Origin of the sequence: Leclercia sp. M50 (assembly GCF_037150775.1) — a bacterium.
Taxonomy (GTDB): domain Bacteria; phylum Pseudomonadota; class Gammaproteobacteria; order Enterobacterales; family Enterobacteriaceae; genus Enterobacter.
In genome coordinates, this window is sequence record NZ_JBBCPK010000016.1 from 1 (window position 1) to 56,800 (window position 56,800).

General features: G+C 55.6%; 56 protein-coding genes, 1 tRNA gene and 1 other RNA gene (1 of these 58 cut by a window edge). 38 read left to right on the plus strand and 20 right to left on the minus strand.

From position 1 onward, the window contains the following. Both WFM46_RS05890 and WFM46_RS05895 read left to right on the plus strand, forming a co-directional pair. Nucleotides 1-253 (plus strand): LysE family transporter (locus WFM46_RS05890; protein ID WP_336997235.1); only part of this gene is annotated, 253 nt, incomplete at its 5' end. A 125-nt stretch (nucleotides 254-378) separates the two neighbouring features. After that, nucleotides 379-1,131: an oxidative stress defense protein gene (locus WFM46_RS05895; RefSeq protein ID WP_371816561.1), complete on the plus strand. Its 753-nt coding sequence runs from the start codon at nucleotides 379-381 to the stop codon at nucleotides 1,129-1,131. Between the two features lie 60 nt (nucleotides 1,132-1,191). Here the strand turns inward: WFM46_RS05895 and argP are convergent, their stop codons facing one another. Beyond that, nucleotides 1,192-2,085: a DNA-binding transcriptional regulator ArgP gene (gene argP / locus WFM46_RS05900; protein ID WP_103176891.1), complete on the minus strand. Its 894-nt coding sequence runs from the start codon at nucleotides 2,083-2,085 to the stop codon at nucleotides 1,192-1,194. Between the two features lie 150 nt (nucleotides 2,086-2,235). Between argP and rpiA the strand changes: the two genes are divergently transcribed. Together rpiA and serA are read left to right on the plus strand one after the other, a co-directional pair. Continuing rightward, nucleotides 2,236-2,895 (plus strand): ribose-5-phosphate isomerase RpiA, encoded by a 660-nt coding sequence (gene rpiA, locus WFM46_RS05905; protein WP_103180978.1) that lies wholly within the window; start codon nucleotides 2,236-2,238, stop codon nucleotides 2,893-2,895. Between the two features lie 267 nt (nucleotides 2,896-3,162). Further along, entirely contained in the window at nucleotides 3,163-4,395 is a 1,233-nt protein-coding gene (gene serA / locus WFM46_RS05910) for a phosphoglycerate dehydrogenase (RefSeq protein ID WP_103176889.1), read from the plus strand. A gap of 100 nt (nucleotides 4,396-4,495) precedes the next feature. Here the strand turns inward: serA and WFM46_RS05915 are convergent, their stop codons facing one another. The 3 genes from WFM46_RS05915 to zapA all read right to left on the minus strand — a co-directional run bounded on the left by WFM46_RS05915 (nucleotide 4,496) and on the right by zapA (nucleotide 5,672). Next, nucleotides 4,496-5,092: a 5-formyltetrahydrofolate cyclo-ligase gene (locus WFM46_RS05915; RefSeq protein ID WP_336997236.1), complete on the minus strand. Its 597-nt coding sequence runs from the start codon at nucleotides 5,090-5,092 to the stop codon at nucleotides 4,496-4,498. Nucleotides 5,093-5,117: 25 nt separating this feature from the next. Continuing rightward, nucleotides 5,118-5,301: non-coding RNA, 6S RNA (ssrS, locus tag WFM46_RS05920), on the minus strand. 41 nt (nucleotides 5,302-5,342) lie between these two features. Further along, on the minus strand, nucleotides 5,343-5,672 hold the full coding sequence (zapA, locus tag WFM46_RS05925) for a cell division protein ZapA (RefSeq protein ID WP_039029820.1): 330 nt from the start codon (nucleotides 5,670-5,672) through the stop codon (nucleotides 5,343-5,345). Between the two features lie 167 nt (nucleotides 5,673-5,839). On the opposite strand from zapA, the gene WFM46_RS05930 reads away from it, so the two are divergent. From WFM46_RS05930 to WFM46_RS05965, 8 genes are all read left to right on the plus strand, one after another. Next, the gene (locus WFM46_RS05930; RefSeq protein WP_139156297.1) at nucleotides 5,840-6,418 is read left to right on the plus strand and encodes a YecA/YgfB family protein; all 579 of its coding nucleotides are present in this window, start codon (nucleotides 5,840-5,842) and stop codon (nucleotides 6,416-6,418) included. A gap of 21 nt (nucleotides 6,419-6,439) precedes the next feature. Further along, the gene (pepP, locus tag WFM46_RS05935; protein WP_336997237.1) at nucleotides 6,440-7,753 is read left to right on the plus strand and encodes a Xaa-Pro aminopeptidase; all 1,314 of its coding nucleotides are present in this window, start codon (nucleotides 6,440-6,442) and stop codon (nucleotides 7,751-7,753) included. Then, entirely contained in the window at nucleotides 7,750-8,928 is a 1,179-nt protein-coding gene (gene ubiH, locus WFM46_RS05940) for a 2-octaprenyl-6-methoxyphenyl hydroxylase (protein ID WP_336997238.1), read from the plus strand. Before pepP ends, ubiH begins: the two co-directional genes overlap by 4 nt. Nucleotides 8,929-8,940: 12 nt before the next feature. Continuing rightward, nucleotides 8,941-10,143: an FAD-dependent 2-octaprenylphenol hydroxylase gene (gene ubiI / locus WFM46_RS05945; RefSeq protein ID WP_336997239.1), complete on the plus strand. Its 1,203-nt coding sequence runs from the start codon at nucleotides 8,941-8,943 to the stop codon at nucleotides 10,141-10,143. Nucleotides 10,144-10,571: 428 nt separating this feature from the next. Next, nucleotides 10,572-11,666, plus strand: a complete 1,095-nt coding sequence (gene gcvT / locus WFM46_RS05950; protein WP_336997240.1) for a glycine cleavage system aminomethyltransferase GcvT — start codon at nucleotides 10,572-10,574, stop codon at nucleotides 11,664-11,666. 23 nt (nucleotides 11,667-11,689) lie between these two features. Further along, nucleotides 11,690-12,079, plus strand: coding sequence for a glycine cleavage system protein GcvH (gcvH, locus tag WFM46_RS05955; RefSeq protein WP_039029826.1), 390 nt, complete (start codon nucleotides 11,690-11,692; stop codon nucleotides 12,077-12,079). Nucleotides 12,080-12,206: 127 nt separating this feature from the next. Then, nucleotides 12,207-15,080, plus strand: a complete 2,874-nt coding sequence (gene gcvP, locus WFM46_RS05960) for an aminomethyl-transferring glycine dehydrogenase (protein ID WP_336997241.1) — start codon at nucleotides 12,207-12,209, stop codon at nucleotides 15,078-15,080. 69 nt (nucleotides 15,081-15,149) lie between these two features. Then, on the plus strand, nucleotides 15,150-15,893 hold the full coding sequence (locus WFM46_RS05965) for an SDR family oxidoreductase (RefSeq protein WP_103176880.1): 744 nt from the start codon (nucleotides 15,150-15,152) through the stop codon (nucleotides 15,891-15,893). 86 nt (nucleotides 15,894-15,979) lie between these two features. On the opposite strand, the gene bglA is transcribed toward WFM46_RS05965, so the two are convergent. Together bglA and WFM46_RS05975 are read right to left on the minus strand one after the other, a co-directional pair. Next, entirely contained in the window at nucleotides 15,980-17,413 is a 1,434-nt protein-coding gene (gene bglA / locus WFM46_RS05970; RefSeq protein WP_336997242.1) for a 6-phospho-beta-glucosidase BglA, read from the minus strand. Between the two features lie 114 nt (nucleotides 17,414-17,527). Next, on the minus strand, nucleotides 17,528-18,259 hold the full coding sequence (locus tag WFM46_RS05975; protein ID WP_103176879.1) for a MurR/RpiR family transcriptional regulator: 732 nt from the start codon (nucleotides 18,257-18,259) through the stop codon (nucleotides 17,528-17,530). A 52-nt stretch (nucleotides 18,260-18,311) separates the two neighbouring features. Between WFM46_RS05975 and yqfB the strand changes: the two genes are divergently transcribed. Together yqfB and trhA are read left to right on the plus strand one after the other, a co-directional pair. Further along, nucleotides 18,312-18,623, plus strand: coding sequence for a N(4)-acetylcytidine aminohydrolase (yqfB, locus tag WFM46_RS05980; RefSeq protein WP_114316856.1), 312 nt, complete (start codon nucleotides 18,312-18,314; stop codon nucleotides 18,621-18,623). Between the two features lie 165 nt (nucleotides 18,624-18,788). Next, nucleotides 18,789-19,448 (plus strand): PAQR family membrane homeostasis protein TrhA, encoded by a 660-nt coding sequence (trhA, locus tag WFM46_RS05985; protein WP_336997243.1) that lies wholly within the window; start codon nucleotides 18,789-18,791, stop codon nucleotides 19,446-19,448. Between the two features lie 85 nt (nucleotides 19,449-19,533). Here the strand turns inward: trhA and ygfZ are convergent, their stop codons facing one another. Then, nucleotides 19,534-20,514 (minus strand): tRNA-modifying protein YgfZ, encoded by a 981-nt coding sequence (gene ygfZ / locus WFM46_RS05990; protein WP_336997244.1) that lies wholly within the window; start codon nucleotides 20,512-20,514, stop codon nucleotides 19,534-19,536. 303 nt (nucleotides 20,515-20,817) lie between these two features. On the opposite strand from ygfZ, the gene sdhE reads away from it, so the two are divergent. Continuing rightward, nucleotides 20,818-21,084 (plus strand): FAD assembly factor SdhE, encoded by a 267-nt coding sequence (gene sdhE, locus WFM46_RS05995; protein WP_103176875.1) that lies wholly within the window; start codon nucleotides 20,818-20,820, stop codon nucleotides 21,082-21,084. Then, on the plus strand, nucleotides 21,065-21,478 hold the full coding sequence (locus WFM46_RS06000) for a protein YgfX (protein ID WP_336997245.1): 414 nt from the start codon (nucleotides 21,065-21,067) through the stop codon (nucleotides 21,476-21,478). The genes sdhE and WFM46_RS06000 overlap by 20 nt, the downstream gene beginning before the upstream one ends. Before the next feature lie 4 nt (nucleotides 21,479-21,482). Here WFM46_RS06000 and fldB read toward each other — a convergent pair whose 3' ends face one another. After that, complete coding sequence (fldB, locus tag WFM46_RS06005; protein ID WP_103176873.1) at nucleotides 21,483-22,004, minus strand: flavodoxin FldB; 522 nt, start codon at nucleotides 22,002-22,004, stop codon at nucleotides 21,483-21,485. Between the two features lie 70 nt (nucleotides 22,005-22,074). Between fldB and xerD the strand changes: the two genes are divergently transcribed. The 9 genes from xerD (at nucleotide 22,075) to ompA (ending at nucleotide 31,275) form a co-directional block, all read left to right on the plus strand. Then, nucleotides 22,075-23,001: a site-specific tyrosine recombinase XerD gene (gene xerD, locus WFM46_RS06010; protein WP_409201128.1), complete on the plus strand. Its 927-nt coding sequence runs from the start codon at nucleotides 22,075-22,077 to the stop codon at nucleotides 22,999-23,001. A 21-nt stretch (nucleotides 23,002-23,022) separates the two neighbouring features. Further along, a complete protein-coding gene (gene dsbC, locus WFM46_RS06015; RefSeq protein WP_156655193.1) occupies nucleotides 23,023-23,736 on the plus strand; it encodes a bifunctional protein-disulfide isomerase/oxidoreductase DsbC in 714 nt (237 codons plus the stop codon). A 5-nt stretch (nucleotides 23,737-23,741) separates the two neighbouring features. Next, on the plus strand, nucleotides 23,742-25,475 hold the full coding sequence (gene recJ, locus WFM46_RS06020; RefSeq protein WP_156239711.1) for a single-stranded-DNA-specific exonuclease RecJ: 1,734 nt from the start codon (nucleotides 23,742-23,744) through the stop codon (nucleotides 25,473-25,475). A gap of 90 nt (nucleotides 25,476-25,565) precedes the next feature. Continuing rightward, nucleotides 25,566-26,664, plus strand: a protein-coding gene (gene prfB, locus WFM46_RS06025) for a peptide chain release factor 2 (RefSeq protein WP_103176869.1) whose coding sequence is annotated in 2 segments (ribosomal slippage) — nucleotides 25,566-25,640 and nucleotides 25,642-26,664 — 1,098 coding nt in all. Because the reading frame shifts where the segments join, the coding sequence is not laid out codon by codon here. Between the two features lie 9 nt (nucleotides 26,665-26,673). After that, nucleotides 26,674-28,191, plus strand: a complete 1,518-nt coding sequence (gene lysS / locus WFM46_RS06030; RefSeq protein ID WP_336997246.1) for a lysine--tRNA ligase — start codon at nucleotides 26,674-26,676, stop codon at nucleotides 28,189-28,191. 223 nt (nucleotides 28,192-28,414) lie between these two features. Next, the gene (gene actS, locus WFM46_RS06035; protein WP_336997247.1) at nucleotides 28,415-29,152 is read left to right on the plus strand and encodes an amidase activator ActS; all 738 of its coding nucleotides are present in this window, start codon (nucleotides 28,415-28,417) and stop codon (nucleotides 29,150-29,152) included. Nucleotides 29,153-29,232: 80 nt separating this feature from the next. Continuing rightward, nucleotides 29,233-29,306, plus strand: a tRNA-Gly gene (locus WFM46_RS06040). 180 nt (nucleotides 29,307-29,486) lie between these two features. Further along, nucleotides 29,487-30,116, plus strand: a complete 630-nt coding sequence (locus WFM46_RS06045) for a helix-turn-helix domain-containing protein (protein ID WP_103176866.1) — start codon at nucleotides 29,487-29,489, stop codon at nucleotides 30,114-30,116. Nucleotides 30,117-30,231: 115 nt separating this feature from the next. Next, nucleotides 30,232-31,275, plus strand: a complete 1,044-nt coding sequence (gene ompA / locus WFM46_RS06050; RefSeq protein ID WP_336997248.1) for a porin OmpA — start codon at nucleotides 30,232-30,234, stop codon at nucleotides 31,273-31,275. Nucleotides 31,276-31,329: 54 nt separating this feature from the next. On the opposite strand, the gene WFM46_RS06055 is transcribed toward ompA, so the two are convergent. Next, on the minus strand, nucleotides 31,330-31,692 hold the full coding sequence (locus WFM46_RS06055; RefSeq protein ID WP_236560468.1) for a hypothetical protein: 363 nt from the start codon (nucleotides 31,690-31,692) through the stop codon (nucleotides 31,330-31,332). Between the two features lie 185 nt (nucleotides 31,693-31,877). Between WFM46_RS06055 and yjdI the strand changes: the two genes are divergently transcribed. Together yjdI and WFM46_RS06065 are read left to right on the plus strand one after the other, a co-directional pair. After that, nucleotides 31,878-32,108 (plus strand): 4Fe-4S mono-cluster protein YjdI, encoded by a 231-nt coding sequence (yjdI, locus tag WFM46_RS06060; protein WP_040074154.1) that lies wholly within the window; start codon nucleotides 31,878-31,880, stop codon nucleotides 32,106-32,108. Between the two features lie 10 nt (nucleotides 32,109-32,118). Then, nucleotides 32,119-32,391 carry a GNAT family N-acetyltransferase gene (locus WFM46_RS06065; RefSeq protein WP_103176863.1) on the plus strand — a complete coding sequence of 91 codons (273 nt, stop codon included), beginning with the start codon at nucleotides 32,119-32,121 and terminating at the stop codon, nucleotides 32,389-32,391. A 37-nt stretch (nucleotides 32,392-32,428) separates the two neighbouring features. Here the strand turns inward: WFM46_RS06065 and WFM46_RS06070 are convergent, their stop codons facing one another. Next, entirely contained in the window at nucleotides 32,429-33,658 is a 1,230-nt protein-coding gene (locus tag WFM46_RS06070) for an amino acid permease (protein WP_336997249.1), read from the minus strand. 118 nt (nucleotides 33,659-33,776) lie between these two features. Next, nucleotides 33,777-34,238: a multidrug/biocide efflux PACE transporter gene (locus WFM46_RS06075; protein WP_103176861.1), complete on the minus strand. Its 462-nt coding sequence runs from the start codon at nucleotides 34,236-34,238 to the stop codon at nucleotides 33,777-33,779. Between the two features lie 104 nt (nucleotides 34,239-34,342). Between WFM46_RS06075 and WFM46_RS06080 the strand changes: the two genes are divergently transcribed. The 4 genes from WFM46_RS06080 to WFM46_RS06095 all read left to right on the plus strand — a co-directional run bounded on the left by WFM46_RS06080 (nucleotide 34,343) and on the right by WFM46_RS06095 (nucleotide 38,168). Beyond that, the gene (locus tag WFM46_RS06080) at nucleotides 34,343-35,218 is read left to right on the plus strand and encodes a LysR family transcriptional regulator (RefSeq protein WP_103176860.1); all 876 of its coding nucleotides are present in this window, start codon (nucleotides 34,343-34,345) and stop codon (nucleotides 35,216-35,218) included. A gap of 74 nt (nucleotides 35,219-35,292) precedes the next feature. Continuing rightward, nucleotides 35,293-35,805, plus strand: coding sequence for a cupin domain-containing protein (locus WFM46_RS06085; protein ID WP_336997250.1), 513 nt, complete (start codon nucleotides 35,293-35,295; stop codon nucleotides 35,803-35,805). A gap of 171 nt (nucleotides 35,806-35,976) precedes the next feature. Continuing rightward, nucleotides 35,977-37,155: an acetyl-CoA C-acetyltransferase gene (locus WFM46_RS06090; RefSeq protein WP_103176858.1), complete on the plus strand. Its 1,179-nt coding sequence runs from the start codon at nucleotides 35,977-35,979 to the stop codon at nucleotides 37,153-37,155. A 329-nt stretch (nucleotides 37,156-37,484) separates the two neighbouring features. Then, the gene (locus tag WFM46_RS06095) at nucleotides 37,485-38,168 is read left to right on the plus strand and encodes a porin (RefSeq protein ID WP_103176857.1); all 684 of its coding nucleotides are present in this window, start codon (nucleotides 37,485-37,487) and stop codon (nucleotides 38,166-38,168) included. A 154-nt stretch (nucleotides 38,169-38,322) separates the two neighbouring features. Here WFM46_RS06095 and WFM46_RS06100 read toward each other — a convergent pair whose 3' ends face one another. Continuing rightward, nucleotides 38,323-39,498 (minus strand): oligogalacturonate lyase family protein, encoded by a 1,176-nt coding sequence (locus WFM46_RS06100; protein WP_336997251.1) that lies wholly within the window; start codon nucleotides 39,496-39,498, stop codon nucleotides 38,323-38,325. Nucleotides 39,499-39,952: 454 nt separating this feature from the next. Here WFM46_RS06100 and kduI point away from each other — a divergent pair, with 454 nt between their 5' ends. From kduI to araE, 3 genes are all read left to right on the plus strand, one after another. Then, complete coding sequence (kduI, locus tag WFM46_RS06105) at nucleotides 39,953-40,789, plus strand: 5-dehydro-4-deoxy-D-glucuronate isomerase (protein ID WP_114385818.1); 837 nt, start codon at nucleotides 39,953-39,955, stop codon at nucleotides 40,787-40,789. 62 nt (nucleotides 40,790-40,851) lie between these two features. After that, a complete protein-coding gene (gene kduD / locus WFM46_RS06110; RefSeq protein WP_103176854.1) occupies nucleotides 40,852-41,613 on the plus strand; it encodes a 2-dehydro-3-deoxy-D-gluconate 5-dehydrogenase KduD in 762 nt (253 codons plus the stop codon). Nucleotides 41,614-41,908: 295 nt separating this feature from the next. Then, on the plus strand, nucleotides 41,909-43,342 hold the full coding sequence (araE, locus tag WFM46_RS06115) for an arabinose-proton symporter AraE (RefSeq protein ID WP_255410821.1): 1,434 nt from the start codon (nucleotides 41,909-41,911) through the stop codon (nucleotides 43,340-43,342). A 411-nt stretch (nucleotides 43,343-43,753) separates the two neighbouring features. Here araE and WFM46_RS06120 read toward each other — a convergent pair whose 3' ends face one another. The 6 genes from WFM46_RS06120 to WFM46_RS06145 form a co-directional block, all read right to left on the minus strand. Beyond that, nucleotides 43,754-44,881: an oligogalacturonate lyase family protein gene (locus WFM46_RS06120; RefSeq protein ID WP_336997252.1), complete on the minus strand. Its 1,128-nt coding sequence runs from the start codon at nucleotides 44,879-44,881 to the stop codon at nucleotides 43,754-43,756. Nucleotides 44,882-44,947: 66 nt separating this feature from the next. Next, a complete protein-coding gene (locus tag WFM46_RS06125; protein WP_336997253.1) occupies nucleotides 44,948-46,237 on the minus strand; it encodes an ABC transporter substrate-binding protein in 1,290 nt (429 codons plus the stop codon). Between the two features lie 13 nt (nucleotides 46,238-46,250). Next, entirely contained in the window at nucleotides 46,251-47,378 is a 1,128-nt protein-coding gene (locus WFM46_RS06130; protein ID WP_103176850.1) for an ABC transporter ATP-binding protein, read from the minus strand. Nucleotides 47,379-47,390: 12 nt separating this feature from the next. Further along, a complete protein-coding gene (locus WFM46_RS06135) occupies nucleotides 47,391-48,293 on the minus strand; it encodes a carbohydrate ABC transporter permease (protein ID WP_103176849.1) in 903 nt (300 codons plus the stop codon). After that, nucleotides 48,286-49,176: a carbohydrate ABC transporter permease gene (locus WFM46_RS06140; protein ID WP_103176848.1), complete on the minus strand. Its 891-nt coding sequence runs from the start codon at nucleotides 49,174-49,176 to the stop codon at nucleotides 48,286-48,288. The genes WFM46_RS06135 and WFM46_RS06140 overlap by 8 nt, the downstream gene beginning before the upstream one ends. Nucleotides 49,177-49,723: 547 nt before the next feature. Then, complete coding sequence (locus tag WFM46_RS06145) at nucleotides 49,724-50,047, minus strand: cupin domain-containing protein (RefSeq protein ID WP_039029883.1); 324 nt, start codon at nucleotides 50,045-50,047, stop codon at nucleotides 49,724-49,726. 137 nt (nucleotides 50,048-50,184) lie between these two features. Between WFM46_RS06145 and WFM46_RS06150 the strand changes: the two genes are divergently transcribed. Further along, nucleotides 50,185-50,877, plus strand: coding sequence for an aspartate/glutamate racemase (locus tag WFM46_RS06150; RefSeq protein ID WP_103176847.1), 693 nt, complete (start codon nucleotides 50,185-50,187; stop codon nucleotides 50,875-50,877). On the opposite strand, the gene WFM46_RS06155 is transcribed toward WFM46_RS06150, so the two are convergent. Beyond that, nucleotides 50,864-51,802 carry a LysR family transcriptional regulator gene (locus tag WFM46_RS06155; RefSeq protein WP_159339820.1) on the minus strand — a complete coding sequence of 313 codons (939 nt, stop codon included), beginning with the start codon at nucleotides 51,800-51,802 and terminating at the stop codon, nucleotides 50,864-50,866. The genes WFM46_RS06150 and WFM46_RS06155 overlap by 14 nt on opposite strands. A 119-nt stretch (nucleotides 51,803-51,921) precedes the next feature. On the opposite strand from WFM46_RS06155, the gene lysA reads away from it, so the two are divergent. After that, entirely contained in the window at nucleotides 51,922-53,184 is a 1,263-nt protein-coding gene (gene lysA / locus WFM46_RS06160; protein ID WP_103176845.1) for a diaminopimelate decarboxylase, read from the plus strand. Here lysA and WFM46_RS06165 read toward each other — a convergent pair. Continuing rightward, a complete protein-coding gene (locus WFM46_RS06165) occupies nucleotides 53,154-54,191 on the minus strand; it encodes a LacI family DNA-binding transcriptional regulator (RefSeq protein WP_180209068.1) in 1,038 nt (345 codons plus the stop codon). The two genes, lysA and WFM46_RS06165, sit on opposite strands and share 31 nt — an antisense overlap. A gap of 291 nt (nucleotides 54,192-54,482) precedes the next feature. Between WFM46_RS06165 and WFM46_RS06170 the strand changes: the two genes are divergently transcribed. After that, complete coding sequence (locus WFM46_RS06170; RefSeq protein WP_103180976.1) at nucleotides 54,483-55,820, plus strand: PTS sugar transporter subunit IIC; 1,338 nt, start codon at nucleotides 54,483-54,485, stop codon at nucleotides 55,818-55,820. Next, a protein-coding gene (locus WFM46_RS06175; protein WP_336997254.1) for a glycoside hydrolase family 1 protein crosses the window boundary here: on the plus strand, nucleotides 55,817-56,800 show its 5' portion. 444 nt of this gene lie beyond the right edge of the window; the window shows 984 of its 1,428 coding nt (coding positions 1-984); its start codon is at nucleotides 55,817-55,819; the stop codon falls past the right edge of the window. The genes WFM46_RS06170 and WFM46_RS06175 overlap by 4 nt, the downstream gene beginning before the upstream one ends.

Consider the following 56,800-nt stretch of genomic DNA (forward strand, 5'->3'; position numbering starts at 1 on the left):
TACGTTTGTGGTGTTGGGCAGTCTGGGCGGGCAGCTGGATGTCGAGCCGAGACGCTGGTTCGCGCTGGGTACCGTCAGCGCTTCCTTCCTCTGGTTCTTTGGTCTGGCGCTGCTCGCTGCATGGCTGGCACCCCGTCTGCGCACCGCCAAAGCTCAGCGCATTATTAACGGCCTGGTCGGCGTGGTGATGTGGTTTATTGCTTTTCAGCTGGCGAAAGAGGGAATTCATCACATTCGTGAACTATTCAACTAAGCGTTGTCTTATGGACATTCGGCCAGCAGTCGCTAAGCTTGCTGGCATGCGCCCTGTTACCTGGGCACTCTTCGCAACATGGAGGAATTAAAGTGAAGTTGAATGCAATTGCCCTGGCGGCATTAATGGGTTTTGGCGCAGCATCCGTTCAGGCCAGTGAACTGCCTGACAGCCCGCACATTGTGACCTCCGGCACCGCAAGCGTGGATGCGGCACCGGATATTGCGACCTTAGCCATTGAAGTGAACGTGGCGGCCAAAGATGCTGCCACCGCCAAGAAACAGGCAGACGACCGCGTTGCGCAATATCTCTCTTTCCTGGAGCAGAACGGCGTGGGTAAAAAAGATATCAACTCTGCCAACCTGCGTACCCAGCCGGATTATGACTATAAGGATGGCAAAAGCATCCTGAAAGGTTACCGCGCGGTGCGCTCCGTGGAAGTGACGGTGCGTCAGCTCGATAAACTTAACGCCCTGCTGGATGGCGCGCTGAAAGCGGGTCTGAATGAGATCCGTTCAGTCTCACTGGGTGTTGCGCAACCTGAGAAATATAAAGACGAAGCGCGTAAAGCGGCGATTGATGATGCCGTGCGTCAGGCGCAGCAGCTGGCGTCTGGCTTCAACAGCAAACTGGGTCCGGTCTACAGCGTGCGTTACCACGTCTCTAACTACCAGCCGAGCCCGATGGTGCGCATGATGAAAGCGGAAGCGGCGCCGGTCTCCGCGCAGGATACCTACGAACAGCCAACGATTCAGTTCGACGATCAGGTTGATGTGGTGTTCCAGCTGGAGCCAGCACAGGGTCAGCAGCAGAGCCAGCAGACTCCGCAGGTGCAGCAGCAAGCGCAGCAGCCGGATACGGCGACAAAAGCCCCGTAATGGTTGTGCTTTAGCAGCAATAAAAAGCCGGGTGAGCGCTAACGCGACCCGGCTTTTTTATTAGTCCTGGCGCAGGACCTTATGGCCGTGGGCCAGCAGTGCATCGGTGACGTTGCGCATCATCCGGCTTTCCGGGGCGAAGCGGTGCCAGTAGAGCATGCGGCGCTGGTGCAGGCCTGGCGTCAGGTCGATCAGCTCACCGCTCTGCAGCTCTTTCTCGATCTGCAGATGCGGGATCATGCAGCAGGTTGTGCCCTGACGCGCCAGCTGCACGAAGGCCTCTGATGAGTTAACGATATGGCAGGGTACGCTGCCGGGCGGTAGATCGAAGTTCTGCTGTAAAAACGCCTGATGCATATCATCGAGATGGTCAAACGCCACGGCAGGCGCTTTAAGCAGCGCCGCGCGGGTGACGCCATTCGGGAAGTAACGTTCAGCAAACGCTTTGGAGCCGACGAAGAGATAATCCAGTGCCCCCAGTTGATCCACCAGGCAGCTTGGCAGCGCCTGAGGCTGGATACTGACCGCGCCCACCACTTCACCGCGACGCAGACGCTCCTGGGTACGGGTTTCGTCTTCCACCTGCAAATTCAGCCGGATAGGCGAATCGGCCAGCACCGGCGCCAGCGCGGGCAGCAGCCAGGTTGCCAGACTGTCGGCGTTGACCGCCAGGGAGAGAAGCAGCGGCGTGGAGCCGGTCTGTTCGTCACCCAGCCACTCATCTTCCAGCAGCTCAACCTGACGCAGCAGCGCCAGCAGTTTTTGCCCCTGTTCGGTGGGACGTGGCGGCACGGTACGGACCAGCAGCGGCTGCCCGAACATATTCTCAAGCTGTTTGATCCGTTGCGAAACGGCGGACTGGGTAATGCACAGCTTCTGTGCTGCGCGTTCGAATCCGCGTTCACGTATAACGGCATCAAGGGCCTGTAATGTTCTGTAGTCCGGACGTTTCATTGCTCTGGCTGACTCCCAAATAATTCAATACTTCGCACTATGACATAAATTTATGTTTGATACAGACGAAATTGGTGACCTTGCAGATCACATGGCGCAGGTGAATGCTCTATAATGCGCGTCACGCAAAATCACCACGGGCAAGAGATCATGACGCAGGATGAACTGAAAAAAGCAGTAGGATGGGCCGCTCTCCAGTATGTACAGCCGGGTACCATTGTCGGCGTGGGCACAGGGTCAACGGCAGCACACTTTATTGATGCGCTCGGCACGATGAAAGGGCAGATCGAGGGCGCGGTTTCCAGCTCCGATGCATCCACGGAAAAGCTGAAAAGCCTGGGCATTACCGTTTTCGATCTGAATGAAGTCGACCGCCTGGGAATCTACGTTGATGGCGCGGATGAAATCAACGGCCATATGCAGATGATCAAGGGCGGCGGCGCGGCGCTGACGCGTGAAAAAATTATCGCCTCTGTTGCGGACAAGTTCATCTGTATCGCCGATGCCTCGAAGCAGGTGGATATCCTTGGCAAATTCCCGCTGCCGGTTGAAGTGATCCCGATGGCGCGTAGCGCGGTTGCCCGTGAGCTGGTCAAGCTGGGCGGACGCCCGGAATACCGTCAGGGCGTGGTGACGGACAATGGTAACGTGATTCTGGATGTGCACGGTCTGGAGATCCTCGACGCCGTGGCGCTGGAAAACGCCATCAATGGCCTGCCTGGCGTAGTAACCGTAGGGTTATTCGCCAACCGTGGCGCGGATGTCGCGCTGATTGGCACCGCTGAGGGTGTCAAAACCATCGTGAAATGATCTGACGGGGGGAGCGTCCCCCCGCTAATTATTTTTGCAAAAGCGATATTTGGTGACTTGTGTCACATTTCTAATCCTCTCCTGACGATCCTGCCGCTTTCCTCCTGCTCCACAGAATAATTCACTGCCAATTGCGGCTGTATGACATTTCTTCAGAGTGCCGACGCAAACGTTCATATTGCTGCAATAGTTTTTTTTGATATGTTGGCGGGAGTGGATTTCAATCCAGCACAACAACAGTTCAGACAATCAGACAGGGTCGGGGAAATGGCAAAGGTATCACTGGAGAAAGACAAGATTAAATTTCTGCTGGTCGAAGGGGTGCATCAGAAAGCACTGGATAGCCTTCGTGCGGCGGGTTACACCAACATCGAATTTCACAAAGGTGCACTGGATACCGAACAGCTGAAAGAGTCGATCCGTGATGCCCACTTCATTGGCCTGCGATCCCGTACCCACCTGACCGAAGAGGTTATTGCCGCGGCAGAAAAACTGGTGGCGATTGGCTGCTTCTGTATCGGTACCAACCAGGTCGATCTTGATGCTGCCGCGAAGCGCGGGATTCCGGTATTCAACGCGCCATTCTCCAACACCCGTTCCGTGGCGGAGCTGGTTATCGGCGAACTCCTGCTGCTGCTGCGCGGCATCCCTGAAGCCAACGCCAAAGCGCACCGCGGGATCTGGAATAAGCTGGCCTCCGGCTCTTTCGAAGCGCGTGGTAAGAAGCTGGGGATTATCGGTTACGGCCACATCGGTACACAGCTGGGCATTCTCGCTGAATCGCTCGGGATGCACGTCTTCTTCTACGACATTGAAAGCAAACTGCCGCTGGGTAACGCCACTCAGGTTCAGCATCTCTCCGATCTGCTCAACATGAGCGACGTGGTGAGCCTGCACGTGCCGGAAAACGCTTCTACCAAAAACATGATGGGTGCGGAAGAGCTGGCGCTGATGAAGCCGGGCTCGCTGCTGATCAACGCCGCGCGCGGTACGGTGGTGGATATTCCTGCGCTCTGTGACGCCCTGAAAAGCAAACATCTGGCGGGGGCGGCCATTGACGTCTTCCCGACCGAGCCGGCGACCAACAGCGATCCGTTTACCTCTCCGCTGTGCGAGTTCGACAACGTGATCCTGACCCCGCATATTGGCGGCTCCACGCAGGAAGCGCAGGAAAATATCGGTCTTGAAGTGGCCGGTAAGCTGAGCAAATACTCCGACAACGGTTCCACCCTCTCTGCGGTCAACTTCCCGGAAGTCTCTCTGCCGCTGCACGGCGGTCGCCGTCTGCTGCATATCCATGAAAACCGTCCGGGCGTGCTGACGGCCATTAACCAGATCTTCGCCGAGCAGGGGGTCAACATTGCCGCACAGTATCTGCAAACTAACGCGCAGATGGGTTATGTGGTTATCGATATCGAAGCAGATGAAGATGTTGCAGAGAAAGCGCTGCAGGGGATGAAGGCCATTCCGGGCACGATTCGCGCGCGTCTGCTTTACTAATCTGCGTTTTGTTTTGTCGGGTGGCGCTTCGCTTACCCGACCTACAAAATTTGAATGTTCCGTGTAGGCCGGGTAAGGCGACGCCGCCACCCGGCTTTTTTCACCACTGCCAAATCCTGGATGGCGTCACCACCGCAGGCAGCGGGATGTCCCACTTCTCCACCGGTAACGCTTCAACGCCCTGACAATCATGCGCATAGCCCACAGGCTGTAAACCGTACTGCTGCCAGTTTTGCAGGGTGCGATCGTAAAACCCCCCGCCCATGCCTAAGCGCTGGCCGCTCTCATCAAACGCCACCAGCGGCGTCACCAGCACGTCCAGCTGATCCAGCGGCAATACGTCGCGCACGTCCAGTTTCGGCTCGGTGATTTTCAGACGATTCACCACCAGTTCGCTGTGAGGGTGATAGTGCAGAAACAGGAGATGACCCGGGCTAAAAGGGTGGAGTACCGGCAGATAGACCTTTTTCCCGGTGCGCCAGAGTTCATCAATCAGCGGCTGGGTATCCAGTTCACCGTCAAAGGAGAGGAACAGGGCCACCGTGTGCGCCATGACCATAGGCGGATACGCCATCATGCGGGCCGCGGCTTGCTGCGCGAAATGGGCTTGCTGTTCAGGCGTTAGGGCTCTGCGTTGCTGACGAATAAACTGACGAATTTGTTGACGTGTGGCAGGAACTTCAGGAAGTTGCGTCATGGTAGTCGCTGGGTAGAAAGGTGAGGGAATCTCCGAGATGCCGCCGCAGGCTGTAACCCTTGAACCCTTGGTTCAAGGTGAATGTGTCGTCATGATTTTAAGGCTTCTCGGACGAACCGAGCATGCTCACCAACCATGGAGCGCCACATTCTTGTGGTATGAAATATCGGCTCAGGGGACTGGCCCGCATGCGAACATCTCAGAGAAATTTTTCCTTCAGGGTCACTCTACCATAGTAGACCATGAAGTGTTATTCAAAGTTTTGCCCCGGTCTGTCAGTAATGCGACCCTGATCAAGCAATGCCTGTTCAATGGTCTGCTGGAGCATTTTAATGCGTTGTTCCATGCTCGCCGCGTATTCGCGGGTCTTCGCTTTTTCCTGAGTCAATTCATAACTGATGTTCAACGCGGCGATGAAAACCAGCTGCTCAGTATTTGTGACTCTAGTGCGTTCTTTTAAATCTTGCAACCGCTGATTCAAATCATCCGCAGCCTGATTCAAAGCATCCCTTTGTTCAGGCGGACAATTCACTCGCAGCGAACGGCCAAAAATTTGGATATCGACGGGTTGTGCAGACATGCCACCTTCCTGCTGTTTGACTGCGCTGCCTTCACACCCGATTCCGGGGGCTGCGAAGGGGCGACACTATAGCTACCCTGGTGCGCAGATACAAGCCCTATTCTGGTTCACCAGGGTCCAAAGTGGTAGCATACCATGAATATTCCTCCCAATGATGACGAATGCGCATGTCTATACAGAACGAAATGCCTGGCTACAACGACGTTAGCCAGTTACTGAACCAGCAGGGCGTGGGTTTAACACCTGCTGAAATGCACGGTCTGATCAGCGGGATGCTGTGTGGTGGAAACAACGACAGCTCATGGCTGCCGCTGGTTCACGACCTGACGAACGAAGGTCTGGCGTTTGGTCACGATCTGGCCCAGGCGTTGCGCAGTATGCATGGCGCAATCAGCGATGCGCTGGAAGATGACGGCTTCCTTTTTCAGCTTTATCTGCCTGATGGCGACGACGTCAGCGTGTTCGATCGCGCCGATGCGCTGGCCGGGTGGGTTAACCATTACCTGTTGGGGTTGGGCGTAACGCAGCCTAAACTTGAAAAGGTGACGGGCGAAGCCGGAGAAGCGATCGACGATCTGCGCAACATTGCACAGCTGGGCTACGACGAGGAAGAGGACCAGGAAGAGCTGGAAATGTCCCTCGAAGAGATCATTGAGTATGTGCGCGTCGCGTCGTTGCTCTGCCACGATACCTTTACGCGGACTCAGCCCACTGCGCCGGAAGTGCGCAAACCAACCTTACACTAATAACAACTACTGGAGGGTGTCATGACTCAGCAAGAGTACCTTCGTCGCCGTCAGGCGCTGCTGGCTACGATGCAGCCGGGAAGCGCCGCGCTGATATTTGCCGCACCGGAGGCCACGCGCAGTAACGATAGCGAATACCCGTATCGCCAGAGCAGTGATTTCTGGTACTTCACCGGCTTCAACGAGCCGGAGTCGGTACTGGTGCTGATTAAAAGTGATGACACCCACAACCACAGCGTGCTGTTTAACCGCGTCCGGGATCTTACCGCCGAGATCTGGTTTGGCCGTCGGCTGGGACAGCAGGCCGCGCCGGAAAAGCTGGGCGTGGATCGCGCCCTGGCGTTCAGCGAGATCAACGATCAGCTCTACCAGCTGCTCAATGGCCTGGATGTGGTTTACCACGCCCAGGGCGAATACGCGTATGCCGACGAGATTCTCTTTGCCGCGCTGGATAAGCTGCGCAAAGGCGCCCGGCAAAATCTGAAAGCGCCCGCAACGATCACCGACTGGCGTCCCGCTGTGCATGAACTGCGCCTGTTTAAATCGGCTGAAGAGCTGGAGGTAATGCGTCGCGCGGGTGAGATCAGCGCGCTGGCTCATACCCGGGCGATGGAAAAGTGTCGTCCGGGAATGTTCGAATATCAGCTTGAAGGGGAAATTCATCATGAATTTTCCCGCCATGGCGCGCGCTATCCGGCCTACAACACCATTGTGGGCGGCGGTGAAAATGGCTGCATTCTTCACTACACCGAAAACGAGTCCGAACTGCGGGATGGCGATCTGGTGCTGATTGATGCCGGATGTGAATTTAAAGGCTATGCCGGGGATATCACCCGCACCTTCCCGGTGAACGGTAAATTTACCCCAGCCCAGCGCGCGATTTACGACATTGTTCTGCACTCGCTGGATACGGCGCTGATGCTGTTCCGCCCTGGCACCTCCATTCAGGAAGTGACCGGTGAAGTGGTGCGCATCATGGTCAGCGGGCTGGTGGATCTGGGTATCCTGCAGGGCGATGTCGATCAGCTGGTTGCTGAGAACGCGCACCGTCCCTTCTTTATGCATGGCCTGAGCCACTGGCTGGGGCTGGATGTGCATGATGTGGGAGCGTATGGCCCGGAGCGTTCGCGCGTGCTGGAGCCTGGTATGGTGCTGACCGTTGAGCCGGGGCTCTATATCGCACCGGATGCCGATGTGCCTGCGGAGTATCGCGGTATCGGCATTCGCATTGAAGACGACATCGTTATCACCGAAACCGGCAACGAAAACCTGACCGCGTCGGTGGTGAAAAATGCCGATGAGATCGAGGCGCTGATGGCAGCGGCGCGCGCATGAGCATCATCATCGTTGGCGGAGGCATGACGGGAGCAACGCTGGCGCTGACCCTCTCTTCCCTGACCCAGGGTAAGCTGCCGATCCATCTGATCGAAGCCGTTGCCCCGCAGTCAACGGGCCATCCGGGTTTTGACGGACGCGCTATCGCGCTGGCGCAGGGCACATGCCAGCAGCTCGCGCGCAGCGGCATCTGGCAGGCGATTGCCGATTGTGCCACGGCCATCGAAACCGTTCATGTCAGCGACCGGGGCCACGCCGGGTTTGTCACCCTTGAGGCGCAGGATTACCGCATTGATGCGCTGGGGCAGGTGGTTGAACTGCACGACGTGGGTCTGCGCCTGTTCCGTCTGCTAAAGGAGGCCCCTGGCGTGACGCTGCATTGTCCGGCGCGCGTGGAGCATTTTACCCGCAGCGAAGCGGCGGTGAGCGTCACCCTCGATGACGGCACCACCCTTGACGGACAACTGCTGGTGGCTGCCGACGGCTCCCGTTCGGCGCTCGGCCAGCAGTGCGGGATCCAGTGGCAACAGCAGCCCTATCATCAGTTGGCGGTGATTGCCAACGTCGCCACCGCCGAGCCGCACCGTGGTCGCGCTTTTGAACGTTTTACCCAACATGGCCCGCTGGCCATGTTGCCGATGTCGCAGGGGCGCAGCTCGCTGGTCTGGTGCCATTCGCTGGAGAGTGCGGACGATGTGCAGAGCTGGTCTGATGAACGCTTCTGCACCGAACTGCAAAAAGCCTTTGGCTGGCGGCTGGGGCGGATCACCCATGCGGGCAAGCGTTCGTTCTATCCCCTGGCCTTAACTACGGCGTCGCAATCTGTCTCCCATCGCGTCGCGCTGGTGGGCAATGCAGCACAGACATTACATCCCATCGCCGGACAGGGCTTTAACCTCGGGCTGCGCGATGTCATGACACTTGCCGAAACCCTGGCCGAGGCATTTGCGCAACAGCAGGATTGCGGGGCATATCCGGTGTTATGCCACTACCAGAAGCGTCGCCAGGCAGATAAAGCGGCGACGATCGGCGTAACCGACGGGCTGGTGCATCTGTTTGCCAATCGCTGGGCGCCGCTGGTCGTGGGGCGTAACGCCGGGTTAATGGCGATGGAACTATTCATTCCGGCACGCGATGTGCTGGCACAGAGGACGCTTGGTTGGGTCGCTCGCTAAGGAGTAAACAAAGTGCAGAATGTTGATGTCGCCATTGTCGGTGGCGGAATGGTAGGACTGGCGCTGGCCTGCGGTCTGCAGGGGAGCGGTCTGCGCGTGGCGGTGCTGGAACAGAAACAGCCGCAGCCTGTCGCTCCCGATGCGCCGCCTGAGCTACGCGTTTCGGCGATCAACGCCGCCAGTGAAAAGCTGCTGACCCGCGTTGGCGTCTGGTCAGAGATTATCGCCCAGCGCGCCAGCTGCTATCACGGCATGGAAGTGTGGGATAAAGACAGCTTCGGGCATATCGCCTTTGATGATGAGAGCATGGGCTACAGCCATCTCGGCCATATCATCGAAAACGCGGTGATCCATCATGCCTTGTGGCAGAAAGCGCAGCAGTGCAGCGACGTTACGCTGATTGCCCCGGCACAACTGCAGCAGGTGGCCTGGGGTGAAAACGATGCCTTTATTACCCTGCAAAGCGGCGACATGCTGACTGCGCGTCTGGTGGTCGGGGCCGATGGTGCCAACTCCTGGTTGCGCAACAAAGCCGACATTCCCCTGACGTATTGGGACTACCGCCATCATGCCCTGGTCGCCACTATTCGCACCGCGGAACCGCACCAGGCGGTGGCCCGGCAGATCTTCCATAACGACGGCATACTGGCCTTTTTGCCGCTCAGCGATCCGCATCTCTGCTCCATCGTCTGGTCGCTTTCCCCTGAGAAGGCGCATCAGATGCAGGAGGCATCAGCCGAAGCGTTTAATCAGGCCCTGTGCGTGGCCTTTGATAACCGGCTGGGGCTCTGCACTGTCGAAAGCGAGCGTCAGGTATTCCCGTTAACCGGTCGCTATGCGCGCCAGTTCGCGGCGCATCGCCTGGCGCTGGTGGGCGACGCGGCGCACACCATTCATCCGCTGGCCGGGCAGGGGGTAAACCTGGGCTTTATGGATGCCGCCGAACTGGTGAATGAACTGCGCCGCCTCCATCGTGAGGGCAAAGATATTGGTCAGCATCTTTACCTGCGCCGGTACGAGCGTAGCCGCAAGCACAGCGCGGCAATGATGCTGGCGGGGATGCAGGGCTTCCGCGAACTCTTTGCCGGTGCCAATCCGGCGAAAAAACTGTTGCGCGATCTCGGTCTGAAACTGGCTGACACCCTCCCGGGCGTTAAACCACAACTTCTGCGTCAGGCGATGGGACTTAACGACCTGCCGGACTGGCTACGCTAATTTAGAACTCCATCACACTTTATTCTCCCGGCCTGCAGGCCGGGGGATCTCCCTCGTTTGAAATAATCTAATTTCACCGCCTTTTTCGCATTAGATTAACTAATCTGGCTATTTTTATGTTACGGAAATTTCGCGCATTTTTCCGCAGTAAATATCAGCCTGTGCTAAATCCCATCTTATCGACTTTGCTTTTGTGCGGAACGATTCGCATTTTTATAGTGAATAACTCTGTACGCTTTGCTGGCTTTTTTGACCATAAGCTAATGTGATGACCCATTTTGCCTTATGGTTAACCACCGTTTTCGGTGGTAAGTTCTGAGGAAAGAGAACGTTTGCGTCGGTGTCCGGGAGCGATGCCGATGCCGGGTTTCGTGGTGAATTTTTCGCCATGAAACGCAAGACAGCCCAGCTCATTCAACGAGGATAAGATGGCTCAACAGACGCCTTTGTATGAACAACACACCTTATGCGGTGCACGCATGGTCGATTTCCATGGCTGGATGATGCCGCTGCATTATGGTTCGCAGATTGATGAGCATCATGCGGTGCGCACCGATGCCGGTATGTTCGACGTCTCTCACATGACCATTGTCGATCTGCACGGCAGCCGCACCCGGGAGTTTTTACGCTATCTGCTGGCAAACGACGTCGCCAAACTGAAGACGCCGGGTAAAGCGCTCTATAGCGGCATGCTGAATGCCTCCGGTGGCGTTATTGACGACCTGATTGTCTATTACCTCTCTGAAGATTTCTTCCGCCTCGTTGTAAACTCCGCCACCCGCGAAAAAGACCTCTCCTGGATTACCCAACACGCTGAACCTTACGGCATCGACATCACCGTGCGTGACGACCTGTCGCTGATTGCGGTGCAGGGGCCAAATGCCCAGGCGAAAGCCGCCTCCCTGTTTAACGAAGAACAGCGTAAAGCCACCGAAGGCATGAAGCCGTTCTTTGGCGTGCAGGCGGGCGATCTCTTTGTGGCGACCACCGGCTACACCGGTGAAGCGGGCTATGAAATTGCCATGCCGAACGAAAAAGCGGTCGATTTCTGGCGTGCGCTGGTGGAAGCGGGCGTTAAGCCGGCGGGTCTGGGCGCGCGCGATACGCTGCGTCTGGAAGCTGGTATGAATTTATATGGCCAGGAGATGGACGAAGGGGTCTCTCCACTGGCGGCCAACATGGGCTGGACCATAGCCTGGGAACCGGCCGATCGCGACTTTATCGGTCGTGAAGTGCTGGAACAGCAGCGTGAGAAGGGCACCGAACAGCTGGTTGGCCTGGTGATGACCGAGAAAGGCGTCCTGCGCGGTGAACTGCCGGTACGTTTCACCGATGCCAATGGCAACCACTGCGAAGGCATTATCACCAGCGGCACCTTCTCCCCGACGCTGGGTTACAGTATTGCGCTGGCGCGTGTGCCGGCGGGCATTGGCGAGACGGCCGTGGTGCAGATCCGCAACCGCGAAATGCCGGTCCGCGTGACCAAACCGATTTTTGTTCGCGCCGGTAAACCGGTCGCCTAATTATTTTTATCAGGAGAAATTCAATGAGCAATGTGCCAGCAGAACTGAAATACAGCAAAGAACACGAGTGGCTGCGCAAAGAAGCCGACGGCACCTATACCGTTGGGATCACCGAACATGCTCAGGAGCTGTTAGGTGACATGGTCTTTGTGGATCTGCCGGAAGTGGGCGCGACCGTGACCGCGGGCGACGACTGTGCGGTGGCGGAATCGGTAAAAGCGGCTTCAGACATCTATGCCCCGGTCGGCGGCGAAATCGTGGCGGTTAACGACGCCCTGAGCGACTCCCCGGAGCTGGTCAACAGCGAGCCTTACGGCGAAGGCTGGATCTTCAAAATTAAAGCCAGCGATGAAGCGGAAGTTGCCGCCCTGCTGGATGCCACCGCGTACGAAGCCTTACTGGAAGACGAATAATGTTGTGCCGGATGGCGCTGCGCTTATCCGGCCTCCAAAACAGCGTAGGCCCGGTAAGCGTTAGCGCCACCGGGCAACAGAGTTACAGACAACTACGATTCACTGCACGTTTCAGGAACCATCGCTCATGACACAGACTTTAAGCCAGCTTGAAAACCGTGGCGCCTTTATTGAACGTCACATTGGGCCGGATGCTCAGCAACAGCAGGAGATGCTGAAGACGGTTGGCGCGGATTCGCTCAACGCCTTGATCGGCCAGATTGTGCCAAAGGATATTCAGCTCGACACGCCGCCGCAGGTGGGGGAATCGACCACTGAATATGCCGCCCTGGCGGAACTGAAAGGCATTGCCAGCCTCAACAAGCGCTTTAAGTCTTACATTGGCATGGGTTACACCAACGTGCAGTTACCGCCGGTGATCCTGCGTAACATGCTGGAAAACCCGGGCTGGTACACCGCGTACACCCCTTATCAGCCGGAAGTCTCTCAGGGCCGTCTGGAAGCGCTGCTCAACTTCCAGCAGGTGACGCTGGATCTGACCGGTCTGGACATCGCCTCCGCCTCGCTGCTGGATGAAGCCACTGCCGCCGCAGAAGCGATGGCGATGGCAAAACGCGTCAGCAAACTGAAGGGCGCAAACCGCTTCTTCGTCGCAGCCGACGTGCATCCGCAAACCCTCGACGTGGTACGTACCCGTGCTGAGACCTTTGGCTTTGAAGTGATCGTTGATGATGCCGATAAAGTGCTGGATCACCAGGATGTGTTCGGCGTGCTGTTGCAGCAGGTGGGCACCACCGGTGAAGTGCACGATTACGCCAAACTGATTGCCGAGCTGAAAGGGCGTAAAATTGTCGTCAGCGTGGCGGCCGATTTTATGGCTCTGGTGCTGTTAACCGCCCCGGGTAAACAGGGCGCAGACATCGTCTTCGGCTCCGCGCAGCGCTTCGGCGTACCGATGGGCTACGGCGGTCCACACGCGGCCTTCTTCGCCGCCAAAGATGAATTCAAACGCTCCATGCCAGGCCGTATTATTGGCGTATCGAAAGATGCCTCCGGCAATACCGCCCTGCGCATGGCGATGCAGACTCGCGAGCAGCATATCCGCCGTGAGAAAGCGAACTCCAACATCTGTACCTCTCAGGTACTGCTGGCCAACATCGCCAGCCTTTATGCGGTCTTCCATGGCCCGGTTGGCCTGAAGCGTATCGCCAGCCGCATTCATCGCCTGGCCGATATTCTCGCCTGTGGCCTGCAGCAGAAAGGTCAAAAACTGCGTCACGCCCACTTCTTCGACACCCTGTGCGTTGACGTGGCCGACAAAGCGACCGTGCTGGCACGCGCTGAGGCGGCAGAAATTAACCTGCGCAGTGATATCCTGAATGCGGTCAGCATCACCCTGGATGAGACCACCACCCGTGAGGATCTGCAGGTGCTCTTCAACGTCCTGCTGGGTGAAGACCACGGCCTGGATGTGGACACGCTCGATAAAGAGGTGGCGCACGACAGCCGTTCCATTCAGGCGAGCATGCTGCGCGATGACGCGATCCTGACGCATCCGGTCTTTAACCGCTATCACAGCGAAACCGAGATGATGCGCTATATGCACTCTCTGGAGCGCAAAGATCTGGCCCTGAATCAGGCGATGATCCCGCTGGGCTCCTGCACCATGAAGCTGAACGCCGCCGCCGAGATGATCCCAATCACCTGGCCGGAATTCGCTGAACTGCACCCATTCTGCCCGGCCGATCAGGCGGAAGGGTATCACCAGATGATCAACCAGCTCTCCGACTGGCTGGTGAAACTGACCGGCTACGACGCACTCTGCATGCAGCCAAACTCCGGCGCCCAGGGTGAATACGCAGGTCTGCTGGCGATCCGCCATTATCACGAGAGCCGTAACGAAGGGCATCGCGATATCTGCCTGATCCCAAGCTCCGCCCACGGCACCAACCCGGCATCGGCCCAGATGGCAGGGATGGAAGTGGTGGTAGTGGCCTGCGATAAAAACGGCAACATCGACCTGGCCGATCTGCGTGCGAAAGCGGAGCAGACCGGCGATAAGCTCTCCTGCATCATGGTCACCTATCCGTCCACTCACGGCGTGTATGAAGAGACCATCCGCGAAGTGTGCGAAATTGTGCACCAGTATGGCGGCCAGGTTTACCTCGATGGCGCCAACATGAACGCCCAGGTGGGGATCACCACGCCAGGCTTTATCGGCGCGGACGTGTCGCACCTGAACCTGCACAAAACCTTCTGCATTCCGCACGGCGGCGGCGGCCCGGGCATGGGCCCGATCGGTGTGAAAGCGCACCTGGCGCCGTTTGTTCCGGGCCACAGCGTGGTGCAGATCGAAGGCATGCTCACCCGTCAGGGCGCGGTCTCTGCGGCACCGTTCGGCAGCGCCTCTATTCTGCCAATCAGCTGGATGTATATCCGCATGATGGGCGCAGAAGGGCTGAAGCAGGCCAGCCAGGTGGCGATCCTGAATGCCAACTACATCGCGACGCGTCTGAAAGATGCCTATCCGGTGCTCTACACCGGTCGTGATGGTCGCGTGGCGCACGAGTGCATCCTTGATATTCGTCCTCTGAAAGAAGAGACCGGTATCAGCGAACTGGATATCGCCAAGCGTCTGATCGACTACGGCTTCCACGCCCCGACCATGTCGTTCCCGGTTGCGGGTACGCTGATGGTTGAACCAACCGAGTCCGAAAGCAAAGTTGAGCTGGACCGCTTTATCGATGCGATGCTGGCGATCCGCAGCGAAATCGACCGCGTGAAGGCCGGGGAGTGGACGCTGGAAGATAACCCGCTGGTTAACGCGCCGCATACTCAGAACGAACTGGTCGCGGAGTGGAACCACGGTTACACCCGCGAACTGGCGGTCTTCCCGGCAGGCGTAGCCAACAAGTACTGGCCGACCGTGAAGCGTCTTGATGACGTTTACGGCGACCGTAACCTGTTCTGCTCCTGCGTGCCGATGAGCGAATACCAGTAATCTTTCTGTCATACTGTAGGCCGGGTAAGCGTCAGCGCCACCCGGCTTTTTTTTATCCGGAGGTTGTAGATGGCAATCGCATTAGTCACCGGCGCCAGCCGTGGGATTGGCAAAGCGACGGCGCTTGAGCTGGCGCGTGTGGGTTATAACGTGGCGGTGAATTATCACCACAACATCAGCGCCGCCACCGACGTGATCAATCAGATTACAGAAGAGGGCGGCAGAGCCTTTGCCCTGCGCGCGGATATCAGCGACGAAGCGCAGGTCATGGCGATGTTCGACAGCCTCGATCGCGAAGGGGAGCCCCTCGCCGCGCTGGTCAACAACGCCGGGATTCTCTTCGAGCAGAGCACCATTGAGAACCTCTCCGCCGAGCGGATTAACCGCGTGCTGGCCACCAACGTGACCGGGTATTTCCTCTGCTGCCGCGAAGCGGTGAAACGCATGTCGCTGAAACATGGCGGTAAAGGCGGGGCGATCGTGAATGTCTCTTCAGCAGCCTCACGACTCGGCGCACCGGGGGAGTATGTGGATTACGCGGCATCGAAAGGGGCGGTGGACTCCCTGACGACCGGGCTATCGCTGGAAGTGGCGGCCCAGGGCATCCGGGTGAACTGTGTCCGTCCGGGGCTGATTTACACCGACATTCATGCCTCCGGCGGTGAACCGGGGCGGGTGGATCGGGTGAAGTCGATGCTGCCGATGCAGCGCGGCGGCCAGCCGGAAGAGGTGGCGCAGGCGATTGTCTGGCTGCTGAGCGAGAAAGCCTCGTACGTGACGGGCAGTTTTATTGAGTTAGCGGGCGGGAAGTAAGGCCCCTCACCCTACCCCTCTCCCCATAGGGGAGAGGGGATTGATCGCAGGCCGGTGCAAGCGCAGCGGCGCCTGGCAATGCCGGATTAAAGCGTCTCGCCGTTGCTGGCGATCACTTTTTTGTACCACTCAAAGCTCTTCTTACGCGAACGGGACATGTCGCCGGTGCCGTCGTCGTGCTTGTTCACATAGATAAAACCGTAACGTTTGCTGTACTGGCCGGTGGTGAACGACACGCAGTCGATGCAGCCCCACGGGGTGTAGCCCATCAGATCCACACCATCGTAAGTGACCGCTTTCATCATCTCTTCCACGTGCGCGCGCAGATAGTCGATGCGGTAGTCATCATTGATGCTGCCGTCCTCTTCCACTTTGTCGTACGCGCCAAAGCCGTTTTCCACGATAAACAGCGGCTTCTGATAACGCTCATAGAGTTCGCACAGGGAGTAACGCAGGCCCACCGGGTCAATCTGCCAGCCCCAGTCAGACGCTTTCACGTGCGGGTTCGGCACGCTGCCTTCGAAGCCGGAGATCGCATCGCCGGTGCCGCCTTCCGCTTTCACCGCGTTGGTCATGTAATAGCTGAAGCCCAGATAATCACAGGTGCCTTCGCGCAGGATCTGCTCGTCGCCCGCTTCCATCTTGATGGTGAAACCGCGGCGCTCCCACTCATTCAGCACGTAGGACGGGTAGTAACCCCGCAGCTGCACGTCGGTAAAGACATAGCGTTCACGCATCGATTCCTGGGCAAACATCACATCTTCTGGTTTGCAGGAGTATGGATAGAGCGCGACCATTGCCAGCATGCAGCCGACTTTCATCTCCGGGTTGATGCGACGGGCAGCTTTCACCGCCAGGGCGCTGGCCACGAACTGGTGATGCAGCACCTGGTACATGGTCTCTTCCGGATTTTGATGCTCGGTATAGACCACCCCGGAGCAGCAGTAGCCGAACAGCGGCGCGCGCCAGTTACGCTGGTTGTTGATTTCGTTGAAGGTCATCCAGTATTTGACCTTGCTCTTGTAGCGCTCAAAGACCACTTCGGCGAAGTTGACGAAGAAATCGACCACCTTACGGTTGGTCCAGCCGCCGTACTTCTGCACCAGGTGCAGCGGCATTTCGAAGTGGGAGAGGGTGATGACCGGCTCGATGTTGTATTTCAGCAGCTCATCGAACATGTCGTCGTAGAACTTCAGCCCCTCTTCGTTGGGCTGAGTTTCGTCACCTTTCGGGAAAATACGGGTCCAGGCGATGGAGGTGCGGAAGCATTTGAAGCCCATCTCGGCAAACAGCTTGATATCTTCTTTATAGTGACCGTGGAAGTCGATGGCCTCATGGTTAGGGTAGTATTTGCCGTCAATTACCTCCTGGGTGATTTCACGCGGTACGCCGTGCGCGCCGCCGGTCAGCACGTCACAAATACTCGGGCCTTTGCCGCCTTTGTTCCAGCCGCCTTCAACCTGATGCGCCGCAACCGCGCCGCCCCATAAAAAGTCTTTTGGTAAGGTGAGTTTTTTCATCTTTGCTAATCTCATTTATTGCTATTGTTTTTGAGTCTAACAAAGGGGAATAAAATGTCACGATATAACAATTCGTGAGAGTTGTAATATGTTACACCGAAAAAACAGGGTGTTTTATTCCGTTAATTTCTTCGCCAGTTTGCGCCCCAGCGATTCAAGAATATAAATAACCGGAATCTGCGTGGTAATATCGTAGACGCCTGCGATACGCGTTTGCGGAACATGCCATGAGAGGTTAAAGTCCGCCAGTTTCGCCAGTCGCGAATGTTCGTGGCTGGTAATGGAGAGTACCTTGCAGTGATGCAGGCTGAACTGGCTGGCGAAGCGCAGGATCTCTTCGGTTTCGCCCGAGACCGAGAGCACAATCGCCAGCGCATTTTTTGCCATATCGTTAGTGACCGGGAAATAAGGGTCGTCGATATGGTTGCTGAATTTCCCAATATTGGAAAAGAACCGTGCGCCATATTTTGCCAGCGAACCTGAGGTACCAGCGCCGACAAATATAATACGTTCCGAGGATAATATAATATCCACGGCGTTATTTAATAGCGCGTCAAATTCGTCGTTATTTACGCTTTTGAAAAAACTGATAATCTCACTGGCACCAAAATTAGCCTGCTGCGGTTCGTTTTGCTCAAGGTATAATTTAAACCGCACGCGGAATTCCGAATAGCCATCGCAGTTCAGCTTGCGGCAAAAGCGCAGCACGGTGGTGGTGGACACCCCCGCCGCATCCGCCAGTTCACGAATGGTCATGTACATCACCCGATCGCGGTTTTTAATGACGGTGTTGTAGACCATCATCTCCAGGTTGTTGAGGCTGGCAATGGCGGAATGGGAGAACATGCTCACTGGGGCTAAACTCACTCATCAGACTTCATCTTCAGGGAATAATAACATGCAGCCAAACGACATCACTTTTTTTCAGCGCTTTCAGGATGACATTCTGGCCGGACGTAAGACCATTACTCTCCGCGATGAAAGCGAATCACATTTCAAAGCGGGCGATGTGCTGCGGGTGGGGCGTTATGAGGATGACGGCTACTTTTGCACCATTGAGGTTACAGGCACGTCGACGGTCACGCTCGATACGCTGAGCGAAAAACATGCTCAACAGGAGAACATGTCCCTGGACGAACTGAAGCGGGTAATTACAGACATTTACCCGGACCAGCATCAGTTTTATGTTATTGAATTTAAATGCCTTTAAGTTTTTATGTGAACAACCGTTAGCTGAAATAATCCCTCAACATTATGATTGTAATAAATAAATTTTAAACTGATATTTATTTTAGCGAACAGGTGTTCACTGGAATCATTCTCAGTTAGCATAGACAGCGAGACATTATTCACTTTTGTTTTCCCGGAGTTATCTATGGTTAGCAAACCATTAACCACACAGGGATATTCGCTGGCTGAGGAGATAGCCAACAGCATTAGCCACGGTATTGGCCTGGTGTTTGGCATCGTTGGGCTGGTGTTGCTGCTGGTTCAGGCCAGCGACACTAACGCCAGCACGCTGGCGATCACCAGCTACAGCCTCTACGGCGGGAGTATGATCCTGCTGTTTTTGGCCTCCACCTTGTACCACGCCATTCCCCATCAGCGGGCCAAGATCTGGCTGAAGAAATTTGACCACTGCGCGATCTATCTGCTGATTGCCGGAACCTATACGCCGTTTTTGCTGGTCGGGCTGGATTCACCCCTGGCGCGTGGGTTGATGATTGTTATCTGGAGCCTGGCGCTACTGGGGATCCTGTTTAAGCTCACCATCGCGCACCGCTTTAAGGTGCTGTCGCTGGTGACCTATCTGACCATGGGCTGGCTGTCGCTGATTGTGATCTATCAGTTGGCGGTAAAACTGGCGGCGGGCGGTGTGACACTGCTGGCGGTGGGCGGAATTGTCTATTCGCTGGGGGTCATTTTTTACGTCTGCAAGCGCATCCCCTATAACCACGCTATCTGGCACGGGTTTGTACTGGGCGGCAGCGTGTGCCATTTCCTGGCGATTTATCTGTACGTCGGGCAGGTCTAATAAAAATTGCCGGGTGGCGGCTTCGCCTTACCCGGCCTACGGGTTTTGTAGGCCCGGTAAGCGCAGCGCCACCGGGCAACAGCTATCACTCTTCCAGAGAATAGGGCAGCGGCTCAATGCTTAACGTGTTCACATCCTCACGGACGCGGAAGACGCTGTCTGGCTCCATATCATTATTCATCACGGCCTGAACCAGCAGGCGGCCATCGTCAAGCTGAACGGCAGCCAGTACGGTGCCGGTACGGCGCCAGTTATCACCCATTTTCAGCTCCAGATCTTCACCGGCATCCGGTACGCGGCTGGCTTTACCCACCAGATACCAGAGCGCGCGTTTGTTGGCGCCGCGGAACTTCGCGCGGGCAACCATCTCCTGACCGGTATAGCAGCCTTTTTTAAAGCTGATACCGCCCAGCGCCTGAAGGTTGGTCGCCTGCGGAATAAACTGCCCGCTGTTGGCGGCATCGATAACCGGAATGCCCGCTTCAATGTCCAGCGACAGCCACTGCTGGCTGTTATTTAACTGCGCTTCGCCACGCAGGGCCTGGGTCACGCGCTCGGCGGTAGTGACATCGGTTACCAGTAAGAAACGCTCTGCCGGATGTTCAAACCACAGCAGCGAGGTAGCCCCGTCGTTGGTGACCTGTTTTTCTCCATCAGGCAGTTCGCTGAACAGGTTTTTCAGCGCGGCGCGCGCCTGGAAGCCCACCACACCCAGCAGCACCTGCTCGTCATCGGCCGCGATGGTCACTTTAGAGAATACCGCATACTTTTTCAGCTCGGTGAGCTGGGCGTCGCGCAGGCTACGACGTTCGATCAGGGCAAAACCATCCTGACGACGGAAGAGGCGCAGGTTGCTCCACATCTTGCCTTTCGGATCGCAGTGCGCCGCCAGCAGATGCTGGTGTTCGGTCAGCTGACTGACATCCGCGGTCACCTGGCCCTGCAGGTACTTTTCGCTGTCCACGCCGACGAGGGTTGCCAGCGCCCAGTCATCAAGGGTCATAAGCGTCAGCGGCAGACGCGCAGAGGCGACAGGCTGGCGCGGAGAAAAGGGTGTAAATGCCATATTGATGTCCTGAATTGCTTAACGCTTTGATAATGCCTAATGGTAAAAGAGACTGTAGCCATTGCAAGCGGTTTCAACAGGCTATTCGTGCCCTTAGCCTAATCTGCGTAACGCTACGCAAAACAGCTGAACACGCTTATTTATTGTGGTTTTTTGTGGAAGCCTGCTCCTGGAACACAATATTCCAGTAATGAAACAGCAAAAAACACGTTACACTAAGAGCCGTTTCTTCCCGGTTGAGCACGTTTCTCTGCCGATACGAACGGAACACTGCCTGAACTCAACGTTATGCAGGAATCAGACATGGACATTAATAACAAAGCCCGCATTCACTGGGCATGCCGTCGCGGCATGCGCGAACTCGATATCTCCATCATGCCGTTCTTCGAATACGAATATGACAGCCTGAGCGATGAGGATAAGCATCTCTTCGTCCGCCTGCTGGAGAACGACGATCCCGATTTATTTAACTGGTTGATGAATCACGGCAAACCCGCCGACGCCGAGCTGCAACGGATGGTGCTTTTAATTCAGACACGGAATCAGGAACGTGGTCCTGTGGCAATCTGATCTACGCGTCTCATGGCGCGCCCAGTGGATGTCGCTTCTGCTCCACGGCCTGGTCGCGGCTGTTATTCTTCTGATGCCGTGGCCGCTGAGCTACACCCCGTTATGGCTGATGCTGCTGTCGCTGGTGGTGTTTGATAGCGTACGCAGTCAGCGGCGCATTAACGCCCGTCAGGGTGAAATCAAACTGTTTATGGATTCCCGTCTGCACTGGCAGGAGAGCGAGTGGGAAATTGTCGGCACGCCGTGGATGCTGAACTCCGGCATGATGCTCCGCTTACGCAAAGGCGCGGGTCAACGCTGCCATCATTTATGGCTGGCGGCAGACAGTATGGATGAAGCGGAGTGGCGGGAGCTGCGTCGGATGATGTCGCACCAGCCGACGCAGGGGCGGTAGTGGTTTAGCTGAACTGCTCCGCCATTTCGCCAAGGATTTGCTCGCACCAGCTCTGCAGGCGCTCTTCACTGAGGTCGTACTGGTTGGTTTCATCCAGGGCCAGCCCGACAAACAGCTCTCCGTCGGCGATAATCGGTTTCTTGCTGGTAAACTCATAGCCTTCTGTCGGCCAGTAACCGATGAACGTGACCCCTTTCGGTGCCAGCTTGTCATGCAGCATCCCCAGCGCGTCGAGGAACCACTCGCCGTAGCCCAGCTGATCGCCCATGCCGTAAAGCGCGATAATTTTGCCTTCAAGCGCCAGGGAGTCGAGCTGATCCCAGATGGCTTCCCAGTCTTCCTGCAGTTCACCGAAATCCCAGGTCGGGATGCCGAGGATCAGCACGTCGTACTGCTCCATCATCGATGGGGCATCATCTTTGAGATTGTGCAGGGTGACCAGTTCCGGGCCGATAATGTCGCGAATTTTCTCTGCGGCCATCTCGGTGTAGCAGGTGCTGGAACCATAAAACAGACCAATATTCATCGCTAAAATGTCTCAATACTTGCTATGACTTTGCGAGTAGTGTACCAGAAACAAGACCCATTCAGGCATAATGCCCCATTGCAGAACGAAAGAGGCGGACGTGGAAAAGGATCTCTCACTCATCGAACAGTTTCTCGATGCGCTCTGGCTGGAGAAGAATCTTGCCGAGAACACCCTCAGCGCCTACCGACGCGATCTGGCGATGCTGGTGGCATGGTTACACCATCATGATCTCTCTCTGGCCACGGCCCAAAGCGACAATTTGCAGGCGCTGCTTGCCGAGCGGATGGAAGGGGGATATAAAGCCACCAGTTCCGCGCGGCTGCTGAGCGCCATGCGGCGTCTGTTTCAGCACCTTTATCGCGAGAAGATACGCCCTGATGATCCCAGTGCGGCACTGGCGTCGCCAAAACTGCCCCAGCGTTTGCCAAAAGATCTCAGCGAAGCGCAAGTTGAGAGATTATTACAGTCGCCAGTGGTTGACCAACCGCTGGAGTTACGCGATAAAGCGATGCTCGAAGTGCTTTACGCCACAGGATTACGCGTGTCTGAACTGGTCGGGCTGACGATGAGCGATATCAGTCTGCGCCAGGGTGTGGTACGGGTGATCGGTAAAGGCAATAAAGAGCGTCTGGTGCCGCTGGGTGAAGAGGCGGTTTACTGGCTGGAGAACTATCTTCAGCATGGCCGCCCCTGGTTGCTGAACGGTGTCTCCATTGACGTGCTGTTTCCCAGCCAGCGCGCGCAGCAAATGACACGTCAAACCTTCTGGCATCGCATCAAACATTACGCCACACTGGCGGGTATCGACAGTGAAAAACTTTCGCCGCACGTTCTGCGTCACGCGTTTGCGACCCATCTTCTGAATCACGGCGCCGATCTGCGCGTGGTCCAGATGCTGCTTGGGCACAGTGACCTGTCAACGACGCAAATCTACACGCATGTCGCGACGGAACGCCTGCGGCAGCTACACCAACAGCATCACCCACGTGCGTGATGACTTGTAACAGGAACCAATATGAAAAAGTCTTTAGTGCTGTTCTCTCTGCTGGCAGCGTCATTATCCGGCCTGGCGCATGCTGACGATGCGGCCATCAAACAGTCTCTGGCGAAGCTTGGTGTCACCAGTAGCGAAATTCAGCCTGCGCCCGTTGCGGGCATGAAAACGGTACTGACCAACAGCGGCGTGCTGTATGTGACCGAAGACGGTAAGCACTTTATCCAGGGACCGCTGTACGACGTGAGCGGCGCGCAGCCGGTTAACGTTACCAACCAGATGCTGATGAAAAACCTGAACGCGCTGGAAAAAGAGATGATCGTCTACAAAGCGGCGCAGGAAAAACATGTCATTACCGTCTTTACCGACATCACCTGCGGCTACTGCCACAAGCTGCATGAAGAGATGAAAGATTACAACGCGCTGGGGATCACCGTGCGTTATCTCGCCTTCCCGCGTGCGGGCGTGCAGAGCCAGCCTGAGCAGGACATGAAGGCCATCTGGTGTGCGAAAGATCGTAACAAAGCCTTTGATGATGCCATGAGCGGTAAAGGCGTTAAGCCTGCCTCCTGTGATATCGACATTGCCAATCACTACGCGCTGGGCGTGCAGTTTGGTGTGACCGGTACGCCTGCGATCGTGCTGAGCAACGGCTATGTTGTGCCGGGCTACCAGGGGCCGAAAGAGATGAAAGCCTTCCTTGATGAGCACCAGAAACAGTTTGGCGGTAAATAATTCGCGTGAAATCTTCGACACAACTTCGTCGTCGTGAAGTGGACGAGAGCGCCGCGTTACCCGCGACGCTCCCTCCACTGTTGCGTCGGCTCTATGCCAGCCGTGGCGTGCGAAATGCAGATGACCTTGAACGCAGCGTAAAGGGTATGCTCTCCTGGCAGCAGCTTAGCGGCGTCGAACGCGCCACCGAGCTGCTGTACAACGCCCTGCGGGAAGGAACGCGCATCATTGTGGTGGGGGATTTTGACGCCGATGGCGCCACCAGTACCGCGCTGAGCGTGCTCAGCCTGCGGGCGATGGGGTGCGACAACGTCTCATATCTGGTGCCGAACCGCTTTGAGGATGGCTATGGCCTGAGCCCGGAAGTGGTGGATCAGGCTCACGCCCGCGGCGCGCAGATGATCCTGACGGTGGACAACGGGATCTCCTCCCATGCCGGAGTTGAGCGCGCCCATGAATTTGGCATCCCGGTGCTGGTCACCGATCACCACCTGCCTGGGGATACCTTACCGGCGGCAGAAGCGATCGTTAACCCCAACCTGCGCGACTGCGACTTCCCGTCGAAATCGCTGGCGGGGGTGGGGGTGGCTTTCTATCTGATGCTGGCGCTGCGTACACGGCTGCGTGATGAAGGGTGGTTTGACGCTAAAGGTATTGCGCCGCCTAATCTGGCGGAATTCCTCGATCTGGTGGCGCTGGGCACCGTAGCGGACGTGGTGCCGCTGGATGCCAATAACCGTATTCTGACCTGGCAGGGTTTGAACCGTATTCGGGCGGGAAAATGCCGTCCGGGTATCAAGGCGCTGCTGGAGATCTCCAACCGGGACCCGCTGCGGCTGGCGGCCAGCGATCTCGGCTTTGCCCTTGGCCCGCGTCTGAACGCTGCCGGACGTCTGGACGATATGTCGGTGGGCGTAGCGCTGCTGCTGTGCGATAACATCGGCGAGGCGCGCGTGCTGGCCAACGAGCTGGACGCGCTGAACCAGACCCGCAAAGAGATCGAGCAGGGGATGCAGGCCGAAGCCCTGATCCTCTGCGAAAAGCTGGAGCGCAGCGGCGACTCGCTGCCCGGCGGGCTGGCGATGTATCACCCTGAGTGGCATCAGGGGGTGGTGGGCATCCTCGCCTCGCGCATTAAAGAGCGTTTTCACCGCCCGGTGATCGCCTTTGCCCCTGCCGGAGACGGCACCCTGAAAGGCTCCGGCCGCTCGATTCAGGGGCTGCACATGCGCGACGCGCTGGAGCGCCTGCATACGCTGCATCCGGGGCTGATGATTAAATTTGGCGGCCACGCCATGGCGGCGGGACTGTCGCTGGAAGAGGCGAAATTTGACCAGTTCCAGCGCCTGTTCAGCGAGCTGGTCACCGACTGGCTGGATCCGGCTCTGCTCCAGGGCGAAGTGGTCACCGATGGCCCGCTGGCGCCGGCGGATATGACCATGGAGGTGGCGCAGATGCTGCGCGACGCCGGTCCGTGGGGGCAGATGTTCCCGGAGCCGCTGTTTGACGGGCGTTTCCGCCTGCTGCAACAGCGTCTGGTGGGGGAACGGCATCTGAAGGTGATGGTGGAACCGGTTGGCGGCGGTCCGCTGCTGGACGGTATCGCCTTTAACGTGGACACCACAATCTGGCCTGATAACGGCGTACGCGAAGTCGAACTGGCCTATAAACTGGATATTAACGAGTTTCGCGGCAACCGCAGCCTGCAAATCATCATCGACCATATCTGGCCACTTTAGCATCACTATTCCGCTATAAAAAAGGGCGTGAATCCGGTACAATTCCGCCCTTACACCGCATTTTTACTCGTCCATAAAAGAAAACAGACCATGTTTGAAATTAATCCGGTAAAAAACCGCATTCAGGACCTCACCGAGCGCTCCGACGTTCTTAGGGGGTATCTTTGACTACGATGCCAAGAAAGAGCGTCTTGAAGAAGTAAACGCCGAGCTGGAACAGCCGGACGTCTGGAACGAACCTGAACGCGCACAGGCGCTGGGTAAAGAGCGTTCCTCTCTCGAAGCTATCGTAGATACGCTGGATCAAATGGCGCAGGGTCTGGATGATGTTTCCGGACTGCTGGAGCTGGCCGTTGAGGCCGACGACGAAGAGACCTTCAACGAAGCTGTCGCAGAGCTCGACGGGCTGGAAGAGAAGCTGGCACAGCTGGAATTCCGTCGTATGTTCTCCGGCGAGTACGACAGCGCCGACTGCTACCTTGATATCCAGGCCGGTTCCGGCGGTACAGAAGCCCAGGACTGGGCCAGCATGCTGACCCGCATGTATCTGCGTTGGGCTGAAGCCCGCGGCTTCAAGACTGAGATTATCGAAGAGTCTGAAGGCGAAGTGGCAGGCCTGAAATCTGTCACCATCAAGATCATTGGCGATTATGCCTACGGCTGGCTGCGTACTGAAACCGGCGTACACCGTCTGGTGCGTAAGAGCCCGTTCGACTCCGGCGGTCGCCGCCATACCTCGTTCAGCTCCGCGTTTGTCTATCCGGAAGTGGACGAAGATATCGACATCGAAATCAACCCGGCAGATCTGCGTATCGACGTCTACCGCGCATCCGGTGCGGGTGGTCAGCACGTTAACCGTACGGAATCTGCGGTGCGTATTACCCACATCCCTACCGGGCTGGTGACACAGTGCCAGAACGACCGTTCCCAGCATAAAAACAAAGACCAGGCCATGAAGCAGATGAAAGCGAAGCTTTATGAGCTGGAGATGCAAAAGAAAAATGCTGAGAAACAGGCGATGGAAGATAACAAGTCTGATATCGGCTGGGGCAGCCAGATCCGTTCTTACGTCCTTGATGACTCCCGCATCAAAGACCTGCGTACCGGTGTCGAAACCCGTAACACGCAGGCGGTGCTGGATGGCAGCCTGGACCAATTTATCGAAGCAAGTTTGAAAGCAGGGTTATGAGGAACCAACATGTCTGAACAACAAGCACAGGGCGCTGACGCGGTAGCCGATCTTAATAATGAACTGAAAACCCGCCGCGAGAAGCTGGCTGCGCTGCGCGAGCAGGGCGTGCCGTTCCCGAACGATTTTCGCCGCGATCGTACCTCAGACCAACTGCATGCTGACTTCGACGCTAAAGAGAACGAAGAGCTGGAAGCGCTGAACATCGAAGTGGCCGTTGCTGGCCGTATGATGACCCGTCGTATCATGGGTAAAGCCTCCTTTATTACGTTGCAGGATGTTGGCGGCCGCATTCAGCTGTATGTTTCTCGCGACGATCTGCCAGAAGGCATCTACAACGAGCAGTTCAAAAAGTGGGACCTGGGCGATATCCTGGGCGCGAAAGGTAAACTGTTCAAAACCAAGACCGGCGAGCTCTCCATCCACTGCACCGAGCTGCGTCTGCTGACCAAAGCCCTGCGCCCGCTGCCGGACAAGTTCCACGGCCTGCAGGATCAGGAAGCGCGCTATCGCCAGCGCTACCTGGATCTCATCTCTAACGATGAGTCCCGCAAGACCTTCAAAATTCGCTCTAAGATCATGGCCGGTATTCGCCAGTTCATGGTTAACCGCGACTTTATGGAAGTGGAAACCCCGATGATGCAGGTGATCCCGGGCGGTGCCTCCGCGCGTCCATTCATCACCCATCACAACGCCCTGGACCTGGACATGTACCTGCGTATCGCGCCGGAACTGTATCTGAAGCGTCTGGTGGTGGGCGGTTTCGATCGCGTATTTGAGATCAACCGTAACTTCCGTAACGAAGGCATCTCCGTTCGTCATAACCCTGAGTTCACCATGATGGAACTCTATATGGCCTACGCGGATTACAAAGATCTGATCGAGCTGACCGAATCCCTGTTCCGCACCCTGGCGCAGGACATTCTGGGCACCACTGAAGTGCCTTACGGCGAAGAGGTGTTCGACTTCGGTAAGCCGTTCGCTAAGCTGACAATGCGTGAAGCAATCAAGAAATACCGTCCGGAAACCGAGATGGCCGATCTGGATAACTTCGACTCTGCGAAAGCGATCGCTGAGAGCATCGGTATCAAGGTTGAGAAGAGCTGGGGTCTGGGCCGTATCGTGACCGAGATCTTCGAAGAAGTGGCCGAAGCGCACCTCATTCAGCCAACCTTCATTACCGAATACCCGGCTGAAGTCTCTCCGCTGGCGCGTCGTAACGATGTGAATCCGGAAATCACTGACCGCTTCGAGTTCTTCATCGGTGGCCGCGAAATCGGCAACGGCTTTAGCGAGCTGAACGATGCAGAAGATCAGGCGCAGCGCTTCCAGGATCAGGTTGATGCGAAAGCGGCGGGTGACGACGAAGCGATGTTCTTCGACGAAGATTACGTGACCGCACTGGAACACGGCCTGCCGCCGACGGCGGGTCTGGGTATTGGTATCGACCGTATGGTGATGCTGTTCACCAACAGCCACACCATCCGCGACGTGATCCTCTTCCCGGCGATGCGTCCGGTAAAATAATCCCTGTTGCGAAAAAGCCCCGGCGTATATTGCGTCGGGGCTTTTTTATTGCCTGGCGTTTGTCGCGAAGCGCAGCGGTGAGCCTCTTGCAGCCTGGGCTTCTGCGCCCTTCACGGCCTGGAGCGTAATCGCTGCTACACTGGTTGTCGCGCAGGGTGCTCTTGGGCATCCGTAATGAGGCTGCTATGATAGCGCGGCCATTCACGTTGACCGAGGAACTGTTTTGTTTGCAGGAAGCCCGACGAAAAACCCCGTTTCTGCTCTGTTTTGCCTGATTCTGGCCCTGTTGCTGGCGGGATGCGCGGGCAGTAAATCATCGGATTCTGGCCCGGTGTATACCGTTAAACGCGGTGATACGCTGTACCGTATATCGCGTGCGACCGGCACCAGCGTGAAGGAGCTGGCGCGCCTGAACAATATTTCTCCGCCTTACACCATCGAAGTGGGGCAAAAGCTGAAGATTAACGGTACCAGCAGTACGGCCAGAAAGTCTTCGTCAAAGAGCCGCGGTAAAACCGCTGCGGTCACCCCATCTTACACCGTACCGAAATCTTCCTGGCCGCCTGTCGGGCAGCGCTGCTGGGTCTGGCCTGCCAGCGGCAAAGTGGTGATCCCGTACTCCACCGCAGAAGGGGGAAACAAAGGCATTGATATCGCCGGCAACCGCGGCGCACCGGTGTATGCCTCCGATGCGGGCAAAGTTGTCTATGTCGGCAATCAACTGCGGGGTTATGGCAATTTGATCATGATTAAGCACGGTGAGGACTACATCACCGCCTATGCCCATAACGACACAATGCTGGTGAATAACGGGCAAAACGTGAAGGCGGGGCAGAAGATCGCCACCATGGGCAGCACCGGCTCCAATACCGTGGCGCTGCATTTCCAGATCCGCTATCGGGCGACGGCTATCGATCCGATCCGCTATTTACCGGCGCCGGGCGGTAAACCGAAGTGCTAAGTGATTATTTTATCGCCACTTAGCAAACCGGTCTCTTGTCAGCAGAGGCGTAAGGTCTATAATGCCTTACGCACCTCAAAGCGGGCGTAGTTCAATGGTAGAACGAGAGCTTCCCAAGCTCTATACGAGGGTTCGATTCCCTTCGCCCGCTCCAGCTTTTATCTCTGCAACAGCGCGACACAGCATCCGTCCCCGTCGTGCAAAAATTTAAAAATAAACAACCTAAATTTTACCCGCCGTTTATTCATTGCTATATCTGAAGAGAGAAGTAGAGGCCAACCTGCGCAAATCGCAGAGCTATTCTGGCTGCTATCCAACGTTATCAGGTCATACTATGCATCTTATTTCACCCGTTCGTCCCGAAGGGGCCATGCAGCGTCTGCTTGCGGCGCTTGAGCCGATCGCGGATAAACTCCAGGTCATCCCCCGCAAGCGAATGACCTGGACATACAAAGGACGTCCCCAGCTCTACTTTTTTATCGAGGGAGAGTTATCCATCCTGCGTGCCTCTGATGGGCTGTTGATTGTCACGGTTTACGAAGCGCATCTTTTTGGTATTGCGGAGATGATCCAGCCGACAAAAGGCCATATTCTGCGCACCGAAGCTGAGTCGACACTGTTACGGATTGATGCAGGGCGGGCGGCGGAACTTATTTCCCAACAAGGGTTATGGGAGGAGGTGGCAGCGGTGCTCTCCTACCATACTGCTTATCTGTTTTATCGTGACGCGCTAGTGGTACAACAACGAACCTATTCCGTGATACGTAACCACCTGCTGGAGATGATCACGCTGCCGGAACAGACTCGCATGCGTATATCGATCCTCGATTATATTCAGGACAGAACGCTGCTTTCCCGCAGCAGTGTGTTAAATGTCATTTCTGCCCTGAAACGAGGGGGATATATCAACTTTAAACGTGGCGGTTATCTTCAGGAACTAAAGAGTTTGCCAGAGAGTTTTTAACTGAAAATTTAATTTTAAACAGAATGATAATTAACCTGACAGCTTTTTTTCTATATCGTTTGCCTACTGAAATTAATAAAGAAATCTATCTACAGTAAGTGTGAACGGGATTGTTATGAAAAAGACTATTGTTGCGTTAATTATCGCAAATGCTTTTACCGCTAACGCAGCTTTTGCTGCAGGTGATGCCGGAACCTGGTACAGCGGTGGAAAATTGGGTTGGTCGCACTATTTCGATACCAACACGGGTAGCAAAGCGCTGGATAATAACAGTGGCTCAAACCATTTTGATTTAGACCAGGATAATGTGAGTGGCGGTATTTATACCGGTTACCAGATTAACTCCTGGCTTGCTGTGGAAGGTGGTTACGACTATTTAGGGAATATGCAGTTAAACGGCCATCACGCCGGCGCCGGCGCCAGAATGAAAAGTCAGGGGATCCAGATGTCCCTGAAAGCCAGCTATGCCGTCACGCCGAAATGGGACCTGTATGGCCGGGCCGGGGCAATGGGATACCGGGCTGAATCCGATGTAAGCGGTCATAATCGCTTTGAAACCGGTGTTCGCCCGTTAGCTGCTGTCGGGACCGAATATGCCTTTAACAAAAACTGGGCGGGCCGCCTTGAGTATCAATGGGTAAGCAACGTTGGCAACGCCAATCAGATTGGGGTAAGCAGTGATGTCAGTTCGGTTACGGCCGGGCTGAGCTACCGTTTTGGTCAGCATGAGGACGCACCTGTTGTCGCCACTCCCGCGGCTACCGTTGAACCGGCCCCGGCGCCACAGCGTTTTAACCTGAAATCCGATGTGATGTTTGACTATGACTCTGCAAACCTTACCAGCGAAGGCCACGCAGCGATTCGCCAGCTCTATAATAGCCCGGGTTTACAGCCTGCCAACGACAAGTCGACAGTGGTTATCGGCTACAGCGATCGTATCGGTACGCCTGACTACAATCTGCAACTCTCTGAACGCCGCGCGCAGGCTGTAGCTGATGAACTGGTTGCGCTGGGCATTCCGGCGCAAAACATCACCACAGCAGGCCGCGGTGCGAGTGAGTCCGTGACAGGAGCGCAATGTAATGGTCAGAGCGGCAACGCGCTGATTGGTTGTCTGTCCCCGGATCGACGGGTGGTGGTAGAGATCAGCAATAAATAAAATTCTGGAACGCTTTAAACCCGGCATTAACCTGCCGGGTTTTTTTATCGAAGATTAGCCGGTAATAACCGGTTTGAGCGCAATATGTATCTGCTGTAACCCCATTTCATTCTTATCTTTAAGGTATTGCTGATTCATCATGGCTAATGCTTCTAATCGGGAAAGAGAAGCGTAGACGGGCTGTACATCGCTATCCATTTCAAATATCTCTTTGGGTTTTACATCCTGTAAATATTGCTTTTTTAGCGTGTCGGTAAGCCTCTCTATATCCTGTTTATTGGAATTGTACAGCGAGGCGATATGGGATGTCTGTGCCGGTGGGGCTTTGCTGCCGGGCAGAACTAATGGAATATGCAATCTGTTGATCTGTTCAACTTTGTCCGGTTCCGGGCTGCTACAGCCGGTGATAAAAACCATACTAAATACCAGTATGAGCGGGGATATCTTTCTCATTATCTGACCTGTATTACTGAAAAACAGCGTTAATTATCCAGCGTGGGTAGCCAGATTGCAGATTAATGTTGTTTATTTTTAAACGAGCAGGTTGAATAGAGATGTCGCGCTATGCTTAATCCCAACCATAATAATTCAGAGGCAATGTCATGGATAATGAACTGCTGGAGGCGGGATACCGGGCCTATACCGGTGAGAAAATTGACGTCTACTTCAATACCGGCATCTGCCAACACGCGGGAAACTGCGTGCGCGGCAGCGCTAAGCTCTTCAATCTGAAACGTAAACCGTGGATCATCCCTGACGAAGTGGATGTCGATACGGTCGTGCGTGTGATCGATACCTGCCCAAGCGGCGCACTTAAATACCGCCACAAATAAGCGAGAAACCATGGATATTCAGGAAGGCCATAACAAGTTTTACGTGAACGATGCCGAAGGCAATCAGGTTGCGGAGATCGTCTTTGTCCCCACCGGCGAGCACCTCAGTATCATTGAGCATACCGATGTCGATCCCAGCCTGAAAGGGCAGGGCGTGGGCAAACAGCTGGTGGCAAGGGTGGTGGAAAAGATGCGTGCCGAAAACCGTAAAATTATTCCCCTCTGCCCGTTCGCCAAACATGAGTTTGATAACACCCGCGAGTATGACGATATCCGCGCCTGATTCTGAACCTGCAGCAGCGCGCTGCAGGTTCTCTTTTTTAAGCGATAAACATCACCGACACGCATAACACCCCGATAATTAGCGTCAGCACATTGCCGACGGAGCGGTAGGGCTTCAGCGCCGGAATGAGGAAGGTCGACAGAGTCGGCATGATGAACAAAATCATGGCGATAAGCGGCCCGCTGATGGCGTAGATCATCGAGATGGCATTGGGATTAATGCAGCACACCGCAAAGGTGATTAATGATACGCCCATCACCGACACGGCCCGATTAAAGGCCCGGCTTTTCTTCACCCCAACCTGATTTAATGATGATTTCACCATCTCCGTCGCGCCCTCAATCACCCCGAAATAGGTGCCGAGAAACGACTTCGACATCGCGATGATGGCGACAACAATCCCGGAGATCCCAAGCCAGGAAGGGGAGGAGGGCATCATCGAGAGCGCCGAGAGGATGGTGACCCCTTCCTCTTTCGCGGCGACGATGTAAGAGGGTGGGATCGACATCAGACAGCTGAAGACGAAGAAGAGCACGCTCAGGCAGATAACCAGGTAGGCCACCTTCATGATGCGGGTACATTTGCCCATGGCGGCCTCGCCATATTTCTCCCGCCGGTCGACGGCAAAGGTTGAAATAATCGGCGTATGGCTAAAGGCGAACACCATCACCGGAATGGAGATCCACACCTGGTGCAGAGTGTGCTTATCAACGCTCATCTGGCTGGTGAGCAGCGCGGGTTGCCAGCTGTGGGTGAGATAGAGCGACACCAGCAGGAAGTAAGCGATCAGCGGGAATACCAGAAAACCCATCACCCGGATGGTGGCATGCCGCCCCATCAAAAAGATCAGGTTCAACGTCAGCACGACGCCCAGACTGACCAGCACCCGCACGGTGGTGTCCACCGTCATATGCTTCGCCAGCTGTTCGGTCAGCGAGTTGGTGATCGCCACGGCATAAATCTGCACCACCACAAAAAAGGCGATAAAGTAGAGCGTGGTGATCAGGTTGCCGATCTTTTTCCCGTAGTAGTAGGTCACCGCGCCGGTGATCCCTTCGCTACCTTTGGCTTTTGCAGAGAGGATGAACTGGCATAACGCTTTGTGGGGCCAGTAGGTGAATGGATATGCCACAAGGGCGGTGATGAGCAGGACGATAGCCCCTGCAGACCCTAGCTGGATGGGCAGAAACAAAGTTCCTGCGCCCACGGCAGTGCCGTAGAGGGCAAAGCTCCATAGGGTCTCTTCTTTAGACCAGATTTTCGACATGAGATAAACGTATCAACTATAAAAACAACAAAAAGGAGACTATTTTACCATAATCAACAGTTGGCCTGGCGGTTGGAACGGTTTTAAGCGGGCCGGAAAGCATTTCCGGCCGGAGGAGTTAAGAGGTGGCAGCCTGCCGCTGTTGGCGTCGCTTAATCATGCGATCGCGCAGGGTATCGTACGCCCAGTTATAAACCATGGTGTACGGCAAGAAGAAAATAAAGAAGCCAATCTCTAAGGTGAAGGCCTGAAGCAGGCTCACGCCCAGCACCAGCGATACAATCCCGACGCCGATAAAGATGAACCCGACTTCAAAACCCAGCGCGTGCAGGGCGCGGACTTTCGCGGTGCGAGGCACCTTATGCCGCGGCCACAGCCTGTCGAACAGGTAGTTGAAGATGATGTTCCAGATCATCGCCGTGGTGGCGAGGAGAACAGTTAACCCGCCCATCTCCAGTATGGGGCGCTGCATCAGCCACGCGGTGGTCGGGGCCAGGATCGCCGTGGCAATACCCTCAAAACAGACGGCGTGAAAAATGCGTTCCGGCAGTTTTCTGCGCTGAACATCGTTGTGCTGCATAATCTCTTACCTCAAAAACAAGCCCGGACGGCCAATCATGCGGCTATTTTTATCGCTAAAAGTGATATATAAAAGTGAGATTCCATCGATAAAGTAGATACATCATGCGCTACTCACCCGAAGCGTTAACAGCATTTGTCGAGACGGTTGCTGCGGGCTCTTTTTCCGCTGCGGCCCGCCGCCTGCGGAAAAGCCAGTCCACCATCAGCACCGCCATCGCCCATCTGGAGGATGACCTGGGTTTTGCCCTGTTCGACCGCAGTGCCCGCCAGCCGGTACTTACCGCCCAGGGCAAGCAGGTGCTGGGCTATGTGCAGTCGATTCTGGCGGCCAGCGCGCGGCTGGATGAACTGGCGGTATCCCTTAGCGAAGAGACCGAAGCACGGCTCACCTTTGTCCTCTCCGATACCCTGCATCCGGATGTGCTGGAGGAGATGCTGTTTCGTTTTGATGAGCGTTTTCCCCATACCGAATTTGAGTGTCTGATTGGCGAAGAGGAAGATGTCATCGATCTGCTGCAAAAAGGGCGGGCGCAGATTGGCCTCACCGAGGCGCGGGAAAACTATCCCACCGACATTGCCGCCGTTCGCCTTCCCATGCAGACCCATATGGCGATTTATACGTCAGCCAGCCATCCGCTGGCCGCGCAGGCGCGAACGGAGCACGATGAACTGCACAGCTGGCGGGAGCTGCGCCTGAATACCTATCTGGAGCGTGAACCGGTGCTGGCGCAGGGGCCGGTCTGGTCGGCACCTAACTACCTGATGTTGCTCAGCATGGCGGTTCAGGGATTTGGCTGGTGCGCGCTGCCTTGCGCGCTGGTAGAGGAGTTTGCGCCGGCGAAAGCGCTGGTGCAGCTCAATGTGCCGGGCTGGCCGCGCTCGGTGGCGATCGATCTGGTCTGGAATAAACGCTCCCCGCCGGGAACGGCAGGCAACTGGCTGCGCCATTATTTACAGCAAAAAGCGGATCCACGGTGATCTCTGCCCCCGTCAGTGGCGACATTGAAACGAACTACACTTAGCGGAGTGTAATAACTGACTGAGAAGAGACCATGACCGCTAAAACGAGAATCACACCCCGGACGCTGATGCTCTCCGCCAGAGAGTGGGTGCCGAATAATCCCCATTTGCCGGTGCTGCTCTATAAAGGGGTGATAACGGATGGCGATCGCGCAAGCCAGTTTGAACAACGATTTGCCGACAACGGTTGGCCGCCTCAGTGGCGCGATGGGGTTTTTGATTATCACCACTACCACTCTAATGGGCATGAAGTCTTAGGTATTGCCCGGGGGGCGGCACGCCTCATCGTTGGCGGACCTGGGGGCGAAGAGATCGAAGCAGAAGCGGGAGACGCACTGTTATTGCCTGCCGGAACCGGGCACTGCCGGATATCTGCAACCGACGATTTTCTGGTGGTGGGTGCCTATCCGCCGGGGACGGATGTTGATCTCTGCAAGCAGGCGGCGACGCCGGCCATGCTGGCGCGGATCGTTGCGTTGCCCTTTCCTGAGCGGGATCCGGTCAATGGAAACTCGCCCGCCTTAACCCAGTACTGGAGATCTTGACCCGCCTTGCCCTGCGCCCGCGCAGGTTAAGTTTCCCGGTATCGGCTGAGCAACCATTTCTCTCGGCCCTCCAGAATCCTTTGTGATAAAACTCACTTTTTTTAAACAATTACATCATTAGTTGATAACAATCCTCTACTATGAGCGGTGTCATTTTGCGCAGAGGTAGAGATGAAAGACGTCGTGATAGTGGGTGCATTGCGTACCGCAATCGGCTGTTTCCAGGGAGCGCTCTCACGCCACTCGGCGGTTGAGTTAGGCAGCGTGGTGGTTCGCGCGCTGGTGGAGCGAAGCGGCATTGAGGGACACGAGATAGACGAAGTGATCCTCGGTCAGGTGCTGACCGCAGGCGCCGGGCAAAACCCTGCCCGCCAGGCGGCGCTGAAGGGAGGATTACCCAATACCGTCTCTGCCATCACCATCAACGACGTGTGCGGCTCCGGTTTGAAGGCGCTGCATCTGGCGACCCAGGCGATCCAGTGCGGCGAAGCCGATGTGGTGATCGCGGGCGGCCAGGAGAACATGAGCCGTGCCCCGCACGTGCTCACCGACAGCCGTACCGGGGCGCAACTGGGCAACAGCCAGCTTATCGACAGCCTGGTGCATGACGGGCTGTGGGATGCCTTCAACGATTACCATATGGGGGTCACGGCAGAGAACCTGGCGCGTGAATATGGCATCTCCCGTGAGCTGCAGGACGCCTATGCCCTCAGTTCCCAGCATAAGGCCCGGGCGGCCATCGACGCGGGCCGTTTTCGCGACGAGATCGTACCGGTTGTCGCCCAGAAGCAGGGCGGGGAGAACCTGCTGGTGGATACAGATGAACAGCCGCGCACCGATGCCAGCGCAGAGGGGCTGGCGCTGCTGAACCCTGCCTTTGAGCTCACCGGGTCGGTCACCGCCGGGAATGCCTCCTCGATTAATGACGGGGCCGCCGCAGTGATGATGATGAGCGAGAGCAAAGCCGAAGCGCTGAATCTGCCGGTACTGGCGCGCATCAAAGCCTTTGCCAGCGTGGGTGTTGATCCCGCCTTAATGGGGATCGCCCCGGTTCACGCCACGCGCCGCTGTCTTGAACGGGCAGGCTGGCAGCTGGCGGATGTGGATTTGATCGAAGTGAACGAAGCCTTTGCTGCCCAGGCGCTGTCGGTGGGCAAAATGCTGGAGTGGGACGAACGCCGGGTGAATGTTAACGGTGGAGCGATCGCCCTGGGTCACCCCATTGGCGCATCGGGCTGCCGTATCCTGGTCTCACTGGTGCATGAGATGGTAAAACGCGATGCGCGTAAAGGGCTGGCTACGCTGTGTATCGGCGGCGGACAGGGCGTGGCGTTGGCTATAGAAAGATAATTCGCGTTGATATATATCAATCCAAATAAGCCTCCGATCCCGGAGGCTTATATGTTTGTGAGCTTCATCATATTTTTACCTCCTGTCAGTAAAATCTCAATTATCCGCAAAATAGTTAACTTATTCCTTGAATCGCTAATAACGATTTAGTGTGATCGCGATCCTTTAAATTCCCCTTAAAAGTCAACATTTGTTGATATTGCTCACGGCTGGGTTTGCCAAAAAAAATGAAACAGATAATTACGATCGAGATCACTAAAATTACGTTTATTAAAAAATAAAATGCAATTCCATAAAAACGAAACATCATTTTAAACGAGGGTTTTTCCATGTTTAAGAAATCTCTGGTCCTTGCTTCACTTATTGGCGCTTCTTTCGCAGCTCAGGCTGTCACCGTGGATCTGCGTCACGAATATATCGATAGCGGCTCGAACGCCGACCGTGTTTCGGTTTCGCACCGTTTCGAAAATGGCTTTGGTTTCTCTGTAGAAGCAAAATGGAAATCTGGCGGCGATAAAGCTGACCAGCCATTTGCGGACGTGGTGGGTAACGGCCATGAAGATCAGATTAGCTGGCGCTGGAAAGCGAACCAGAACATTGCGTTAACACCAGGCTTTACGCTCGAAAGTAAAGACAGCTTCACCATTTATAAACCCTATCTGCACGCGCAATATAGCTTCGATAATGGCTTCTATGTGGCTGCCCGTTATCGCTATGACTACACCCGTTATCCGTCAAGCGCGAATAAAGACGACGATAAAGTTAACCGTGGCGACGCCTGGGTTGGTTGGGTAATGGGCGACTGGCGTACCGAGCTGAACTACGTATACGCGAAAAGTACAGAAGGGAATATTCGTAACAACAATAAAGATTACTCCCAGGAATATAACGTTAAGCTGGCGTACAAAATTGATAAGAACTGGGCTCCGTATGGCGAAGTGGGTAACGTTGGTGTGAAAGACACCGATGAGCGTCAGACCCGTCTTCGTGTCGGCGTAGCTTATTCATTCTAATAATAAGCAATACCTCCGGGATAAACCGGCTCTCAGGAGCCGGTTTTTTTGCGTCTGTAATGTATTATTTTTGCGGTTTATGCCTTTTCAGCGGATAAAAAAAAGCCCTCCATAAAGGAGGGCAAGGCCAGTTACAGGAACACAAACACAAACATTATTCTCGCAACATTTCTGGTTGCTCAGGAAGCTTCGCAATATAGAGAGCAGGTTTGCCATCTTTATCGGAACTAAACAGCACCGCTTTATCATCCGGGGTAAAGGAGGGGTGCGGGTGAGTGACCTGACGGCTGTTTGCCACGGTTGCCCAGGAGGTATCGTGACGCGCGATACGGAAATACGCCTCTTTCGCCACGTCGAATGCATAAAGATACGGATCGTTATCGATGGTATAGCCGCTGGTATCTTTCACATCGACCGGCGTACCGGAACCATCACCGACCAGCAGCGTGCCGTCAAAGTTACTCATCAGGTGTGAACAGGCAGGCATCTTCATGACCGCGCGGTTCTCACCGGTATCCGGATTGAAGCTATACACGGTACGGCCTTGCTCACCTTTCAGGTAAGAGACATAGACCAGCGCTGAGCCATTCGGTACCCAGAATTCATGGGTGCAGCTTTCGCCTTGGGCGTGCTCTTTCACCTTGCGAACGTTGCTGCCGTCTTCGTTGACCATCCACATACGGGCATCCACCAGATCGTGCGGGCCTTCATGACAGAACGCGACGGTACTGTCGTCAAACGGACGGTAAATCGGGTGGCCCAGCCAGTTCTTCTCTTCATGGATTACGCTGCTTTCACCGGTCTGCAGATCGACCCTCAGCAGGCGGCAGTGTGGGCCTTTATGGAAGAAGTCGTGGAAGATTTTCCAGTCGTTGAGCGGCGTCCAGTCGCTCTTCGCAATTTCGATGCCCACCAGTTTGGTGCAGTCGCTGTTGGCCACCCAGGTGCCATAGCCGACCCAGTCGTCGCTGACGCGATAGACTTCACGCTCCTCTAGGGTGGTCAGATTGACTTCCCGCAGGGTGCGATCATTCTTAACGTAATAGAGGGATTTATCATCCGGTGAGAGGAAGCCGCCAAAGGTGTTATCGCCTGCGCCTTCGGTTAACTGCACCGCTTCGGCGTTTTTCAGATCCAGCAGATAGTAGTTCCAGTGGCCATCGAATTCACCCGCAAACAGCAGGTGGCTGCCATCGTTGAAAAAGCACTTTTGATAGAAGTAGTTACGGTGACAGGTAACTTCAGGGGGGGTCAGGCGGGTCACTTCCACGCCTGTATCCGGATCGCGGCTGACCTCATAGTTCAGTTTGACCCGCATACCTTTTGCCATGATGCGCTCCTTGAATTCGACGGCAGGATCGCGCCTGCGGTCCGATCGGTAAATATGAGTTTAAAAACTGGGTGTTAAAATATCAAAACAATGTTTCACTGTGTGTGACTGGTGGCGCACTTCTGAAGGAAAAGCGTGCTGATTCATCAATATGATTAATTTTGTTCAGTTTTTTCTCATGACCTCATCCATTTTTTATTTTTTTATAACCTTTTGTTTAATATAAAAAATAACTGACTGGATTTAAAAAAATAATCTAAGAAAAGCTTGTCAACTCCCTGACAATCGTGATCGGAACTACAGTTTTGAGATTATCATACAGAAAAAGTGAAACATCGTTTTGAATGTAATTGAAAACCTATTTCACAGCAGATAATATGTGCTCATCATGAAAACGGAACACCGTTTTGTTAATTATCCAGGCCGTCGCGGCCGATAAATTCTGGAGGTTAATGTGGAAGTCAGACAAAGCATCCACAGCGCGCATGCAAAAACGCTGGATACCCAGGGTCTGCGTGATGAGTTTTTAGTTGAGAAAGTGTTTGTCGCAGATGAATACACCATGGTGTACAGCCACATTGACCGCATCATCGTTGGCGGCATTATGCCAGTTGCCAAAACGGTTTCTGTGGGTGGGGAAGTGGGCAAGCAGCTTGGCGTCAGCTTCTTCCTGGAGCGTCGCGAGTTGGGCGTGATCAACATTGGCGGCCCGGGCACCATTACCGTTGACGGTCAGTGCTATGAGATCGGCCATCGCGATGCGCTGTACGTCGGGAAAGGCGCACAGGAAGTGGTATTTGCCAGCGTCGATAGCAACAAACCGGCGAAGTTCTACTACAACTGCGCCCCGGCACATACTACCTACCCAACCAAAAAAGTGACCCCGGCAGACGTTGCTCCGGTCACCCTGGGTGACAACCTCACTAGCAACCGCCGCACCATCAACAAATACTTCGTTCCAGATGTGCTGGAAACCTGCCAGCTCAGCATGGGCCTGACCGAGCTTGAGCCAGGCAACCTGTGGAACACCATGCCGTGCCATACCCACGAGCGCCGCATGGAAGTGTACTTCTACTTCAATATGGAAGAAGACGCCTGTGTATTCCATATGATGGGTCAGCCGCAGGAGACACGCCATATCGTGATGCATAACGAGCAGGCGGTCATCTCTCCAAGCTGGTCTATTCACTCCGGCGTAGGCACGCGTGCCTATACCTTCATCTGGGGCATGGTAGGTGAAAACCAGGTCTTCGATGATATGGACCACGTTGCCGTTAAGGATCTGCGCTAGTCGCGGACAGTTAAGCATAAACTTGCCTGTTCGTTCAGGCGCTGAAAGACTAAGGATAAAAAATGATTCTGGATGCATTTTCTTTGCAAGGTAAAGTTGCGGTTGTGACCGGTTGTGACACTGGCCTCGGTCAGGGCATGGCGTTGGGGCTGGCAGAAGCGGGCTGCGACATCGTGGGGATCAACATCGTTGAGCCGCAGGAGACCATCGAGCGTGTAACCGCGCTGGGCCGTCGTTTCCTGAGCCTGACCGCTGACCTGCGTAAGATCGACGCTATCCCTGAGCTGCTTGACCGTGCGGTTGCGGAATTCGGTAAAATCGACATTCTGGTGAACAACGCCGGTCTGATCCGTCGTGAAGATGCGATCAACTTCAGCGAGCAGGACTGGGATGACGTCATGAACCTGAACATCAAGAGCGTATTCTTCATGTCTCAGGCGGCGGCGAAGCACTTCATCGCGCAGGGCAACGGCGGCAAAATCATTAACATCGCCTCCATGCTCTCCTTCCAGGGCGGCATCCGTGTGCCTTCTTATACCGCTTCCAAGAGCGGCGTTATGGGCGTAACCCGTCTGCTGGCGAACGAATGGGCGCAGCACAACATCAACGTAAACGCCATTGCGCCGGGCTACATGGCCACCAACAACACCCAGCAGCTACGTGCTGACGAAGAGCGTAGCGCAGCTATCCTCGAGCGTATCCCTGCGGGTCGTTGGGGTCTGCCAAGCGATCTGATGGGGCCGGTGGTGTTCCTGGCCTCCAGCGCATCTGACTATATCAATGGCTACACCGTAGCGGTTGATGGCGGCTGGCTGGCGCGTTAATACCTGCTCAGGTCAAAAACCTCTGCCCCAGGGCGGAGGTTTTTTTTGACCTGGATAAGCCATTGTCCATATTGCAAAAATAGAAAAATCCATAAGCATTTTACGAAAATTGCATGGATCACACATTTAATTTCTATAAATCAGTGAGTTAACAATAATTGAGTAATTTTCACGCTTGTTTTAAAGTGTAATGTCCATCACAGTTCGAACCTTGCTAGCTGAAAAATCCATATTTTCACGTTATACGACCTGACACATTTTTAGGGTTTCTCGTAATTTCGATTAACGTCTTAAGCTGTTCAGGCAGGAAAATATGACATCTATAAATGACTCTACCTTTATGCCCCGCGCCCTTCGTGATACCCGAAGGATGAACCTGTTTGTTTCTGTGTCCGCGGCGGTAGCCGGTTTACTGTTTGGGCTGGATATCGGCGTCATTGCCGGTGCGTTACCCTTTATCACCGATCACTTTACGCTCAGCAATCGACTGCAGGAGTGGGTGGTGAGCAGTATGATGCTGGGCGCAGCCGTGGGAGCCTTGTTCAATGGCTGGCTCTCATTCCGCCTGGGCCGAAAATATAGCCTGATGGTGGGAGCCATTCTGTTTGTGGTCGGCTCATTGGGTTCCGCATTTGCCACAGGCGTTGAAGCGTTACTGCTTTCTCGCGTGCTGCTGGGCGTGGCCGTGGGTATTGCCTCCTATACCGCCCCCCTTTATCTGTCAGAGATGGCGAGCGAGGACGTGCGCGGCAAAATGATCAGCATGTACCAGCTGATGGTGACCCTCGGAATTGTGCTGGCCTTTCTTTCTGATACGTATTTCAGCTACAGCGGCAACTGGCGCGCCATGCTGGGTGTACTGGCATTACCGGCAATATTGCTGATTGTGCTGGTGATTTTTTTGCCCAACAGTCCACGGTGGCTGGCGCAAAAAGGGCGACACGTCGAGGCGGAAGAAGTGCTGCGGATGCTGCGCGATACCTCTGAGAAAGCGCGTGAAGAGCTGAACGAGATCCGCGAAAGCCTCAAGCTTAAACAGGGGGGCTGGTCGTTGTTCAAAGTCAACCGCAACGTGCGCCGTGCGGTATTTCTCGGCATGCTGCTGCAGGCGATGCAGCAGTTTACCGGCATGAACATCATCATGTATTACGCGCCACGTATTTTTAAAATGGCCGGATTCACCACCACCGAGCAGCAGATGATCGCCACGCTGGTGGTGGGGCTGACCTTTATGTTTGCCACCTTTATTGCAGTATTTACCGTCGATAAAGCGGGCCGTAAGCCTGCCCTTAAAATTGGTTTCAGCGTGATGGCGCTGGGGACGCTGATTCTGGGCTATTGTCTGATGCAGTTTGATAACGGTACGGCGTCCAGCGGCTTATCCTGGTTGTCCGTGGGTATGACGATGATGTGCATCGCCGGTTACGCGATGAGTGCCGCGCCGGTGGTGTGGATCCTCTGCTCAGAAATTCAGCCCCTGAAATGCCGCGACTTTGGGATCACCTGTTCCACCACCACTAACTGGGTGTCGAACATGATCATTGGCGCCACCTTCCTGACCCTGCTGGATGCGATCGGCGCGGCGGGAACCTTCTGGCTTTATACGGTGCTGAACGTGGCATTTATTGGCATCACCTTCTGGCTGGTTCCGGAAACGAAAGGCGTCACCCTGGAGCACATTGAGCGCAAGCTGATGACAGGGGAGAAGTTACGGAATATTGGGGTATAGCAGATTGCCCGGCGGCGCTTGCCGGGCATGGGGTTTTGTAGGCCGGGTAAGGCGTAGCCGCCACCCGGCTTTTTGTTGCAGCAAGCCTGATACGGCAACGCCCGGAGGCGCTTCGCTTGCCGGGCCTACGGGGTCAAATGCTGTGATTCGTAGGCCGGGTAAGGCGCAGCCGCCACCCGGCTTTTTTGTTGCAATGAGCCTGATGCGGCAATGCCCGGCGGCGCTTCGCTTGCCGGGCCTACGGGGTCAAATGCTGTGATTCGTAGGCCGGGTAAGGCGCAGCCGCCACCCGGCTTTTTTGTTGCAGCAAGCCTGATGCGGCAACGCCCGGCGGCGCTTCGCTTGTCGGGCCTACGGGGTCAAATGCCGTGATTTGTAGGCCGGGTAAGGCGTAGCCGCCGCCCGGCTTTTTTACACCCGGGCGAGATAGAGCGCCGGCATCCCTTCTTCGTCGGAGGTATAGAGCACCCACTGATTATCCGGTGAAAATGACGGATGCGGATGGGTCACCTGGCGGTCGCCGTCGAGCACTTTCCAGCTGGTGTTGTGCTGGCAGATGGCGGTTTGCGTGCCTTTGGCAATATCGAACACCCAGATAAAGGGATCGTTCAGGCTGATATTGCCGGTGTTGTGTGGCGCACCGTCGCCGACGATCAGCGACCCGTCGTGGTTACTCATCAGATGGGAGCAGGGCGGGATCGCCATCAGCTGGCGATTTTCCAGGGTGGCGGGATCGGCGCTGAACAGATAGCGCTGAGGATCGTTCTCCTTGTGCGCCACGTAATAGAGCGCGGAGCCGTCCGGCACCCAGAACTCGTGGGTAAAACTCTCCCCCTCAGCATGCTGGCGCACCTTGCGCAGATTGCTGCCATCCTCGTTAATCAGCCACATGCGGGCGTCGATCGCATCCCGAGGCCCTTCGTGACAAAACGCCACGGTATTATCGTCAAAAGGACGGTAGATCGGGTGTCCGAGCCAGCGCTTTTCCTGCAAAATCACGCGGCGTTCGCCGGTTTGCAGGTCGATATTGATCAGGCGGCATTCCGGGTGGGTAAAGTAAAACGCGCGGAATTTGCTCCAGTCGGTGAGCGGCTGCCAGTCGCTTTTTTTAATCTCGATACCTACCAGCTTCGTGCAGTCCGAGTTCGCCACCCAGGTACCGTAGGCCACCCAGTCGTCATCGACCTCATAGACCACATACTCCTCCAGACTCCCGAGGTCGACGCGCCGCAGTTCGCGGCTGTTTTTCAGATACCACAGCGAGCGATCGTCCGTGGAGAGGAAGCCGCCAAAGGTGTTATCTCCGGCACCCTCGGTAAGCTGGATCGCCTGCTGCTGCGCAATGTCCAGCAGGTAGTAGTTCCAGTGGCCCTCAAAGGCGCCGCCAAAGATGAGCTTGCTGCCATCACGGGTAAAACATTTTTGATAGAAGTAGTTACGGTGACAGATGATGTGCGGGGGCGTCAGGCGGATCACCTCGTGTCCGGTTTCACTGTCCTGACGAGGTCGAAAACGCAGGGGAATGATTTTTCCTTTCATAGTATGTTCCTTCAGATAAAAAAATACCCCACCGCATAACGGTAGGGTATTGATAACGTATGGGAATTAGCGCATTGCGCGTTTCAGGATACGTTCAGCCTGACGCTGGAAGTCAGCGGCTGTCTCTTCAACGGTTTTCTGGCCATAGTCGATGTACTGCAGCGAGGTACCGAACTGTGCCACGATCTGCGGGTCATCAAAGTATGGCGACACAGAGAGTTTCGCTGGCAGAGACTGCGCCAGACGCAGACCCGCAACCGCCGGATCGTCCTCTTTGATAGCGCCATTTTCGGTCAGGTATTTCACCGCCACTTTGCTCAGCGGTACGCCACGCTCCAGGCCCAGCGTCTCAACACCTTCTTTGCTGTTCAGCAGGAAGTTGATCACTTTCGCGGCCGCTTCCGGGTTCTTGGTCGATTTACCGATAGAGAGCATCTGTGCTGGCTTGAAGAACAGACCCGCATCGGTTGCACCCGGCAGCATTGGGTAGCTGCCCAGCTCCAGCTTCGCTGGTGGCTTCAGGTTGTCGGAATATTTTTTGATGGTGGAGTTCCACATATAGGTGCCGCCCCATTCACCCTCGATCCACGGCTTCATCTCATACATATTGCTCTTACCGAACGACGCATAGTACTTGGTGTCCGGCATGACATGGCTGTCGATCAGCTTTTTATAGGTCTGGAAGAACTCAACCCACTGCTCTTTGGTGTAGGAGAATTTTTTCGCCTTCTCGTCCACCGCCGGGATGTTGTACTTCTGGATCATGTAGGAGTTCAGCAGCGCCAGGGTATCCTGGTGCTCGAGAATAACCGGGTAGTACTGTTTACCCAGTTTGCTCTCGAAGGCTTTACCCGCTGCCATCAGCTCATCCCAGGTTTTCGGGTATTCGACGCCCGCTTTTTTCCAGGTTTCATCGTTGAAGTAGAAGACGCGCGCGGTCACGGAGATCGGAATACCGTTCAGCTTGCCGTTGACCGTGGTCGTCTGCAGCTCTTTTGGATCGAACTGGGACAGATCGATCACATCCTTCATTTTGTTCAGGTCGTAGAAGCCGTCGCCGGTTTTAGAGAAGATCGGCAGCCAGTTCCAGTTAGTCTGCATCACGTCCGGCTCGGTGCCGCCCGCAATCTGCGTGGTCAGACGCGAGAGGTGACCATCCCAGCCGGTGTATTCCGACTTCACGTTAATGTCCGGGTGCTGTTTGTGGAACTCTTCCAGGGCTTTCAGCGTGACCTGGTGACGGCCATTGCCGCCCCACCAGGACATACGCAGATCGGTGCTGTCCGCAGCAAAAGTGGGTAGGGCACTCATTCCAAAGGTAGCGGAGATAACGGCGCTTAAAAGCACTTTTTTCATTTTTATAACTCCATTAAAGAGAGATGTTCTGTTCAGTTTTTGCGTCAAAAATATGACACTTATTCATATCAAACTTAAAGTAAACCTTACGGTGAAGGCCCTTGTTGATCATGGGTTTAGCTTCATCGGAAGGAATTCGGGCTGTCAGTTCGTACTCGCCAACTTTCAGGTAAACAAAGAATTCATGGCCCATATTTTCGGCGCGGACCATCTCACCGGTGCAGCAACCTTCAGCGAACGGCTCATCGGAGATAGAGACAAAATCAGGGCGAATGCCGTAGAAAATCTCCTTATCCGCGTGACCGGCCACTTTCTCTTTTAGCTCAGGGCTTAACGGCATGGTCTGGTTGCCGATGGTCAGAGCCAGTTGACCCTCCTGTTGCACCAGCTTGCTGGCGCGGATGTTCATCTCCGGTGAGCCGATAAAGCCCGCGACGAACATGTTTTTCGGTTTGTGATACAGGTTGTCCGGGGTATCTACCTGCATGATGTGGCCGAGCTTCATCACGCAGATGCGGTCGCCCATGGTCATCGCTTCGGTCTGGTCGTGCGTCACGTAGACGGTGGTCGCCGGTTTGCCGGAGGCCTTCAGCTGCTTGTGCAGATCCGAAATACGGATACGCATCGAGGCACGCAGTTTGGCGTCGAGGTTGGAGAGCGGTTCGTCGAACAGGAACACGTCTGGCTTTTTCACAATCGCACGGCCGACGGCCACACGCTGCGCCTGACCGCCCGAAAGCTGACGCGGCAGGCGGTCGAGCAGCTCTTCCAGCTCAAGGATTTTTGCCGCTTCGTTCACCTGGGCCTCAATCTGCGCTTTAGGCAGCTTGCTCAGCTTCAGGCCGAAGGCGAGGTTTTCCCGCACGGTCATGTGTGGGTAGAGCGCATAGTTCTGGAACACCATCGCAATCCCGCGCTCTTTTGGCGCGAGGTTGTTAACGATTTTATCGCCGATACGCACTTCACCGCCGCTGATGGTCTCCAGACCGGCCAGCATACGCAGGGTAGTGGACTTCGCGCAGCCGGAAGGGCCGACGATGACCATGAACTCACCTTCAGCGATTGAAAGGTCGATAGCATGTACCGCTTTGAAGCCGTTGGAGTAGACCTTTTCCAGTTTGTTGAAAATCACTTCAGCCATGATATTTCCCTCTTAACCTTTAATTCCGCTGCTGGTTACGCCCTGTACGAAGTAGCGCTGTGCCAGGAAGAAGACAATGATGGATGGCAGAATGGAGATGCTCGCCATTGCCAGAATTTCGTTCCACGGCGCCCCTTCGGTGACGTCGATGGACATTTTCAGAGCCAGTGCAATCGGGTATTTATCCACGCTGTAGACATAAATCAGCGGCCCGATAAAGTCGTTCATTGACCACATGAACTGGAACAGTGCCACGGAGATAATGGCCGGCTTCAGGATTGGCACCACCACGTACCAGAGCACCTGAATGGAGTTACAGCCGTCAATCTGCGCGGCCTCTTCCATGTCACGCGGTACGCCGCGCAGGAACTGGATCAGCATGAAGACGAAGAACCCTTGCGTGGCGAAGGCCAGCGGCAGGTAGAGCGGCATATAGCTGTTCAGCATGCCCATTTCACGGAACATCAGGTACTGCGGGATCAGCAGTACGGTGCTTGGCAGCAACATGGTGGTAATCAGCGTCGCGAACCAGAACTTCTTCCACGGGATCTCGAAGCGGGCAAAGCCGTACGCCACGATGGTGGAGGAGATAATGGTCAGGATCACTTTCGGGATCACATACTTAAAGGTGTTCAGCATGTAATGGCCGAAGTTGTACTCGGTACCGGTTTTCCAGCCGTTTACAAAGCCGTCCCAGGTGGCGTGTGCGGGCCACAGGCTGAGGGTGGTGAAGATCTCGTGGTTCGGTTTGAACGACGCCGAGAACATCCACACCAGCGGATAGAGCATCAGCAGGCCAACAAACAGCAGGATCACATAGCGAATGGTGGCGCTAATTTTTTCACGACGCTGGGTACGCGCCACTTCACGCTCTGCGATACTTCTCGCCGTGGAGAGTTGTTGAATATCAGCCATTTTTGCCTCCCTTATCGGCGGAGTAGAAGACCCAGTATTTCGAAGACTTAAAGGCGATAGCGGCAAAGACAGCGACCACCAGGAAGAGGATCCAGGCCAGTGCAGCGCCGTAACCCATGTCAAAGTACTTGAATGCGGTATCGTAGATGTAGAGTGAGAACAGGTAGGTGGAGTAGGTTGGTCCACCGCCGGTAATAACATACGGACCGGTAAATTCCTGGAACGCCTGGGTGGTCTGCATAATGAAGTTGAAGAAGATAACCGGCGTGATCAGCGGCACGGTCACTTTCATGAACATCTGCCATTTGGAGGCACCGTCAATCATCGCCGCTTCGTACTGCGACTGCGGCACGTTCTGCAGGGCAGCCAGGAAGATCACCATGGCAGAGCCGAACTGCCAGACGCGCAGCAGGGTCACGGACATCAGCGCCAGTGAGGGTTCGCCCAGCCAGTTCACCGGGTCAAAACCAAATACGCCAATGAAGCTGTTCAGCAGGCCATCAATCGCGAACAGGGCACGCCACAGAACGGCAATCGCAACGGAGCTGCCGAGAATAGACGGAATATAATAAGCGGTACGGAAGAAGCCGATGCCGCGCAGTTTAAAGTTCAGAACAAACGCAATACCTAGCGCAAAGGCCAGTTTTAACGGGATAGTCAAAAATACGTAGGCAAAGGTTACGCCCATGGATTTCCAGAAGAGGGTATCTTCCGTAAACATGTAGCGATAGTTTTCTACGCCGTTAAATACGGGCGGGCTCATCAAATCGTACTCAGTAAAACTGAGGAAGAAAGATGAGACAAAGGGGAAGGCGGTGAAGAGTATCAACCCAATTATGTAGGGTGATATCCAGGCTAGCCCCAGCATCTTGTTTTCATTCATACATACCTACCTGGTAATTAATGGTTTAAAACGGAATCTGCCCGGCTCTGCCCGCTTAACAGCAAGCGAACAGCGGAATGCGTCTGGTGCGAAATTTCACGGCGGTATCTCCTTTTACCTGTTTGTGAGTGCCGGTAATGCCGGGCCTGTCCTGCCCGCTAAGCAATTTTTTAAAACTTATGAACCACCGTTTTCAATTTGTAAAACGTCGTTTTAATTTATTTTATTGTGATTTAAATCCACGTCATTCGATAAATAGTGGAAATGTGATCAAGGTCGAAACAGCGTTTCAATAAGGTGAGATGGGTGGCATTTTTATCGGTAGGCGCGAAAAAATGAGGGTAGAGGATCGGCTAAACGGAAGACTTTACTCAGCTATTCTGGGAATTATTGATGGCAGATACAAACTACTAATATTTGTAGCAAAAATGTAACGCAGGCCTGAAGGTAGCGAGGATATAATTAACTTGTTGAATGATTTTTCGCGAAAATAAAGCGAATTGCACTTAAGCAAAAAAAGGCGATGCCCGCGCATCGCCTTATTACTTTATTTGAGGAAGTCTTCACGAACCGGCGTGAAGGTATCCAGCAGCGTACCCGGTTTCAGGCAAACGCAGCCGTGCATAATATGCGGCTGTTTATAAAGGGTATCCCCGGCGGTCACCACATGCTTTTCTTCGCCGATGGTAAATTCGAACTCACCGGATAAAACATAGGTCAGCTGCTCATGGGGATGATTATGCATTGGGCCAACGGCGCCTTGCTCAAAATTGACCTCTACCGCCATCATTTTGCCGTCGTGCGCCAGAATACGGCGCGTCACGCCATTACCCAGATCTTCAAGCTGTGTCTCTTTGTGGAAAATAAACATGCTCATGTCCTGTTATATAGTGAAACATCGTTTCATTTAATTTATCCCAGAGCCAGCTAAAAGGAAATGTTGAACCAGAGAACTGGAAACTCGATCACAAGTTTGCTTCACTGGTTGAAACCGGAAAGGAGAGCAAGATGAAAACGATTGGCCTGTTAGGAGGAATGAGCTGGGAGTCTACCATTCCCTATTATCGTCTGATCAACGAAGGGGTAAAACAGCGCCTGGGGGGATTACACTCGGCCAGCCTGCTGCTGCACAGCGTTGATTTTCATGAAATCGAAGCCTGCCAGTCCAGCGGCGACTGGGAAAAGGCGGGAGAGATCCTGGCAGAGGCAGCACTGGGCTTGCAGGGTGCCGGGGCGCAGGCCATTTTGCTCTGCACCAACACCATGCACAAAGTCGCTGAGCAGATTGAAACCCGCTGTTCCCTGCCGTTCCTGCATATCGCCGATGCCACGGGCCGGGCGATTACCGCGGCGGGCATGAACCGCGTGGCGCTGCTGGGTACGCGCTATACCATGGAGCAGGATTTTTACCGCGGGCGGCTGACGGCGCAGTACGGCATCGAGAGCCTGATCCCGGACGAGGCGGACCGGGCCCGGATCAATCAGATCATCTTTGAAGAGCTGTGTCTCGGCACCTTTAGCGAGACGTCACGCCAGTACTATCTCAGCGTGATCCGCAAGCTCGCCGATCGCGGGGCGCAGGGGGTGATCTTTGGCTGCACCGAGATTGGCCTGCTGATCCCGGCGGATGAAAGCCCGATCCCGGTGTTTGATACCGCCGCGATCCACGCCGCCGATGCGGTGGAATTTATCCTTTCGTAACGGGCGAGGCTAAAAGCTCTTCCAGCGGGTCGGTGATCGCCGCCAGCCCCTGTTGCAGATGCGCGCTGAAAGCGTCCACCAGCGCCGAGGCCGGGCGGTGCAGCGGGCGGATCAGGCTCACCGTAAACGGCACCGAGAGACTGAAGCGGCGAATAACAATCCCGCTGTCGGCATAATCCAGCGCCGTCAGCGGATTGACCACCGAAATCCCCACCCCCGCGCGCACCATTGCACAGATGGAGGCCGCGCTGTGCGTCTCCACCACCATGCGTCGCTTCACCTGATGCTCGGCAAAAAGCTGGTCCAACAGCTGCCGGTAACTGTCGGTGCGCGACAGGCTGATGTAGTTCTGCCCCTGAAAATCACCCGGCGTCAGCACCGCTTTTGCACCAAGGGGATGGCTGGCGGGCAGGACGCATACCTCATCTAATGACAGCAGCTCGTGACGCGCGGTGCCCGCTGGGGTGGCGAGGGTTTCGGTCAGACCAAGATCGTGGCGCTGGGCCGACAGCCACTCCTCCAGCAGGGGCGACTCCTGGGGCACGATGGTCAGGTTCACGTCCGGGTAGCGGGCAAGAAACGGCTGTAGCAGGGCGGGTAAAAATGACTGGGAGAAGACCGGCAGGCAGACGACGGAGAGCTCGCCCTGGCGAAACTCGCGCAGGCTGTCGGCGGCGCTGACGATGCGGTCCAGCCCGTACCAGGATCGCTGCACCTCTTCGAAGAGCCGCAGCCCCTGCACCGTAGGGTGTAGCCGCCCGCGGGTGCGCTCGAACAGCGTCAGGCCGATCACCTTCTCAAAGCGCGCCAGCTCGCGGCTCACCGTCGGCTGCGAGGTGTGCAGCAGACGCGCGGCTTCGGTCAGGTTCCCGGCGGTCATCACCGCGTGGAAAATCTCAATATGGCGTAAATTCACAGCGGGCATGGCAGCAACCTGGTTGAACATAATCCATATCATTTTTGCATAGAGTGGCGATAAAACGATATTTTTTATTCTCTTCGCGCTGTGGCGTAATCATAAAAAACGTATTCCCGGAGAGCACCATGCCACGCCCGCTGAACAACACCGATACCGATCTCAATGCCGACAATTTGCTGCGCCTGCCCGCCGAGTTTGGCTGCCCTGTCTGGGTCTACGACGCGCAGATCATTCGCGACAAAATTGCCGCCCTGCATCAGTTCGACGTGGTGCGCTTTGCCCAGAAAGCCTGCTCCAACATCCATATTCTGCGCCTGATGCGCGAGCAGGGCGTCAAGGTCGACTCCGTGTCGCTGGGTGAAATCGAGCGTGCGCTGGCGGCGGGATACGATCCGAAGATCGACAGCGATGCGATTGTCTTTACCGCTGACCTGATCGACAGCGCGACGCTTGCCCGGGTGCATGAGCTACAGATCCCGGTCAATGCCGGTTCCGTGGACATGCTGGAGCAGCTCGGTCAGGTGTCGCCGGGCCACCGCGTCTGGCTGCGGGTTAACCCGGGCTTTGGTCACGGCCACAGCCAGAAGACCAACACCGGCGGCGAAAACAGCAAACATGGTATCTGGTACAGCGATCTCCCTGCGGCACTGACCGTACTGCAACGCTATAACCTGAAGCTGGTGGGCATTCATATGCATATCGGCTCCGGCGTGGACTACGGCCATCTCGAGCAGGTGTGCGGCGCCATGGTGCGCCAGGTGATTGAGTTTGGTCAGGATCTGGAGGCGATCTCTGCGGGCGGCGGGCTGTCGATCCCCTATCGTGAAGGGGAAGAGGCGATCGATACCGATCATTACTACGGCCTCTGGAATGGCGCGCGGGATAAAATCGCCGCGCATCTGGGCCACGCGGTAAAACTTGAGATCGAGCCGGGGCGTTTCCTTGTCGCCGAGTCGGGCGTTCTGGTGTCGCAGGTGCGCAGCGTGAAGGCGATGGGTAGCCGTCATTTCGTACTGATTGACGCAGGCTTCAACGATCTGATGCGCCCGGCCATGTACGGCAGCTATCATCACATTTCGGCGCTGGCTGCCGATGGCCGCGACTTATCTCAGGCCAATCTCGTGGAGACGGTGGTGGCCGGGCCGCTGTGCGAATCCGGAGATGTGTTTACCCAGCTGGAGGGCGGAAAAGTGGAAACCCGCGCGCTGCCGCCGGTCGTGCCGGGGGATTATCTGGTGCTGCACGATACCGGCGCATACGGCGCGTCTATGTCGTCTAACTACAACAGCCGCCCGCTGCTGCCGGAAGTGCTGTTCGATAAGGGCGCGGCGCGCCTGATCCGCCGTCGCCAGACCATTCAGGAACTGCTCGCCCTCGAACTGTTCTGATCGCACCAGGGTCCCGTCGCCACCGAATCGCGTAACACCAGCGTGCCGGTGAAGGGCGGGATCGCTTCGATCGGCTCGTTTTTTACCAGCCGGATGGCCTGATCGATAGCGGTAGTGATCATGTTGTCGATGGGCAGGTAGACGGTAGAAAGCCCCGGCTCCAGCCACTTCGCACACGGTGCGTCATCGAAGCCGAACAACGACACATCCTCTGGAATGCGCAGCCCGGCCTGGTGCAGCGCCTTCGACGAGCCCAGCGCCATATCGTCGTTACAGGCAAACAGGGCGCTGAACACCACCTTCTCATTCAGCAGCTCCTGACACAGCTCGTATCCGCGCGTCATCCCCGAATCGCCATACTTCACCCGGCTCTCATCCCAGGGAATACCGTGCTTCTCCAGCGCCTTGCGATAGCCCGTCAGCCGCGCCTTGCCGGTAGGGGTGTGGATCGGCACGGTTATGCAGGCGATCTCCCGGTGCCCCTGGCTTATCAGGTACTCCACCGCGTTGAAGGCCGCCTCCTGCTGCTCGAAGAAAACGCAGCGCTCCCGCGCCTGGCTGACGTCACGGTTGATCACAATAAGCGGCATCTGCACGCTGTTGATGAGCTTCATGATCGCTTTTTCGCTCATGTAGCGGGTGTAGAGCACGATGGCATCGCACTGGCGATCGGCCAGCATCTGCACCGCTTCCTCTTCCCGCTCCGGGGTGTCGTGACCGTCGGTGACAATCAGCTGCTTCCCGTGCGTTTCGGTCTGTCTTGAGGCCTGTTGCAGCAGACGACCAAAGTAAAAACCGTCAAAGGTTGAGACCACCAGACCAATGCTGTTGCTGGTCCGGTTCGCCAGCGATCGCGCCAGGAAATTGGGGCGATAGCCCAGCTCTTCCATCGCGTTAAAAACCTGCTGACGGGTGCTCTCTTTTACCTGACCTGTGCCGTTCAGTACGCGCGACACGGTGGCTTTCGACACGCCCGCACGCAGTGAGACATCCAGCATTGTTGCCATTCGTTATTCCTGCTTCCACGTTATGCACGGAAGTTTATCACAGACGTTCAGGGGCATAAGCCGGGCGGGAGGGTGAAACCCCCACCACGATCACGCTTTCTGGCAACAGATGAGGGAGTAACGACAAGTGGCATACCAAAGTGGTGATAATTCATACTCCGGGATACCTCTGGCGGCGTTGGGAGCTTAATCACAGAACAAATCTTCACCAGAAGCTATTTTTGGTATGCCAATAGAAGCCGGCTGAACACCTAAATCCCAATAAAGGCCCTTTTACTGAGGTATTACCCCATGGCATTACAGGAAAAACTGATCAACTCTCTGGGCAGTTTCGCCACGAAGTTCAACAGTTATCGCTATATCATGGCGATAAAGTCCGCCTTCATCACCCTGATGCCGGTCATCATTGTTGGCGCATTTTCGGTGCTGATATCCAACATGGTGCTGGATCCGAAAAACGGCTTAGCCAGCTTTCAGTCGCTTTCGTTTCTCGCCACGCTGAAACCGATCACCAGCGCCCTGAACTACGCCACGCTCAACTTCCTCAATATCGGGGCCGTGTTCCTGATCGGCATTGAGCTGGGGCGCATCAACGGTATTAAGTCGTTGTTCCCGGGACTGCTGGCGGTGATCTGCTTTATCTGCGTCACTCCGACTACCGTTGAGATGATGGTCGATGGCGAAATGCACATGGTAAAAGATGTGCTCCTGCGCCAGTTCTCGGATACCCGTAGCCTCTTCCTCGGCATGTTTATCGCCATCCTGTCGGTGGAGATCTACTGCTGGCTGGAGGGGCGTCCGGGATTGAAAATCAGGATGCCGGACACCGTGCCGCCAAACGTCTCGGCCTCGTTCTCGGCCCTGATCCCGGCGATCATCACCACTACCACCATCGCCACCTTCGGCTTTGTCTTCCATCAGCTCACCGGCATGTACCTCTACGATGCGGTATACCAGGTGGTGCAGCAGCCGCTTGAGCGAGTGGTGCAAAGCCTGCCGGGGATCCTGCTGCTGATGTTTGTGGCCCAGCTCTTCTGGGTGATAGGGATCCACGGCAACCAGATGATCAAGCCGATCCGTGAGCCGCTGCTGCTGGGAGCGATCACCGTCAACATGAGCGCCTTTGAGCAGGGCAAAGAGATCCCGAACATCATCACCATGCCGTTCTGGGATGTCTATATGAGTATCGGCGGCTCGGGTCTGACCATCGGCCTGCTCATCGCGGTGATGATCGGCACCAAACGCAAAGAGATGAAGGAGATCGCCAAGCTCTCCATCGGCCCGGGGATCTTTAACATCAACGAGCCGGTGATCTTCGGTATGCCAATCATGCTCAACCCGATTCTGGCGATCCCGTTCATCATCACCCCGCTGGTGACCGGCACTATCGGCTACTTTGCCACCGTTACTGGCTTTGCCGGCAAAGCGGTGGTGATGGTGCCCTGGACCACGCCGCCGCTGATCAACGCCTGGCTCTCTACCGCCGGGTCGATGGGCGCGGTCGTAACCCAGCTGGTCTGTATTATCACCGCCGTGCTGATCTATCTGCCGTTTGTGAAGATCGCCTCCCGCCGGGCAGAGCAGGCCGCGCAACAGGCCGCGAACCAGGAGGCGACGAATAACGCATGAGCATTAAACAGATGACTATCCCCGAGGGGTTTATCCTTGGGGCCGCGGCCTCCGCCTGGCAAACCGAGGGCTGGAGCGGCAAAAAAGCCGGGCAGGATTCCTGGATCGATCTCTGGTACAAAAACGATCGTCAGGTGTGGCACAACGGCTACGGCCCAGCGGTCGCGACTGACTTTATCAACCGCTTCCGTGAAGATGTGGCGCTGATGAAGCAGGCCGGGCTGACCCACTACCGCACCTCCATCAACTGGTCGCGTTTTCTTACCGACTACGAAAACGCCACGGTGGACGAGGAGTACGCTGCGTATTACGACGCCCTGTTTGCCGAGATGCATCGTCAGGGCATTGAGCCGATGATCTGCCTTGAACACTACGAGCTGCCGGGTACGCTGCTGGAAACCTACGGCGGTTGGGCGTCGAAGCATGTGGTCGAGCTGTTCACCCGCTATGCTGAAAAGGTCTTTGCCCGCTATCACCACGTGGTGAAGCGCTGGTTTACCTTCAACGAGCCGATAGTGGTGCAGACCCGGGTATACCTCGACGCCCTACGCTGGCCCTATGAGCAGAACACCCATACCTGGATGCAGTGGAACCACCACAAAGTGCTGGCGACGGCGAAGGTGGTGAAGCTGTTCCGCGAAAAAGGCTACAGCGGCAGCGTAGGCTGTATCCTCAATCCGGAAGTGACTTATCCCCGCTCCCGGGCCGCCCACGACATCAAGGCCGCGGAGATCTACGATCTGTTTTACAACCGGGTGTTCCTCGATCCGCTGGTGCATGGGCGTTATCCCCAGGAACTCTTCACCCTGCTGGAAAAACACCAGGTGCGGTGGGAGTACAACGACGACGAACTGGCTCTTATTGCGGAGAACACCGTCGATGAGCTGGGGATCAATCTCTATTACCCGCACCGGGTGAAGGCGCCGTCCCGGGCCTGGCATCCCGAGACACCGTTCCATCCGGCATACTACTACGAGCCG

Coding starts and splice junctions, on each gene's coding strand:
- WFM46_RS05895 (WP_371816561.1), top strand. CDS start 379: ATGGGTTTTGGCGCAGCATCCGTTCAGGCCAGTGAACTGCCTGACAGC.
- argP (WP_103176891.1), bottom strand. CDS start 2,085: ATGAAACGTCCGGACTACAGAACATTACAGGCCCTTGATGCCGTTATA.
- rpiA (WP_103180978.1), top strand. CDS start 2,236: ATGACGCAGGATGAACTGAAAAAAGCAGTAGGATGGGCCGCTCTCCAG.
- serA (WP_103176889.1), top strand. CDS start 3,163: ATGGCAAAGGTATCACTGGAGAAAGACAAGATTAAATTTCTGCTGGTC.
- WFM46_RS05915 (WP_336997236.1), bottom strand. CDS start 5,092: ATGACGCAACTTCCTGAAGTTCCTGCCACACGTCAACAAATTCGTCAG.
- zapA (WP_039029820.1), bottom strand. CDS start 5,672: ATGTCTGCACAACCCGTCGATATCCAAATTTTTGGCCGTTCGCTGCGA.
- WFM46_RS05930 (WP_139156297.1), top strand. CDS start 5,840: ATGTCTATACAGAACGAAATGCCTGGCTACAACGACGTTAGCCAGTTA.
- pepP (WP_336997237.1), top strand. CDS start 6,440: ATGACTCAGCAAGAGTACCTTCGTCGCCGTCAGGCGCTGCTGGCTACG.
- ubiH (WP_336997238.1), top strand. CDS start 7,750: ATGAGCATCATCATCGTTGGCGGAGGCATGACGGGAGCAACGCTGGCG.
- gcvT (WP_336997240.1), top strand. CDS start 10,572: ATGGCTCAACAGACGCCTTTGTATGAACAACACACCTTATGCGGTGCA.
- gcvH (WP_039029826.1), top strand. CDS start 11,690: ATGAGCAATGTGCCAGCAGAACTGAAATACAGCAAAGAACACGAGTGG.
- gcvP (WP_336997241.1), top strand. CDS start 12,207: ATGACACAGACTTTAAGCCAGCTTGAAAACCGTGGCGCCTTTATTGAA.
- WFM46_RS05965 (WP_103176880.1), top strand. CDS start 15,150: ATGGCAATCGCATTAGTCACCGGCGCCAGCCGTGGGATTGGCAAAGCG.
- bglA (WP_336997242.1), bottom strand. CDS start 17,413: ATGAAAAAACTCACCTTACCAAAAGACTTTTTATGGGGCGGCGCGGTT.
- WFM46_RS05975 (WP_103176879.1), bottom strand. CDS start 18,259: ATGTTCTCCCATTCCGCCATTGCCAGCCTCAACAACCTGGAGATGATG.
- yqfB (WP_114316856.1), top strand. CDS start 18,312: ATGCAGCCAAACGACATCACTTTTTTTCAGCGCTTTCAGGATGACATT.
- trhA (WP_336997243.1), top strand. CDS start 18,789: ATGGTTAGCAAACCATTAACCACACAGGGATATTCGCTGGCTGAGGAG.
- ygfZ (WP_336997244.1), bottom strand. CDS start 20,514: ATGGCATTTACACCCTTTTCTCCGCGCCAGCCTGTCGCCTCTGCGCGT.
- sdhE (WP_103176875.1), top strand. CDS start 20,818: ATGGACATTAATAACAAAGCCCGCATTCACTGGGCATGCCGTCGCGGC.
- fldB (WP_103176873.1), bottom strand. CDS start 22,004: ATGAATATTGGTCTGTTTTATGGTTCCAGCACCTGCTACACCGAGATG.
- xerD (WP_409201128.1), top strand. CDS start 22,075: ATGCCCCATTGCAGAACGAAAGAGGCGGACGTGGAAAAGGATCTCTCA.
- dsbC (WP_156655193.1), top strand. CDS start 23,023: ATGAAAAAGTCTTTAGTGCTGTTCTCTCTGCTGGCAGCGTCATTATCC.
- lysS (WP_336997246.1), top strand. CDS start 26,674: ATGTCTGAACAACAAGCACAGGGCGCTGACGCGGTAGCCGATCTTAAT.
- WFM46_RS06045 (WP_103176866.1), top strand. CDS start 29,487: ATGCATCTTATTTCACCCGTTCGTCCCGAAGGGGCCATGCAGCGTCTG.
- ompA (WP_336997248.1), top strand. CDS start 30,232: ATGAAAAAGACTATTGTTGCGTTAATTATCGCAAATGCTTTTACCGCT.
- WFM46_RS06055 (WP_236560468.1), bottom strand. CDS start 31,692: ATGGTTTTTATCACCGGCTGTAGCAGCCCGGAACCGGACAAAGTTGAA.
- yjdI (WP_040074154.1), top strand. CDS start 31,878: ATGGATAATGAACTGCTGGAGGCGGGATACCGGGCCTATACCGGTGAG.
- WFM46_RS06065 (WP_103176863.1), top strand. CDS start 32,119: ATGGATATTCAGGAAGGCCATAACAAGTTTTACGTGAACGATGCCGAA.
- WFM46_RS06070 (WP_336997249.1), bottom strand. CDS start 33,658: ATGTCGAAAATCTGGTCTAAAGAAGAGACCCTATGGAGCTTTGCCCTC.
- WFM46_RS06075 (WP_103176861.1), bottom strand. CDS start 34,238: ATGCAGCACAACGATGTTCAGCGCAGAAAACTGCCGGAACGCATTTTT.
- WFM46_RS06080 (WP_103176860.1), top strand. CDS start 34,343: ATGCGCTACTCACCCGAAGCGTTAACAGCATTTGTCGAGACGGTTGCT.
- WFM46_RS06085 (WP_336997250.1), top strand. CDS start 35,293: ATGACCGCTAAAACGAGAATCACACCCCGGACGCTGATGCTCTCCGCC.
- WFM46_RS06090 (WP_103176858.1), top strand. CDS start 35,977: ATGAAAGACGTCGTGATAGTGGGTGCATTGCGTACCGCAATCGGCTGT.
- WFM46_RS06095 (WP_103176857.1), top strand. CDS start 37,485: ATGTTTAAGAAATCTCTGGTCCTTGCTTCACTTATTGGCGCTTCTTTC.
- WFM46_RS06100 (WP_336997251.1), bottom strand. CDS start 39,498: ATGGCAAAAGGTATGCGGGTCAAACTGAACTATGAGGTCAGCCGCGAT.
- kduD (WP_103176854.1), top strand. CDS start 40,852: ATGATTCTGGATGCATTTTCTTTGCAAGGTAAAGTTGCGGTTGTGACC.
- WFM46_RS06120 (WP_336997252.1), bottom strand. CDS start 44,881: ATGAAAGGAAAAATCATTCCCCTGCGTTTTCGACCTCGTCAGGACAGT.
- WFM46_RS06125 (WP_336997253.1), bottom strand. CDS start 46,237: ATGAAAAAAGTGCTTTTAAGCGCCGTTATCTCCGCTACCTTTGGAATG.
- WFM46_RS06130 (WP_103176850.1), bottom strand. CDS start 47,378: ATGGCTGAAGTGATTTTCAACAAACTGGAAAAGGTCTACTCCAACGGC.
- WFM46_RS06135 (WP_103176849.1), bottom strand. CDS start 48,293: ATGGCTGATATTCAACAACTCTCCACGGCGAGAAGTATCGCAGAGCGT.
- WFM46_RS06140 (WP_103176848.1), bottom strand. CDS start 49,176: ATGAATGAAAACAAGATGCTGGGGCTAGCCTGGATATCACCCTACATA.
- WFM46_RS06145 (WP_039029883.1), bottom strand. CDS start 50,047: ATGTTTATTTTCCACAAAGAGACACAGCTTGAAGATCTGGGTAATGGC.
- WFM46_RS06150 (WP_103176847.1), top strand. CDS start 50,185: ATGAAAACGATTGGCCTGTTAGGAGGAATGAGCTGGGAGTCTACCATT.
- WFM46_RS06155 (WP_159339820.1), bottom strand. CDS start 51,802: ATGCCCGCTGTGAATTTACGCCATATTGAGATTTTCCACGCGGTGATG.
- lysA (WP_103176845.1), top strand. CDS start 51,922: ATGCCACGCCCGCTGAACAACACCGATACCGATCTCAATGCCGACAAT.
- WFM46_RS06165 (WP_180209068.1), bottom strand. CDS start 54,191: ATGGCAACAATGCTGGATGTCTCACTGCGTGCGGGCGTGTCGAAAGCC.
- WFM46_RS06170 (WP_103180976.1), top strand. CDS start 54,483: ATGGCATTACAGGAAAAACTGATCAACTCTCTGGGCAGTTTCGCCACG.